A 56,202-nucleotide genomic window follows, 5' to 3' on the forward strand; every position below is an offset into this window, starting at 1 on the left:
CCTCTCGCCCCCCCTCGGAGGAAAACTCTCCGTCGCAAGAGCGCCCCCCCCCCCCCCCCTCCCCCCCCCCCCCCACCCCCCCCCCCCCCCCCCCCCCCCCCCCCCCCCTCCCTCCCCCCCCCCCCCCCCCCCCCCCCCCCCCCAGCACCACGGTGCGCCCGCCCAGGTTCAGCCCGATCGCGCCGTTCACCCGGCAGTTCGGCGGCACCAGCTTCGTCCGGGCGATGCGGCGGGCCGCGTCCTCTCGGCCTTCCCGGCGGTACGACGCGGCGCGGATCTTGCGGGCCTCGTCGCCGACGCGGAGGTAGTGCGCGCCGTCGCCGACCGCCCAGATCGCGGACTCGCCGAACGCCGAGGTCCCGAACCAGTGGTCGAAGTGGTCGTGGGTGTACGCGATCTGCCACGGCAGGTCGGTCTTCTCGCGGATCGCGGTGGCCAGCTCGAACCCGGCCTCGTCGTCGACGCCGGTGTCGATCACCAAGCAGCAGTCGTCGCCGATCACGAGGCCGACAGTCTGGTCCAGTTCCTCCAGGCGCCGCACCCATACGCGCGGGGCCACTTCGATCCACCGATCACTCATGGGCGCAATGGTATGCGGTCGCCGCCCGAACATATCGACGGTGATCAGAGTGATCGGAGGGGAGCGAGTCGCGTCGCTTTGCGGAGGGGCCGCTGGAAACCGTGTTTCCGGCAGGTTCTACGTTCGTTGGGCAAGTCCGTCGAATTATCGGTCACAGTCCTTGAAAGCTGCGGGAAGATAAGGTGCAGTATGCCTTCGCATCCCGTTTCATCTCTCCTTCCAGGACACGTTTCGGTCACGGAATGACCCGATTTGGCGAGCTTTCCACTCGTGTAAGTTTCGAGGGTGAAATGAACCCCCTCACCTGTACGAAGGAGTACCGCCCTCATGCACCTCAGTCGTCGCGGCCTGCTGCTCGGAACGGCAGGCGTCGCAGCCGGATCGCTCGCCGCGTGCGGCGCGGGCGAGGAGTCGAAGACCCTCACCGGCTACACGGGCATCGCCATGCCCACCACGACCTCCGACCGGTGGGTGCTGGAGGGCGCCGACCTGGAGAAGCGGCTCCAGGACCTCGGCTACAAGACCATCCTCGAGTACGGTGAGGACGACATCCCCGCCCAGGTCCAGCAGATCCAGTCGATGGTCGACAAGGGCGTGGAGTTCCTGATCGTCGGCGCGATCGGCAACACCTCGCTCGGCGAGGTCCTCAGCAAGGCCAAGGACAAGGGCGTCACGATCATCGCCTACGACCGGCTCATCCTCGACACCCCCGACGTCGACTACTACGCCTCGTTCGACAACTACCAGGTCGGCGTGCTCCAGGCCAAGCACATCATCGCGAAGCTCGGCCTCACCCCCGAGTCGACCGAGCAGTTCAACATCGAGCTGTTCTCGGGCTCCTTGGACGACAACAACTCCCAGTACTTCTTCCAGGGCGGCCTCGACACCCTGGAGCCGTTCATCTACGGCGGCCAGATCGTGATCCCCTCCAACCAGACCGAGCAGGAGCCCACCGCCACGCAGCAGTGGGACCGCAAGGTCGCGCGCGAGCGCATGGCGACGCTGCTCGACGAGCACTACAAGGACGCGCGCCTCCACGCCGTGCTCTCCCCGTACGACGGCATCAGCCGCGGCATCGTCGAGGCGCTCGTCGCCGCCGACATCGAGCCCGGCTCGAACGACTTCCCGGTCATCACCGGCCAGGACGCCGAGCTGCGGTCCCTCAAGGCGATCAAGGAGGGCACCGGCCAGTCCGAGACGGTCTTCAAGGACACGCGCCAGCTCGCCGAGGTCGCCGTGAACATGGTCAAGTCGATCGTCGAGGGCTCGACCCCCGAGATCAACGACCAGGGCACCTACGACAACGGCTTCAAGTTCATCGAGTCCTACCTGCTCGAACCGGTCGACGTGACCGCCGAGAACTACCAGGAGGTCGTCGTCGACTCGGAGTACACCACCGAGGAGGACATCGACAACGCCCCCGCCGACGAGGGCTGAGCCCCGTAAGGCGAAGACGCGGCGACGGCCGGGCGCGAGCCCGGCCTTTTCGCTGTGTGCACTCGGTTCCCGTTGCGCCACTTCCGGTTACATGCGTCCCGTTATGCGATCGTTATGCGACCTCTCGTCGCATACCGGCGTGTCTCATTTGGTAAGTTGCCGAAGCCGGACGAGCGCTCACACCCTCGGCCGCGCGGCTCCGAATCCCCCCAAAGCAATTGCCATCCTTAGGAGAACCATGAACCGTACCCTCAAGCGGGTGCTGGGACTGACGGGCAGCGTCGTCCTCGGCGCCGCAGGAGCGGTCACCTTCGCGTCCGCCGCTCAGGCGCACCACGTCGAGGTCAAGGGCATCACCGAGTGCGCACCCGACGGCGGCTGGACTGTCGTCTGGCAGGTCACCGACTGGACCACCTCGACCGACGCAAGCGGCGTCATCACCGCCGTCGACGTCGAGTTCAACGAGAACAGCGAGATCGTCGTCGGTGCGACGCTGCCGAAGGGCGAGGGCAACTACCTCGAAGGCAGCCAGACCTTCACCTCGGACGTCGAGACGGCCGAGATCAACCTCGAAGCGCTCTGGACCTACACGGACGGCCAGACTGTTCCCGGCATCGGCCAGGGCGTCGTCTCCGCTCCTGAAGGCGGCTGCGCCGAGGAGCCTCCGGCCGAGCCGGAGCCCGAGGTCGAGGTCTACGGCTGGACCGACTGCCTCGGCGTCTACGTCGAGGCCAACAACTACAACGAAGAGGCCCTTGCTGAGTTCACCTTCGTCTCCAGCGATGGCGAAGAGGTCTCCGCGTCTCCCGAGGTCGACGACTGGTTCTCGTACTTCTTCCCGCTTGAAGACGCTGAGGCGGGCCTGACGGTCGAAGCCTTCGTCGACGGCGAGCTGTACGACACCTACACCTGGGTCGACAACGCCCTGTGCGGTTACGTGGCCGTCGAGGTCGACTGCGCCGATGGCCTGATCTTCACCCTGACCGTCCCCGCCGACGGCGAGGAGACCACGTTCGTCTTCTACCCGGACTACAGCGACGAAGAGATCACCGAGGTCGTCGCCCCGGGTGCGACCGCTACCGTGACCATCCCGCCGGCGAACGCCGACGAGGAGTTCTGGGTCGAGTACTACATCGAGACCCCGAAGGACCTGGTCTACGGCCAGGCTCCGTGGCTGCCCTGCGACGAGGAGACCCCCTCGCCGAGCGGCACCCCGTCCGCTCAGCCGCAGCTGCCCACCACCGGTAGCTCGATGACGATCATGATCAGCTCGGCCGCCGCGCTCATCGTGGCCGCCGCCGTGATCTTCCTGATCATGCGCCGCCGCCGCGCCGCGCAGGACTGGTAGACCCCATCCCGTTGAGGGACGTGTGCGGTTGATCTGAGCCGCCGCACCCGCCAGTCAAGGAAGCACTAGGGCCGGGCCGCAGAACCTCTTTATCTGAGGGAGCGGCTCGGCCTCTATGTCTTCGCCTTCCGATATCGATTTGCAAGGGGAAATATGATTCGCGCCCTCCCTAAAACAGGGACTCTCGTCGGTGGTGCTTTCCTTGGTATTGCCGCCTCTGTCGTGCTCGCGTCGAACGCACAGGCCCTCCACGTCGAGTTCGGCGCTAGCGCTGAAGCCGCGTGTGGTGATGGAATCTGGACGGCCACCTGGGAGATCACCGATTGGGACTCTCAGGACCTCGGCTCCGGAGTGATCGAATCGCTGACTTACGAAGGCGAGCTTGACGGAGAAATCGTTGAAGGGGCGACGCTGCCCGAATACGGTTCGGACAGCGGTCTCGTAAGCACCCAGACTCTCAGCCTCGATGAGCCGACGGCGACCCTGGAGGTCACCGCAGTCTGGCCGAACGGCGACAGGAACACAACCAGCAGGACTGTCTCCATGCCGGATGGCGGTTGCAATCAGAACACCGTTGAGTCGGAATCCGACTCTTCGCTTCGCGCCGATGTGTGGAGCGACTGCGGTGGACTCATGGTCACCGTGTACGCCTACCGAACCGGCACGGTCGAGTTCGAAGTGGTGCCGAGCGTTGGCGAACCGAGAACGCTTGTCTCTACGGACGGGGTCGAGGACTGGGACTACTTCACCATCGAGGACCCCGAAGACGGGCTGACCATCACCATTTCCGTTGAGGGTGAGGTTTTCGGGGTCTACAAATGGGATACAACAGGAATGACCTGCGATTGGGGCACCGTCGCAAGTGTTTGTGAAGGTGTCGAGTTCTCGTTGGCGATTCCGGAGGACGGGGTCAGGACCGAATTCTGGTTCCGGCCTGTTCACGACGACGAGGTAGGCGAGCAGGTCGATGTGGTCCTCATGCCAGGTGAGAGCGAGACCGTCTTGATTCCGGCCGTAGACGGCGATGAGAGCTTTTACGTCTGGTATGCCATCGAAGACCACACAACGAACTATCACGAGGCGTTCGAGATTTGGGCCAAGCCCGCCGACTGCGATGCGGAGACTGCATCCCCGGGAGGATCCCCCTCGCCGAGCGGCACCCCGTCCGCTCAGCCGCAGCTGCCCACCACCGGTAGCTCGATGACGATCATGATCAGCTCGGCCGCCGCGCTCATCGTGGCCGCCGCAGTGATCTTCCTGATCATGCGCCGCCGCCGCGCCGCGCAGGACTGGTAGACCCCATCCCGTTGAGGGACGAGGGCTTCTAGCCGAGTAAGACGAAGGGCCGCATCGGCAACGATGCGGCCCTTTCGCATGCGCTGTCAGGCGATACCGGCGAGCCGCAGCAGCGCCGTAGTGCCCGCGGCGGCGATGACGACGACGAGGATGGGCGCGCGGCGCCAGGCGAGGAGCCCGCCGACGAGGACGCCCGCGGGGAGCGCCCAGCCCGCGAAACCGCCGTCGGCGAACAGGGCGCCGGTGATGACGAGGGCCGCGAGGACGACGATCGCGCCGCGCTTCATCAGCGTCTCGGTCCGCTCGGACACGTTGATGCGGCTGCGCATGAGCGGCCCGGCGAGGCGGACCAGGAAGACCCCGACGGCGAGGGCGAGCACTGCGGTCATGGTCATGCCGCGTCCTCCTTCGGCTTGCGGCGCGGCCAGGTCGCCAGGAGCCCGAGCAGGGCCAGCAGGACCGGGACCCCGGTGGGCAGGAACGGCGCGGTCGCGGCGGCGATGCCCGCGCCGACCAGCGCCGCCAGGAGCGTGTCGCGGTCCTTCAACGCGGGCATGACGAGTGCGAGCAGGAGCGCCGGGAACGCGGCGTCGAGGCCGAACACGGCCGGGTCGGGGATGAAGCCGCCCGCGAGGACGCCGATCACGGTCCCGATGTTCCACGCCGCGAACATGACCGAGGTCGTGATCCAGTACGCGGCCTTGGCGCGCCGCCGGTCGTCCCCGGCCGCCAGCGCGAACGCGGTGGACTGGTCGATGAGCATGAACGTGCCGAGGAACCGCGTCCACCACTTGTCCCAGTAGAGGTTCCCGACCGCGAGGCCGTAGGGGATGTGCCGCAGATGGACGAGGACACCCGCGGCGAGCCCGGCGAGGATGCCGCCTCCTGCGGTGACGACGGCGAGCATCGCGAACTGGGAGGTGGCGGCGAAGGTCAGGAACGACATGGCGACCGGTATCCACCAGGGCAGCCCGGCCGAGGTGGCCAGGGCGCCGAAGGAGACGCCGACTATGCAGATGCCGATCGACATGGCGAGGGCGTCGCGCCAGACGTCGCGGTCGCGTTCGGGGAGGAAGCGGGGAGGCACCGGGCGAGTATCCCTCGCGCTTTCCGGGCCGGACAAACGTTCAAGGGGCGCGACCGGTGCGTCACACACCGGCCGCGCCCCTCACAGACGCTGCGCGCCTGCAGGCCTCGTAGGCCGTACCTTTTGGTACTACTCGTTACACTTCGTAGTACAAGTCGAACTCGTGCGGGGTCGGGCGGAGGCGGATCGGGTCGATCTCGTTCTCGCGCTTGTAGGAGATCCACGTCTCGATCAGGTCCGGGGTGAACACGCCGCCCTCGGTGAGGAAGTCGTGGTCGGCCTCGAGGTTGTCGAGCACGCGGTCCAGCGAGCCCGGGACCTGCTGGATGTCGCCGTACTCCTCCGGGCCGAGCTCGTACAGGTCCTTGTCGACCGGCGCCGGCGGCTCGATCTTGTTCTTGATGCCGTCCAGGCCCGCCATGAGCATGGCCGAGAACGCCAGGTACGGGTTGCTCGACGGGTCCGGCACGCGGAACTCGACGCGCTTGGCCTTGGCGTTCGAGCCGGTCACCGGGATGCGGGTGCACGCCGAGCGGTTGCGCTGCGAGTACACCAGGTTCACGGGGGCCTCGAAGCCCGGCACCAGGCGGCGGTAGGAGTTCACCGACGGGTTCGTGAACGCGAGCAGGCTCGGGGCGTGGCGCAGCAGGCCGCCGATGTAGTGGCGGGCGGTGTCCGACAGCCCGGCGTACCCGGTCTCGTCGTAGAACAGCGGCTCGCCGTTCGCCCACAGCGACTGGTGGGTGTGCATGCCCGAGCCGTTGTCGCCGAACAGCGGCTTCGGCATGAACGTCACCGTCTTGCCGGCCTGGGTGGCGGTGTTCTTGATGATGTACTTGAACTTCTGCACGTCGTCACCGGAGTGCAGGAGCGTGTCGAAGCGGTAGTTGATCTCCGACTGGCCCGCGGTGCCGACCTCGTGGTGGGCGCGCTCGATGGTCAGGCCGCCCTCGATGAGGTTGGTGACCATGCGGTCGCGCAGGTCCGCGAAGTGGTCGACGGGGCCGACCGGGAAGTACCCGCCCTTGTGGCGCGGCTTGTAGCCGAGGTTGCCGCCCTCTTCCACGGCGCCGGTGTTCCAGGCGCCCTCGACCGAGTCGATGTGGTAGTAGGCCTCGTGGGCGTTCTGGTCGAAGCGGATCGAGTCGAAGATGTAGAACTCGGCCTCGGCCCCGAAGTAGGCGGTGTCGGCGATGCCGGACCCGGCCAGGTACTGCTCGGCCTTCTTAGCGACGTTGCGGGGGTCGCGGCTGTAGGCCTCGCGGGTGAAGGGGTCGTGCACGAAGAAGTTCAGGGCGAGGGTCTTCTGCTCGCGGAAGGGGTCGATGAACGCGGTCGCCACGTCCGGGAGCAGGAGCATGTCCGACTCGTGGATCTCTTGGAAGCCGCGGATCGAGGAGCCGTCGAAGGCGAGGCCTTCCTCGAGGAGGTCGTCGTCGAAGGACGCGGCCGGGATGTTGAAGTGCTGCATGACGCCGGGCAGGTCGCAGAAGCGGACGTCGATGAACTTCACGTCGTTGTCGCGGACGTAGCCGAGGAGCTCTTCAGGGCTGGAGAACACGAAGGTATTCCTCTCGGTAGGTGAGTGCCGGAGGGCCTGCGGGCAGTCCCCCCGGGTCAAGTCAGGCCGACCTCGCTGTCGACGCCTAAGCTTATTAGGCGAAACGCTAACCGCGATCAATTGCCCCACCGTAAATCAAATGTTTCGTGCGTGTTACTTGCGTTGTTCAAGCCTGTTCTGCATTGGCAGAAACCACTGCTCACGGCAGTGCACAAGGCACCTTTCGGGCCGACCCGTAGACTCGCGCCATGACGAGCGAACGCGGTGCGAACACCCCCGAAACCACCGGCTCCGGCCAGGACCTTGCCACCCTCGGCGCGCGGTTCGTCGCGCTGTTCATCGACTGGATCGCATGCACCGTGGTCGCGATCGGCCTGAGCTGGTTCGACCTCGTCACCCCCGACCCCTTCGGCCAGGCGCTCGTGCGCGCGGTCCTCTTCGCCGCGTACTGCACCGCCTTCCTCGCCTTCGGCACCCAGACGCTCGGCATGTGGGCCATGCGCATCGCCTGCGTCTCCGCCGACCACAGCGGCCGCATCGGCCTGTGGCGGTCCCTCGTGCGCGCACTCCTGCTCTCGATCGTGCTCCCGGCCCTGACCGCGCTGGCGCACCCGTACCAGCGGGGCCTGCACGACCTCGCTGCCGGTTCGGTGATGCTGAAGGTCCCGCCGAAGCGCTAAGTCCGCTGGAGCCACCGCACGAGCAATGGCGACGGCACCGGGAAGGCGCCTTCGCGCCGCACCCGCATCGCGACCTCCTGGTCCGAGGACACGACGATCACCGGCCTGCCTTCGGGTTCGACCCGGGCGAGTTCGACCACCACGTCGTCGGCGATCTGCCCCTTGGCGCTGAACAGGACCCGCACGCCGCGGGTGCTCGGCTTGGTCCCGAAGATCGCGTCGGCCCCGTCGAAGACCACGGTGATCTCGGCGTTCGTCTGCGCCGCGACCGCGCCGAGGCCCTGCACGAGCCGGTTGCGCTGCTGCTCGAGCGTCAGCGTCTCGCCCCAGGCCGAGATCGTGACGTTGTAGCCGTCGACGATGAGGTGCGGGTTCGGCAGCGACAACAGGTGGTCCAGGCGCTGCGGGTCGGTCTGGTCGAGCCCCCGCGAGCCCTCCGCGGTGCGCTCTTCGGGTTCGGCGCAGTACTCGTCGGCGATGTAGTCGGCGGGCCGTTCGACGACCGGTTCGAGCCCGAGCTCGCGGCGCAGCCCGGTGGCCGTGCCCGAGAGGGTCTCCATGAGCAGCCACAGCCGTGCCGAGGTGAGCCGTTCGTGCTCCCGGTCGGCTTTGCGGACGCGTTCGAGCTGCCCCTTCAGCGACTCGGCCTCGGATTCGAGGCGGCGGCGCTCGGAGCGGCGCTCGGCCTCGACGTGCTTGAGGCGGCCGCGTTCGGCCGCGAGGTCCCCGGCCGCCTTCGCGGCCCGGTCCTCGGCGTCCTTCAGGTCGCGGCGGACCCGCCGCAGCTCCTCCTGCAGACCGGCGGCCGCCGACCGCTGCTCGGCGAGCGCCGCGCGGAGCTTCCCGTTCTCCTTCTCCAACGCCGCCAACCGCTTCGCGTCGCCCTCGGCGACCGGCTCGGCTACCGGGGCCTCCGGGGGCTCGGCCGCGGCCTGCACCGCGGTGGCGATCAGGTCGCGCCAGCCCTCGGGCCGGATCAGGTACGCGAGCGCGGCGACCTCGGCCGGGTCGGCCATCGGCGAGACCTCGCCGCCGGTGGCGACGGCCGCGATCAGCTGCGAGTCGGTCGCTTTGAGCACATCGGCGAGGCCCTCGCGGAACGCGCTGTCGGAGGCGAGCGCGACGACGAGCTCGGCCTTCGCGAGCTTCGCCCGCTTGACCGGGCTGAACTTCAGGAAGCGGCGCAGCCGCGCCGGGACCTTCGCCTGCCCGAGCCCCGGCATCGCCACCGCGGCGATCTCGACGGCCCTGCGCCGCACCGGTTCGGTGAGGAACACGGCCGGGCCGTCGCCCTCCGGCGCCCCGGCCCCCGGTTCGGCGGGGTCCTCTTCGGACGCCCCGTCCCCGCTGCCGCCGTCCCCGGAGGCCGTCGGTTCAGGGGCTTCGTCGCCGCTTTCCTGGCCGCTCAACATAGGCACCAGTGTGCCACCGCCGTCACAGGCCGGGACTGCCGACCGCAGGTCTTCACCACCCGGTCATCGCGGATCGCCGCGCACGCCCAGGGACGCGTGTCAGACTGGCGTGATCATGAAGGGGGTCATGGTGAGCAGGACGTTGCTGGTGACGAACGACTTCCCGCCACGCCGGGGCGGCATTCAGACCTTTGTGCACGGCATGGCTTTGCGGCTGCCCTCCGACGACCTGGTCGTCTACACCTCGACCTCGCCCGGCTGGGCCGAGTTCGACGCCGCGCAGCCCTTCACCGTCGTGCGCGACCGCACCGCGATGCTCGTCCCGACGCCCCGGGTCGCCCGCGCCGTCACCGCCGTCGCCCGCGAGCACCGCTGCGACCGCGTCTGGTTCGGCGCCGCCGCCCCCCTCGGCCTGCTCGCCGCGGGCCTCAAGCACGACACCGGGATCGAGCGCGCCATCGCCCTCACCCACGGCCACGAGGTCGGCTGGGCGATGATGCCCGGCACCCGCGGCGCGCTGCGGCGCATCGCCGGGTCGCTCGACGTCATGACCTACCTGGGGGACTACACGCACCGGCGGATCGCGCCGGTCGCCGGGCACCTGACCCGCCTGGAGCAGTTGACGTTCGGCATCGACACCGAGACGTTCCACCCCGGCGTCGACGGCACCCCGGTGCGCGCCCGGCACGGCCTCGAAGGCCTCCCGGTGATCGTGTGCGTCTCGCGGCTCGTGCCGCGCAAAGGCCAGGACATGCTCATCGCGGCCCTGCCGCACGTGCGCGAGCAGGTCGGCGCCGACGTGCGGCTCCTCATCGTCGGCCAGGGCCCCTACGAGTCGCGGCTGCGCTCGCTCGCGCGGATGCACGGCGTCGAGCGGCAGGTCGTGTTCACCGGCGGCGTGCCCGAACACGAACTGGCCGCGCACTTCGCGGCCGGGGACGTGTTCGCGATGCCCTGCCGCACCCGCCGCCGCGGCCTCGACGTGGAAGGGCTCGGCGCGGTGTTCCTGGAGGCGGCCGCGTGCGGCCTACCGGTGATCGCCGGGGACTCGGGCGGCGCGCCCGACACGGTGCTGCACGACCAGTCCGGGTGGGTGGTCGACGGCCGCGACCTCGGCGAGATCACGTTCCGCCTCTCGCAGGTCCTCGCCGACCCCTCGCTGGCGCGAAAGCTCGGCGAGGCCAGCCGCGAATGGGCCCTGAGCGAATGGACCTGGGACCGCCAGGCCGGCAGGCTCGAAGGCATGCTCTACGGCGAGACGGTCTGAGCGGCTGGCGCCGGCCGGGGCGGCCGCTGCGCGGCGGGCGTAGGGGATGCCCCGTACCCGCCCGCTACCGCCTCCGACCAACCGAAAAGGACCACTCTCCCACGAGGGTCCGACAATCCCGCGAAACCGCAGGCCGGGGCAGCTAGAACTTCGGCTGGTCGGGGGCTTCCAGGAGGCCGAGCTTCAGGGCGGTCATGAGGGCCTGGGCGCGGTTGCCCGCGCCGAGCTTCTCGTAGAGCTTCGAAATGTGCGTCTTCGCCGTCGACTCGGAGACGTACAGCTGCTTCGCGATCCCCGCCACCGAGAGACCGTCGGCCAGGAGCTTCAGCACCTGCGACTCGCGCGGCGACAGCTGCGGGCCCGTCGGGGTCAGGCGCCGCTGCATCGCCTCGGCCAGGTCCGCGGCGCTGAACGCCGTCGGGTTCGCCGCCGCGTGCCGCGCCGCCGAGACCACGTCGTTCGCCGGGGCCGACTTCGGCACGAACGCCGAAGCGCCCGCGTCCAGCGCACCGAACAGCTGGTCGTCGCCCGCGTACATCGTCAGCACCACGATCCCCATGTTCGGGTGCGCCTTGCGGAGCTTGCGGGTCGCGTCCAGGCCCGAGCCGTCGGGCAGGCGCAGGTCCATGATCACCACCGACGGCATGAGGGAAGCGGCCTGCCGCAGCGCGTCCGCGGCCGTGTCGGCCTCGCCGACCACCTCGAACTCGGGGTCGCGGTCGAAGGCGTGCCGGAGACCCTTGCGGATCAGGTCGTGGTCGTCGACGATGAGCACGGTCGTCTGACCGGTCGTCTCCTGCGCCTCAGCGTTCATCTCGTCTCTCTCCTCATTGGCTGCCACGGCCACCGCAGCTCGCAAGTCTTCAGTTCTTGTCGTGGTCGGGCCGTCGGGCCGTCTGTTCAGTTCTCGAAGTGCGGTCGGCGGCCGCCCACGCCGCAGAGCCCGGGCGAGGGGTCTCGGCCCGGGGCGTCGGCCGTGCTCCCGCATTGAGCACCACCGCCACCGTCGTCCCGTGCGGCTGGTGGGGCCGGATCTCCAGAGATCCGCGTATCCGCTCCGCCCGCTCGCTCATGATCGCCAGCCCGTAGCGCCCCTCCGAGGCCTCGCCGGAGAGGCCCTGGCCGTCATCGGTCACCTCGATGCGCGTGTAAGGCGGGTCCACCTCGCACGTCACCCACAGATTCTCGGCCCGGGCGTGCTTGCGGGCGTTGGTGATCGCCTCTTGCGCGATCCGCAGCAGCTCCGCTTCGGTACTCGCGGGCAGCCTCGCCCCGCCCTCGTCGAGCGACAAGTGCACCCTGAGGCCGGCGGAAGCGCCCACAGTACGAGCATAGTCCGCGATCGCGGAGGCCAGCCCGCCCTGACGGTCGACGTTCGACCGCAGTTCGAACAGCGAGAACCGCAGCTCGGTCACGAGCCGCGTCACCTCGGAGCGCAGGTCCTCCAGCTCGCCCTTGGCCTCCCCGGCCTCGGGCGGCAGGATCGCCATGGCGTTGTCGATGCCGTAGCCGAGCATCGCCAGCTCCTGGGCGATGCCGTCGTGGATCTCGCGGGCGAGGCGCTGGCGCTCCTCTGTGGTCGCCATGGACCTGACGTCCTCGAACAGGAGCGCGGTCTCCAGGCGCAGGGCCGCGCCCTTGGTGCGGTCCTCGGCGGCAGTGATGGCCTCGGGGCCGAACGCGGCCGGGTCGTCGGACTCGATGGCGACGAGCCCTACCGTGCGGCCTTCGGCGACGAGCGGGATGACCAGGGACGCGACGGGTCCCTGGGTCGAGCGGGAGAGCGGCACCTGCCCGGCCTGGGGCTTCTGCCCGGCCCAGGCGTCGGCGAGCAGCGAGTTGAGCTGCGGCGAGGTCTCCCAGTCGACGCGTTCGTCAGCATGCTGGGCGAGCACGACGAGCCGCCGTCCCGAGGCCGCGGAGAGCACGGCGGCGCGGGCGACTCCCGGTATGCGCGAGGCGGTGTCGACGATCTCCGTGGCGATCCCGCCCGGGTCGAGTGTGGACCCGGGGAGCTGGCGGGCGACGACGCGCAGCTGCGTGAGCAGGGCCGCGGCCTCGGCGTACGGCAGCTGCGAGTGGTGCAGGTCGGAGGAGCGGGAGCGGCGCAGCCACCAGGCGCCGACGGCCGAGGCGAGCCCGAAGGCGAGTGCCACGGCCACGGTGGTGACGTAGGTGCCGCGGTCGTACGTGGAGACGCGCGGGGTCTGGGCGAGGAGCCCGATCGCGGCGACGGCGACGAGCACGGGCGGGACCCAGGTGCGCAGGCGCCGGTACCGGTCGTCCTCGCCGGACTGGTCGGCGGCGTCGAACGCGGCGGTAGCGAACGGCGCGATCAGGTACGGCAGCATCCAGGCGGGGAGGCCGTCGGTGGCGAGGGTGCCCAGGACGACGACGGCGACCTCGGCGAGCTGCCCGGCCGGGGCCAGGAGCCGGTGCCGGGGGAGGACGACGCCGGGGAGCGCCGCGAGGGCGAGGATGCCGCACCACGTCGCGGCGTCGGCGAGCCCTTCCGAAGCCCATCCGAACACCGCGACCAGCGCGAACAGCACGCCTCGCAGCGCGACGGCGGGCAGTCGCCACTGGCGCTCCAGCACCGCCTCATCGCCCATGCGGGCACCTCGCTTACTCGTTTCGTCGCGCCTTCGCCGAGTCGTAGAGCGCGTTGATCTCGCTTGAGTATTTTTCCATGACGACGTGACGTTTGACCTTGACTGACGGAGTGATTTCCCCGGCGTCCTCGCTCAGTTCGACCGGCATGACCCGGAACTGCTTGATCTGCTCGGCGCGGGAGACCGTCTTGTTGGCCTCGTCGACCTTCTCCTGCAGCTCGGCGAGCAGCTCGGCGTCCTCGGTGAGGTCGCTGATCGGAGTCTTCGGGTCCTTGTCGTGCCTGCTCAGCCAGTCTTTGATCATCTCGCCGTCGAGGGAGATGAGGCAGCCGATGTAGGGGCGGCCCTCGCCGACGACCATGGCGTAGGCGATGAGCGGGTGGGCGTCGAGGATCTTCTCCAGCGGCCCGGGGGCGACGTTCTTGCCGCCCGCGGTGACGATGATGTCCTTCTTGCGGCCGGTGATGGTGACGTACCCGTCGTCGTCGATCTCGGCGATGTCGCCGGTGGAGAACCAGCCGTCGGCGTCGAGGACCTCGGCGGTGGCGGCGTCGTTGTTCCAGTACCCGGGGAAGACCTGCGGGCCCTTGGCCTGGAGTTCGCCGTCGTCGGCGACGCGCAGGGCGGTGCCGGGGGTGGGGCGGCCGATGGAGCCGACCTTGATGGCGGTCTGCAGGTTGAGCGAGAGGACCGGGGAGGTCTCGGTAAGTCCGTAGCCCTCGTAGATGGTGACGCCGATGCCGCGGAAGAAGTGGCCGAGCTCGGGGCCGAGGGCCGCGCCGCCGGAGACGGCGGAGTTGCACTCGCCGCCGATGGCGGCCCGGATCTTGCCGTAGACGAGCACGTCCCACAGCTTGTGGCGGAGCTTGAGGCCCAGGCCGGGCCCGCCGGGCTTGTCGAGGGCGCGGCTGTACTCCTTGGCGCAGGCCGTGGCCTTCTCGAACAGGTGGCCCTTGCCGCCGTCGACGGCCTTCTGGTACGCCCCGGCGTAGACCTTCTCGAACACGCGGGGGATCGCGAGGAGGGTGGTCGGCTTGACCACGGGCATGACCGCGGTGAGCTTGGTGCGGTCGGCGTGGGCGATCGTGGTGCGCGATTCCATGCCGGCGAGCTGGAGGATGCGGGCGAGGACGTGTGCGAGGGAGAGGAACAGCAGCATGCGGGCGCCGTCGTAGAGGACGCCGGGTACCTCGGGGATGACGTTGCGGATGTCCGCGAGGAGGTTGCGGTGGGTGAGCATGCAGCCCTTGGGGCGGCCGGTGGTCCCGGAGGTGTAGACGATCGTGGCGAGGTCGTCGGCCTTGCGGGAGGTGCGGCGCTCCTCGATGTCGACGTCGGCGTCCGCGCCGAGGGCGTCGAGCGCGTCGAGGGCGCCCTGCTCGGCGTCGATGGTCCACACGTGCTTGACCTGCGTGCCGAGGCCTTCGACCATCGCGGTCATCTCGGTGTCCTCGACGATGACGGCGACGGCGCCGGAGTCTTCGAGGATGAACTTGGCCTGGTCGGCGGAGGAGGTCTCGTAGATGGTGACGGTGACGCCGCCCGCGGCCCAGATCGCGTAGTCGAGGAGGGTCCACTCGTAGCGGGTGGTCGACATGAGCGCGACCCGGTCGCCGGGTTGGATTCCGGCCGCTGCCAGGCCCTTCGCGGCGGAGATCACCTGGGCGCGGAACTCCACGGACGTGACGTCGCGCCAGGTGGCGCCGTCGTCGAAGGTGCGCATGAAGAGGACCGAGGCGGGGTGGTTCTCGGCAGCGTCCCACAGCGAGGTGAGGGTGTTGTCTTCGTCGGGCACAGTCACCACGGGGGGGACGGCGAACTCGCGCATGGAAAGGCTCCGTTCAAGACGCCATGTTCACGGCTTTGTAAAGTGGCTCACAGATCATGTTACCGGTGGGTCAACTTCCAATGGAAGAGGGACTGTGAGGCAGACCATGATGCTAAGGGCAGCTTAGCGGAGCAGGGGCTGGACCGGCGAACGCCGGTTGCGGACTGTCACCTAAGCGGCCCGCTCCGCTCCGGGCCGGTGATACCTTCGCCGAGTGGGACGGAACGGCCGATTTCATCTCCAGGTCATCGCGCTGTAAAGTCCTCGGTGGCCCGCAGCGTCGCGCGGCATTCCACGCCTCAAACCGTGAACCGCTGGAGGGTACAGCAGTGAGTCTGACTATCGGAGTCGACATCGGGGGCACCAAAGTCGGCGGCGGCGTCGTCGACGAGAACGGCAACGTCCTCGCCACGACCCGGCGCCCCACCCCAGCGGACGACACCACCGGCGTCATCCAGGCCGTCAAGGAAGTCGTCGAGGAGCTGCGCGACGGGCACGAGATCGAAGCCGTCGGCATCGGCGCGGCGGGCTGGATCTCCTCCGACCGCTCCACGGTGATGCTCGCCCCCAACCTCTCCTGGAAGAACGAGCCGCTGCGCGACAAGGTCGCCGCGGCCGTCGACCTCCCCGTCGTCGTCGAGAACGACGCCAACGTCGCCATCTGGGGCGAGCACCGCTTCGGCGCCGCCAAGAGCCACCGCTCCTCCGTGCTCTACACGATCGGCACCGGCGTCGGCGGCGGCATCGTCGTCAAGGACAACCTCCTGCGCGGCACCCACGGCGTCGCGGCCGAGATCGGCCACATCCGCTCCGTGATGCCCGGCGGCCGCGACTGCGGCTGCGGGCGCAACGGCTGCCTCGAGCAGTACGCCTCCGGCCGGGCCCTCACCCGCGCCGCCCAGGAGGGCGCCGCCGAGCACCCCGAGAAGGCCGCGATCCTCCTCAAGCTCGCGGGCGGCGACCCCGAGTCGATCACCGGCCGCCAGGTCACCGAGGCCGCCCGCCAGGGCGACGAGGTCGCCCTGGGCGCCTTCGACTTCATCGGCTACTACCTCGGCAACTCCGCCGCGGACATGGTCAACCTCATCGACCCCGGCGTCATCCTCATCGCGGGCGGCGTCGTCGACGCGGGCGATCTCCTCCTCGACCCGATCCGCAAGCACTACAAGGAGGCCCTCGCCTCCCGCGCGCAGATCCCGGTCGCCGAGGTCCGCGCTGCCGAGCTCGGCTCCAAGGCCGGCGTGATCGGCGCGGCCGACCTCGCCCGCCACCGCGAGATCGTCCCCTAAGGACTTCTAGACGCGAGCAGGGCCGGAGCGGCAGCTCCGGCCCTGCTGTTTTCCCGTTGTCAGCACACGTTCATCGACGCGTTGCCCGAGATCGTCCAGTTGGTGTTCTCACCGCAGGGCGACTCCCGCACCGACGTGTTGTTCACGGTCATCGTGATCCAGATGTCCTTGTTGTTGGCGAACTCCGTGCGGGCCGCGAGGCGCACCTCGCCGCCGCCGTTGACCGTCCCGCCCCTGATCGACACGTTGTAGCAGTTCTCGATCAGGACCGCGTTGTTCCCGTTGCTGGCAAGGTCGACGTTCTTGATGACCACGCCGCCGGACTGCGAGACGCAGAAGATCCCGCGCCCGCCGCCCCGGGAGATCACGTTGTCCACCCAGATGTTCGTCGAGTACCCGCCGCTCGCGGTCTTGCCGTTGGTGTTCGCCATCCGGAAGGTGGCGTACCCGGTGCCGGCGCCGACGTTGTTGCCGTCCACCGTGCCCACCCAGCCGTTGCGCGAGTTCTGGATCAACAGCCCCGACTCGCCCACGTTCCGCGCCGTCACCTTCGTGATGTTGAACCCGTCGATGTTCCAGGTCTCCACGGCGTGACTGCCGGCGCCCGACACGTAGATGTCGTTCATCGTGACGTTGTAGTTCCAGGCCGCGTCGCGGTCGAAGCGGATGCCCAGGCCGCCGCTCAGGGTCAGGTCGATGTCGCCGAGCTTGAGCCCGTTGGTGCCGGAGAACCGCAGCCCGAAGTACGGGTTGCCCGTCATCTTCAGGAACGCGATGTTGACGTCGGTGGTGTTGATCGCCTCGATCGCGCCGCGCCCGGAGCGGTTGGCGACGTTGATGGTGCCGCAGCCCTCGAAGGTCTTGCCGCTCTGGATGGTGATGGTGCTGGCGCCGATCGAGCCCGAGGCCAGGACGGCGACGCGCTGGCCGCTGGAGATGGTGTCGACCCCGGCCTGGACGGCGGCGCGGTAGTCGCCGCCGGAGTAGACGGTGGTCGATCCCTCCTTGGTGACGTAGGCGCCGCTCGAGCCGGTCACGGTGGCGTGGGGGGAGTTGGCGCCGCACGCGGCCTGCGCGACGGCGGCTTCGGGTGCGAGGACGCCGTCGAGTGCCGGGAAGCTGACGGCGCTGGCGGCACCCGCGATGAGGGCCGCGGCGGTCGCGACGAGCGTACGGAGTCTTCGCTTCGGTGCGAGGGACATGGTTGCTCCTGAGCATGGTTCCGATGAAACGATTCAATTTAGACATCGATATGAATCGATCTAACCGGATCATAGCGGGCGCGGTGCGGTTTGGAAAGCGCTACCCCGGACAAATCGCAAAAACGGGGCAGGAAGCCCGGCTTCCTGCCCCGTCATCGGTTGCGCGTCAGCGCAGGGTGCACGTCGGCGTCAGGCGGGCCGGGGCGCTGCCCGACATCGTCGCCGTGTATCCCACCGTGGCCGATGCGCCGCTCGCCAGCGACCCGTTCCAGCTCTCGTTGGTCACCGTGACCACCGCGCCCGACTGCGTCCACTGGCCGCCCCACAGGCTCCCGACCTGCTCGCCGCTCGGGAACGTCCACGTCAGCGTCCACCCGGTCTTCGCCGAGCCCGAGTCGTTCTTCACGACCACGCTGCCCTGGTACCCGCCGGGCCACGCGTTCGACGACGACCACGTCGCCGTGCACCCGCCCGTCGGCCCGCCGGTCGTCGGGTTCTCACTCGGCGTCTGACTCGGCGTCGGGCTCGGACTCGAAGTGGGCGTTGCCGAACCGGTCGGCGTCGCGCTCGCCGAACCCGTCGGGCCCGGCTCGTAGTCGCTGGACTCGCCCACGATGATGCCGCGGCCGTTCGTGGCGATGTACACGCGCCCGAACACGTTGGGGTCGCCGGTGATCGCCGCGCCGGTGAAGCCCCACTGGTGCTCGTCGTCGTTGATCCGCACCCAGGTCGCGCCCTGGTCCACCGAGCGCCAGATGCCGCGCTCGCCGCTCCGCGAGGCGCTGGCGTAGATCGCCGGGTAGCTCTGGCCCGGTGCCGCCGCGCCGAACCCGACGGTGTCGGCCTCGTCGAAGCCGGTCACCTGGGTCCAGGTGGTGCCGCCGTCCGTGGAGCGCCACATGCCGTACGTGCCGTCGTCGGCGCCGCCCGCGAGCCACACGTGCCCGGCCTTGCCGGGGACGGCCCCGAATCGCACGTTGCCCGTGGTGGGGAATCCCGTGTACGAAGCGGCCGTGAAGGAAGCGCCGCCGTTCGTGCTGGTGTAGAACTTCCCGGCCGCGAAGCCGTAGACGCGGTCGGCGTCGGCGCGGTCGGACTCGACGCGCGCCCCGGTCGGCAGCCCGGTCACCGCCGTCCACGAGGAACCGTACGTAGTGGACCGCTGCGGCGCGAGACCGTCAGGGGCCCAGACGATCGCGCCCGCGTTCGCCGTCACCGCCACCGTGCCGCCGCCGGTGGCCCCGCTCGGGAGCTGCCCGGCCCACCACGACCCGCCGCTGTTGGAGGAGATCCCCATGTTCACGGTGCCGTCGAGCTCGCCGACCCGGACCACGACGCTCGCGTTGAGCTCGGCGAAGTCGACCGAGCGCGCGGTGGTCATCCGCGGCGCGCTGTAGAACGCGTCGGGCACCGCGTCGAGGTCGGTGTGCGCGAACCCGCCGATGTCGCCGAGGGCGCTGTACAGCTCGGGCCCGGTGGGCGGCGCGGCGAGGTCCTGCACGGAGGTCTCCTCAAGGCCGTGGACCATCGGCGTCACCGTGAAGGTCTGGTTCGCGTCCCAGTTCGTGAGGTTCTCGGAGCCGTAGATGGTCGCGCCGGTGCCCCACATGACCCGGTCGGAGTCGTGCGGGTCGATCGCCATGGAGTCGATCATCCAGCCGTACTTCGGGCTCTTCTCGCCTTCGGCGGGACTGGTGACGCCCCAGTCGAGCCAGCCGACCGAGGAGTAGTCGATGGCGAAGCGGTCGACGCGGTTGGGCCAGCCGTTGAAGGTCCACGACTGGGTCCAGGTCGCGCCGGAGTCGGTCGAGCGGTAGGTGGTCTCGTCGGGCCACCAGGCGTTGACGCTGGTGACCATGAGCGTGCCGGGGTCCTGCGCGTCCAAGGTCAGGCCGCCGAAACCGAAGCCCTGGTAGGAGGCGCCGTTCGGCCCGGGGTGGATCTCGGTCCAAGTGCCCGTCGCGATCGCGTACCGCCACACCGAGCCGCCGCGCGCACCCTCGGTGGACGGGTTCCCGTTGTACGGGCCGGGGTCCCACGAGGTGATGATGTACATGTAGCCGTTCACGGCGTCGATCGCGGCCTGCTTGGGGATGTTGTCGTGGCCGTCGACGGAGCCGATCTGGGAGGCTCCGGCGAGCGGCGCCCAGGTCGCGCCATCGTTTGTGGACACGTAGACGGGGTTGTCCGGGTCGGCCACGCCCACATAGATGCTGTTCCCATGGAACTCGGTCCAGAGCACGCCCACGTTGTCGCCGAGGTAGGGGTCGCCGGGGGTGACGACGAAGTTCCCGGGGTTGGGGAAGCTGGTCACCTCGGCCCAGGTGTGGCCGTAGTCAGTGGACTTCCAGAGCCCGTTGCCGCTGGGGGTGCCCAGGTACAGCGTGGAGTTGTCGCTCGGGTCGATGGCGAGGCGCTCGCCCATACCGCGCCCGGGCATGTTGCCGCCCTGTTTGAACGGGAGTTCGGCGACGCCCCAGGTCTCGCCGTAGTCGTCGGAGTAGAGGACCGCGCCGTTGTTCGGGTCCCAGTCGTTGGTGTAGGTCCCGACGGCGGCGTAGACGCGCTCGGGGTCGACGGGGTCGGTCGCGACGGAGACGACGCCGGTGTACCCCCACTCGTCCCAGCCGACCCAGTCCAGGAGCGGCTTCCAGGTCTCGCTGGCCTGCTGCCAGCGGTAGAGCCCGCCGATGTCGGTGCGGGCGTAGATGAGGTCGGCCTGCGTCTCGTTGAAGACGATGCCGGGGACGAAGCCGCCCCCGGCGACCTGGGCGTTGCTCCAGGTATAGGTCTCGGCCTGGGCCTCGACCTCTTGGGAGTGGGCGGTGACGGTGGCGACGGCCGCGGTCGCCAATGTAACCGCTCCCACCGTGAGGAGCCCGATGGCTCTGGTTCGTTTCATGGGACTCGTGTCCTCCTGTGCCAATTTACGGCTCGCAAGCTTCGCCGAGGGTGCCGATACGCGGCGGACGTGCGGCATCGAAGCAGACGGGAGGGGAGGACGCCGACCGGGCGGGCGCCGGGGAGGCGCCGCTGCTCAAGGGGGCGAGAACCGATGCCGCCGAAGGGGATGCCGGGAGTTAGTTGGTCGCCCAAATATAAACGCTTGTCAATGTGATGTCAATCATCGCCGCAGGTAAGGCAAAGGGGCGGCCGGGGAGACCCCGACCGCCCCTTTCGGACGCCTAGTCGCGCTTGTACCCGACCACGAGCTCGCCCGCGAGCTGCTCGCAGAACAGGCCGATGTCGGTGATGACGCCGATCGCCTGCGCCGAGCCCCGGTCGGCGAGCTTCGTCACGGTCGCCGGGTTGATGTCGACGCTCACGAGCGGCACCTTCGCGGGCAGGATGTTGCCGGTCGCGATCGAGTGCAGCATCGTGGCCACCATGATCGCGAAGCCCACGCCCGGCAGCGCGGCGCGCATGGCGCGCTGGCCGTCGATGACGTCGGTGTACACGTCGGGCAGCGGGCCGTCGTCGCGCACGGAGCCGACGAGCACGAACTCCTTCTTGTTCTTGACCATCGCGTGCATGATGCCGCCCTTGAGGACGCCCTGCTCGACGGCCGCGCTGATCGACCCGCAGGTGCGGATCTTGTTGATGGCGCGGATGTGGTGCTCGTGGCCGTGGGGCACGCCGTGCCCCTTGTCGAGGTCCACGCCCAGCGAGGTGCCGTACAGGTTCGACTCGATGTCGTGCGCGGCAAGGGCGTTGCCCGCGAAGATCACGTCGGCGTAGCCCTCGTTGATGAGCGCTTCGAGGGCCTTTCCGGCTCCGGTGTGGACGATGGCGGGGCCGCCGACCCACAGGATCTTCTCGCCGCGGGCCTTGACCTCGCGCATGCGCTCGGCGATCTGGCGCACCTGGAGCGCTTGGGGCCGTTCGGAGGAGACGCCGCCGCTCATGAACTCGAAGTTCGAGGACTCGGGGCTCTTGCGCTCGGGCTCGGGCAGCGGGAGGACCTTGACGCCCTCGCCGCCGCACACGACCAGCTCGCCGGCCTTGACGTCGGAGACCGGGAGGGTCTTGGCGCTGGAGTGGTCGTCGGCGACGATGATGCCGCAGTCCATTTCGGAGGGTTCGACGTCCATCCAGCTGCCGTTGAGGCGGATCTGGGTGTCGAAGTTGGTGGTGGAGTAGAAGTCCTCGGGGAAGACGCCGTCGCGCGGGGCCGGCTTGAGGACGGCGATGCCGGGGTCGAGCGGGTTCGCGCCGTGCGTCTGGAGGCGCATGACGATGCGTTCGACCTGCTCGGGGGTCTCGGCGGAGACGGTGAGCTGGACGTAGGACTCGTCGGTGTGGTGGCGGCCCACGTCGAAGCGGTCGATCGTGTACGACCCCGAGTATTCGAGGACGTCGTCCATGACCCGGGCGAAGACGCCCTGGTCGATGAGGTGTCCGCGCAGCTCGACGGTCTTCTGGTGTTCCACGTTTGGTGCTCCTGTTGCTTCCCGGCCCGGTTGGCTCCGCCCTTTCGGGGACGCCGAGACGAGCCTAGCTCTCGGCGCGGGGGAGCGGCGGCAGGCTCCGCGGGGATCAGGCGGCGGCGGGCGGCGGCGCGGCCGCGGCCTTGGCGGCCTCGATCTCCTCGCGTGTAGGCCAGTTACGGGTGACCAGGTACTGGATCAGGAAGCCGACGAGTCCCCAGGCGCCCACGACGTACGGCAGGGACGCCCCGAACTCGACGATGAGGCCGATCCCGGCGATGGCGATGCCCTGGCACAGCTGCAGCCCGGAGTTGGCGGCGGCGACGACGCGGCCCCGCCAGCCGTCGGGGATGCACTGGGCGAGGGTCGCGTTCATCGGGGCCATGATCATGTTGGCGACGCCCGCGCCGACCGCGATGAGGAGCACCCCGGCGAGCGGCGGGTCGAGGAACGCGGCCGTCAGGACTACGGGTCCGATGAACGCGAGCGGCCGGATGAGCTTGTCGCGCACCGAGGGCCGCACGAACCGGGTGAACAGGAGGGTCGCGGCGACCGCTCCGGCGGCGTCGACGGCCATGATGAGGCCCTGCGTCGTCGAGCTCCCGTCGAGGTGCGCCGACCACAGGACCGCGACGCCCTCGGGGACGGCGGTGAGCGCGAACAGGCCCCAGATGCCGAAGGACACGGTGCGCAGGACCTTGTTGTCGCGCAGCATCCGCAGGCCGTCGGCGGTCTCGGTGAGGACGTGGCGGCGCTCTTCGCGCTTGTTGACCGAGGGCCGGTGCCGCACGAGCAGGGAGATCGCGATCGCGCTGACCACGAACAGCGCGGCGTTGACCGCCAGCGCGGTGTACGGGTCGATCGCGGCGAGGAGGCCGCCCGCGAGGTAGCCGAGGATCTGGGCGGTGGCGGCGGCGCTGAAGGTGAGCGCGATGGCGACGGAGAGGGCGTCGCCGGTGAGGATCTGCGCGAGGGTCGCGACGCGGGCCGCGTTGTAGGCGGGCGTCACCGAGGCGACGGCGAAGACGATCGCGATCATGGCCGGGACGGGGAGGCCGGGGATGAGGAGCAGCGCGATGAGGGCGGCGCGCAGGACGTCGCACACGATCATGACGTTGCGGTAGGAATATCTGTCCACAATGGCCCCGAGGACCTGGGCGATGCCCAGGTAGGGCGCGAAGCTGATCGCGAACGAGGCGGCGGCGAGCGCGGAGGATTCAGTCTGCTGCCAGACGAGGAAGGTGACGGCGACGCGGTTGAGCATCGCGCCGGCGTTGGAGAGGCAGAAGGCGAGGAGGAACCCGGCGGCTTCGCGGTCGCCGAAGACCTGGGAGAAGGACGGCCTGCGGTCGGATTCGGACGCGTCGTCGGCGGGTCCGGCCGGGGCCGTCGGGGGGTTCTGGTTCGACACAGGGCCTTCCTCGTTCTCGGCTCCGCGAGCGTCGGCCTCGGGCGCCGGTCTGCACCGTTGCAGCCGTCCGCCACGGGTCGGTCTGCGGCGCCGCCGGCGTCGGACAACGGTAGGGGCCGTTTCGGCGCAGGGAATCGCCGAGGATGTTCCGATACCTGAAGGGCGGTAAGTGACAATCCTCCGCGATTGCCGCAAGTGTCACTAGTCTGCCCCTGGCGCATGTGGTTGTCAAGCGTCCCACTGTGTTCAAAGTGTAAAAACCCGGACGGAGCCGGAGGGTCCGTTATGACCGCCCAAAACTACGCCTGCAGCCTCAAGAGGGCGGCGGCGGCCTCGGTTCGATAACGGTGGAGTCAAGGCGGTCGCACAACAGCGCCAACTTACGGCGCGCAAGCTTCGCCGAGGCTGATACGGCCGCGCGCCCGTGTCCGACCTACTTGACCGGGCGGTATCCTCCAACCAGTTTTGTAGGAACCTTCTAAGGAGACGCGCGATGACCGCCAGCGCCGAATGGATCGCCCGCGACGCCGCCGCCGTCTGGCACCCCTTCACGCAGCACGCCACCTGGACCGGCGACCGCCCCGTCGTCGTCGACCGCGCCGAAGGGCCCTGGCTCTGGGACGTCGACGGCCGCCGCTACCTCGACGGCGTCTCCTCACTGTGGACCACCACCCTCGGCCACGGCCACCCCGGCATCAACGCCGCCATCACCGCGCAGCTCGCCAAGCTCGACCACTCCACGTTCCTCGGGACCACCCACACTCCCGGCATCGAGCTCTCCGAGGCCCTGGTCGCCTTGGCCCCCAAGTCGGACGGGCCGCCGCTGACCAGGGTCTTCTACGCCGGGGACGGCTCCTCCGCGGTCGAGGCCGCGCTCAAGATCGCCTACCAGTACTCGACCCAGACCGGCCGTGCCCGGCCGAAGTTCGTGCGCCTCGACCACGCCTACCACGGCGACACGCTCGGCGCGGTCGCCGTCGGCGGGCACGACCTCTTCCACGAGGCCTACAAGCCGCTCCTGCTCGACACGATCGGCGTCAGCTCGCCCGGCGACCGCGCCCTCGGCGAGGACCGGAACGCTATCGCCATCGCGAACCTGCGCGCGGTCATGGAGGCCTCGGGCGGCCAGGTCTGCGCGATCATCCTGGAACCGATGATCCAAGGCGCGGCCGGCATGCTCGACTACGACGCCGAGTTCCTCCGCGCCGCAAGGACACTCGCCGACACCCACGGCGCGCTCCTCATCTTCGACGAGGTCGCCACGGGCTTCGGCCGCACCGGGAAGATGTGGGCCGCCGAGCACGCGGGCGTCGTCCCCGACCTGCTCACCTGCGGCAAGGGCATCACCGGCGGGTACCTGCCGCTCTCGGCGGTGCTCGCCGCCGAGCACGTCTACGAGGCCTTCCTGACCCGGCCCGGCGACACGTCGCCGCGCACGTTCTTCCACGGCCACACCTACACCGCGAACCCGCTGTGCTGCGCCGCCGCGCTCGCGAACCTGCGCGTCATGGGGGAGCAGGACGTGATCGGCCAGGCCGCGCGGCTCGGCGACCGGCTCGCGAAACTCCTCGAACCGGTGGGAGCCAAGGACAGCGTGGTCGAGATCCGCCAGCTGGGGACGATGATCGGCGTCGAAGTCGCCCCCGCCCGCGAGCGGACGGGCTTCGCGGTCTGCCAGGCCGCGCGCGAACGCGGCGTGTGGCTGCGGCCCCTCGGCGACACCGTGGTGCTCATGCCGCCGCTGACCCTCGGCGAGGACGAGACCGACCTGCTCGTGAGCGCACTCGCGGAGGCGATCGACGAGGTGACCGCGTGACCGGCGCGGCCCCCTTGTGGGACCGGCTGGCGCGCAAGGCGGAACTCCGCTCGAAAGCCGGACTGACCCGCACCGTCCGGACCCGGACAGCCGCGATCGACCTCGCCGGGAACGACTACCTCGGACTCTCCCGCCACCCCGCCGTCCTGACCGCCGCCGCCGCCGCACTCGCCGAACACGGGCTCGGCGCGAGCGGCTCGCGCCTCGTGCGCGGCACCACCGGCATCCACGAGTCCTTCGAAGCCAACTTCGCCCGGCACACCGGGACCGAGACCGCCGTCCTGTACTCCTCGGGGTACATGGCCAACCTCGGCGCCGTGGCCGCGCTGGCAGGGCCGGTCCTGCTCGACGCACACGCCCACGCCTCCCTCCACGACGCCGCCCGCCTCGCGGGCGGCCGCGCGGACACCTTCGCGCACAACGACCTCGACGACCTCGAACGCCAGCTGCGGGAGCTGCGGCCCTCGCTGGTCGCGGTCGAATCGGTCTACTCGGTCCTCGGCGACGCCGCGCCGCTGCGCGAACTCCACGCCCTCACGAGCGCTTACGGCGCGCTGCTGCTGGTCGACGAGGCCCACGGGATCGGCACGGTCGGCCCGCACGGCACGGGCGGCGTCGCCGCCGCCGGGCTCGCGGGCGACCCCGGGATCGTCATCACCGCGACGCTGTCAAAGGCGCTCGGTGCGGCGGGCGGCGTGGTCGCCGGGCCCGCCGCACTGCGCCGCCACCTTCACGACACGGGCCGCACCTTCATCTTCGACACCGCGCCGCCGCCTGCGGTGATCGCAGGAGCGGGTGCGGCGCTGGCGATCGCACGTGAATCCGACAGTGCCCGAACCGAACTCGCCCGCCGGGCTGCCAATGCGGCGGAGCTCCTCGGCGTCCCGGCCCCGGCCGCCGGGGTCCTGTCGCCGGTCGCCGGTGACGCCAAGGCGGCAACCGGCTGGGCCGAGCGGTGCGCCGCAGAAGGAGTCGCGGTCGGCTGCTTCCGCCCGCCTTCCACACCGGACCACCGATCACGCCTGCGGGTCACGATCAACACGGGAGTCGACGCCGCCGATTTCGACCGCGCCCTCGCCGTCATCGAAGCGACCCGCCCGGCGGATAGGTTGGAACAGTGATCGCCTTCGAAGGACCGGTGCTCGTCACCGGCACCGATACCGGGGTCGGGAAGACCGTCGCCACCGCCGCGCTCGCCGCGTATCTCATGCGGGAGGGCCGCAGCGTCGAGGTCGTCAAGATCGCCCAGACCGGCGACGATGACGACGCCGCCGAGGTCACCCGCCTCTCCGGCGCACCGGCCCGCGCGCTCGCCTCCTACCCCGACCCGTTGGCGCCCTTCGCCGCCGCGCGCCGCAGCGGCCTGCCGCTCCTCGACCTCCACGAAGTCACCGACCAGGTCCGCGAAGCGAAGTCCGAGGTGGTCCTCCTCGAGGGCGCGGGCGGCCTGCTCGTCCAGCTCGGCGCGGGCGGCTGGACCGCGCGCGACCTCGCCGTGGAGCTCGGCTGCCCGGCCGTCGTCGTCGCCCGCGCGGGCCTGGGCACCCTCAACCACACGGCGCTCACCCTCGAAGCCCTGGAACGGCGCGGCATCGACACGTCCGTCCTCATCGGATCATGGCCGCTCGAACCGGGCCTCGCCGAGTACGAGAACCTGCACGACCTCCCCGGCCGCCGCCTCGGCTGGATACCCGCGGGCGCCGCCGGACTCGCCCCGGAAGTGTTCCGCCTCAGCGCTTCCGAATGGTTCGACCTCAGCGGCGACCTCCGCCGCTTCAGTCAGGGCGGCTAGCGCTTCGGCCGCGAATCGTCACAGGCCCGGCGTTCGCCCCCACCGGTGTTGACACGGCGCAGTACATTGTCAGCGAACCGGCCCAATAGGTGCCGAATCAGCGCGATGCGGGCGCCCCTACCCCCGGCGCCCGCATCGCGCTATCCGCGCCCGAGGGCCGCGACCGGGAACGCGGACTCGAACCGCGCCACCGCGAGCGGCAGGAACCGGTCCATGCCGAACCCGATCGCCGCTGCGCCCACCGGCCGGAACTCGCACCGCATCCGCAGGCCGTCGTCCTCGTCGTGGCTGAGCACCGTGTGGTCCCACGCGTCCCGCGCCTCGCCGGTCCGCAGCCAGCTGTAGCTCGTCACCTGGTGCCCGTGCTCGTACATCGGGCCGCGGAACAGCAGGTTCCCCAGGACCTCCCCGAACACCGGCTCCGCGACCCCGGTCTCCTCCCGCACCTCGCGCACCGCCGCCTCGCCGATCGTCTCGTCCGCCAGCGCCCCGCCCCCGGGGATCTGCACGCCCGCCTCCGGGCTGTCGCGGTGCAGGATCACCAGCACCTCGGCCTCGGAACGTTCGGGCAGCCGCCGCAGGACATACGAGGCGGCACGTTGACGGAAGTCCAGGAATTCACGCATCCCGCCAGCCTGGCAAGCGCCTGCACCGCACCGCAACGCAATTACGGCCCGCTCAGTCCCGGAACTGCACCACCAGCGGGCTCGGCATCCGGAACGACAGATTCGGGTCGCTCACCGGCGCCGCCACGACCCGGCAGCGGGGGAGCAGCGGCGCCAGCTCGGCCACCACGACCTCGGCCTCCATGCGCGACAGCTGACTCCCCAGGCACCGGTGCGCACCGGCCCCGAACGCCAGGTGCCGCCGCGAGCCCCGCTGGCCCGGCACCATGCGCATCGGGCACTCGGCGACGCCCTCGTCCAGGCCCGCGGCCCCCAGCCACACCAGCACGGACTCGCCCGCCCGGACCGCGAACCCGTCGAGTTCCGTGTCCTGCTTCGCGACCCGCCGCCACGACGTGATCGGCGGCAGCAGCCGCAGCCCTTCCTCGACGATCAATGCGGGCGCCGCGTCCAGCAGCTCCGGCTCTTCGACGAGCCGGTGCAGCAGCAGCGTCAGGAACTGCGACGTCGTCTCCTGGCCCGCCACGAGCAGGAAGAACAGTGCGGCCGTCGCCGCGTCCTCCCCGTACTCCTCGAGCAATGCCCTTGTCGCCCCAGTGGATTCGGCGGTCCAGCCCCGCAGCCTCGCATGGAACGGCCCGACCAGCGCCGCCAGCTCGCGCTGGCGCTCGGCCGGAGGCTCGCCCCAGAACAGCTCCAGCGCCGCCCGGCTGAACAGTTTCACCTCTGCGGTCGCCTCGACCTCCAGGCCGAGCAGCCGCGCCAGCGCCGCCAACGGGATCTCCGACGAGACCGCCGCGTCCATGTCGACCGCCTCGCCCGCCCGCAGCCGCCACGCGACCCCGGCGGCGGTCCGCCGGGCCAGGCCGGTGAGCCACGGGCGCAGCGCCTCGACGTTCGCGGGCGCGAAGACCTCGCCGAACGCGGCGCGGATGGTCTCGTGCGAGTCCGTGTCGTTGTTGGCGAGCGTCGCGGGCAGCCGGAACCGGTGCCGCGTCAGCTCCCGCAGGGCGTCGGTGGGGATCGGGGTGACCGCGTCGAGCGCGTTCGCCGCCGAGAACCGCTCCCGGTCGGCCAGGACCTGCCGGGCGAGACGGTGCGAAGACACCACGACCTGCCCGTCGCGGCGCAGGACCGGGGCGTCGGGGCGGGGATGTTTCCACAGCTCGAAGAGCACGCGCGCAGCCTACCTCCCCCGAAAGTACGAGTCCCGTTCACGGTAATCTGCTCTCAGTCTTTCGGCGTCCCGCACCGCGACCCGCCCCCCGGCGGCCGCCCGCGCGGCCGCCGTCCGGCACCTGACTGAATGCCCACCGAAGGAGACCGTCCCTTGCAGGAGTACTCCTCCCAAGCCGCCTACGACCGCGGCGAGGCCGTCTGCGTCATCGGCGCCGGAGCGTCCGGCCTCATCGCCGTCAAGAACCTCCGCGAGAACGGCTTCGAAGTGGACTGCTACGAGCGCGACACCGTGCTCGGCGGCCTGTGGAACCCCCAGAACCAGCACAGCCCCCTCTACCCCAACACCCACCTCGTCACCTCCCGGTCCCAGACCGAGATCCCCGACTTCCCGATGCCCGACGACTGGCCCGACTACCCGTCCGCCGCGCAGATGCTCGAGTACCTGACCTCGTACGCGAAGCACTTCGGCCTCTCCGAGCACATCTGGTACGGCTCCGAGATCTCCCACCTCGAACCGGTCGAGGGCGCCCGCTTCGAGGTCGTCGTCAAGCCCGCCGCCGGAAGCGCCGCGCGCCGCCTGCGCTACGGCGCGGTCATCATCGCGACCGGCCACCACTGGGCCCCGAACCTGCCCTCCTACCCGGGCCTGGACGACTTCCGCGGCACCGTCCTGCACTCCTCGCAGCTCAAGGACCCGTCCCGCCTGCGCGGCAAGCACGTCCTCGTCGTCGGCGGCGGCAACTCCGGGACCGACATCGCCTGCGAGGCCGCCGTGAACGCCGCCAGCTGCGTCCACTCCGTGCGCGGTGGCGCCTGGCACCTGCCCAAATACCTTGGCGGCGAACCCTCCGACTACGCGCTCGCCCGCCTCGCCTCCCGCCCGAAGCTCCTGCGCCGCTTCCTCACCGAACGGGTCCTCAAGGGCCCCAAGCGGCTCGCCGAGCGCATGGGCATCGAGACGCCCGGCCGCGGCCCCGGCGGCGAGGAGCCCGTGCGCAACGGCCGCTACCTCGAGCACGTCGGCGACGGCTCCATCAAGCGCCGCGGCGAGGTCGCCCGCTTCGACGGGTTCGACGTCGCGTTCGCCGACGGCACCGAGATCCGCCCCGACCTCGTCGTCCTCGCCACCGGCTACCAGCCGAAGATCGCCTGCGTCGCACCGGAACTCCTCGGCGGCACCCGCGAGGAGCCCGCCCCGAGGCTGCACGCCCGCATGTTCTCCCCGAAGTCCCAGACCCTCGCGGTCGCCGGGCTCGTCGAACCCGGCGTCGGCCTCCTCCCGATCGTCCACTGGCAGACCCACGCGATCGCGCGCTGGCTCCAGGTCCGCAAGAGCGACCCCGAGCGCGCTGTGAACTTCAACCACCAGGTCTACGCCGAGTCCACGCACGACCCCGCGACCGGCGACTCCTCGCGCCGCCGCCTCGTCGTGGACGCCGAGGAGTACCTGGCCAGCCTGGGCCGCATCATCGACACCCTCGAACAGGAGCCCGCCAAATGAGCCTCACCGCCTGGGTCCGGCGCGCCCGCACCCCCGAGCCGGTCCCGGTCCGGCGCGAGATCGCCGTCTTCGAGCCCGCCGACCTCTTCGACATCGAGATCAAGGACAACCCGGAGACGAACCCGGTGCTGTGCTGCACCGGCGACCCGGCCGGGGCGGCGGCGTTCAACGCGCTGTGGCTCAAGCGGATCGCGGCGTCGGGCCGGTACGCGGCGGCCGTGAGCGTGCGCGGCCAGGGCGGCACGCCCGCCGCAGACGGCGGCCCGGAGGCCCGCGCCCACGACGTCGTGCAGGCCGCGGTCACCGTCCCCCGCCAGACCGTCCTCATCGGACACGGCGAGGGCGCGGCCTGGGCCGCGCTCGCCGCCGGACGCTACCCGGCGGCCGGCCTGGTCCTCGTCTCCCCGCAGCGGGTCCCCAAGCAGCTGCCGAAACCGGTGGGCGAACCGCCGGTCCTGCTCGTCGTGAGCGAATCGGAGACGCAGTCGAAGGAGGCCCAGGCGGTCGCCGACGAGTACGGCATCACCCCGCTGACCTTCGCGGGCGCACCCGGCGACGTCTTCAAAGGCGCCGCAGCCGAAGCACTCCTCGACACGGTCCTGTCCTGGCTCGACTCCCAGAAGCGGTGAGACCCGGCGGGGCGCACGCCGAAAGCCTTACTGCGGGCTGGGTTTGGTTCCCCGGTTCTCCACGGTAGCGAGGCGAAGCTGAAGCCAAGCTGAAGCCGGACCGCTCAGACGACGGCGCCTTAAACCACGGCGCCGTCGTCGGTGTCGTCCGGCTCCTTGTCCGGGCGCAGGCGGCTGATGAGCAGCCACACACCGATCAGGAACCCCACGAACCCGACCAGCCGCCCCGGGTTCGTCCCCAGCGGCGCGATGCCCGGATTCACCAGCAGCGCGATACCGCCGATGACGAGCAGCAGCCCGCCGATCGCAGGCAGGCTCGGCCACGGCACCGGAGGCGGCTCCGGCGGCTCGTAGTCGTCCTCGTCGTCCTCCGGCAGCTCCGCGTCCCACAAGTCCAGCAGCGTCGGCTCGTCCTTGTCCGAGGACACCGGCGGCGTCATCGGCACGACCTCCGTAGGATGCTCCTCCGCGTCGAGCCCCTTCACCAGCCCCGAACCGCCGTCCCCCAAGCCCTTGATGAGCTCGTTGAACCGCCGGTCGACGTCCTCGGGCCGCAGCTCCGGCTTCCCGCCGTCCTGCTCGCCGCTGTCGGCCTCGCCGTTGCCGTCCTGCCCGCTGCGGTCAGTCATGGACACCCCGCGCCTTGACCAGCTGCCGGTTCATGAACTCGGCACTCCCGGAGAAGATCGTCTCGGCGTCGTAGTCGAGCGTCGCCACATGGAAGCTCCGCGGCAGCACCGTCGACTCGACATCCTTGGAACGCACACCCGCGCGGATCACCGCGCTGTTGCGCGGACTCACCACGTGGTCCTCAGCGCTCGTGAAGATCCGCAGCGGCACCGTCACCCGCGCCAGCTCCGGCCGCGTCACCGCCCACAACCGCCGCAGCGACGCATACGCCGCCACCGGCGTCCGCGACGTCGTCTTCTCCCGTACATCAGGCTTGTTCAGATCCGAGCCGATCGACGACACGCTCGGCATCACATACCGCAGCAGCGGCGCCAGGAAACCCTGCGGCTTGTCGTCGAAGATCGCCGGATTCACCAGCACCAGGCCCGACAGGTCACCGCCGCGCTGCTCCGCCAGCCGCAGACACAGCGACCCGCCCATCGACAGGCCGCCAGCGAACACCGGCCGACCCAGCGCCAGCGCCTCGTCCAGCGCCTCCTCCAGCCGCCCGTACCACTGCTGCCACGTCGCCTTCGCCAGCACCTGCCACGTCTCGCCGTGGCCCGGCAGCAGCGGCGCGACCACGTTGAAACCCGCTTCACGCAGGTGATCGCCCCACGGGCGCATGCTCGCCGGATCGGAAGTGAAACCGTGGCACAGCACCATCGTGGCCTTGGCGTCGGCACCGAGGTCGAACGTGAACTCCTCGGAATCGTTCGTCACGTCGCCTCCCGGGTCGATGAATGACGTAGCGCGGGATCGCCTGGGCTCCTTCACGGCCCGCCGGTCGAACCGGCGGCCGGGCGGTCCCGTTTCGCGCCGCTTGCCCATTCTCGCACGCCCCCGCCGCCCGATGCCACCGCGCGGGACGCCCCCGCCGCACCGATCCGCGCCCCGCGCGCGTTCACCGTCCGACGGATTGACCGGTACCGATACGCTTGAGCGCGTGATCTACTGGGTGCTGAAGGCGACGCTGGGCTCGCTGCTGTGGGTCGTCTACCGACCCCAGGTCGAAGGGCTCGAACACGTGCCCGAGGACGGCCCGGCCATCCTGGCCTCCAACCACCTCGCCGTCACCGACTCCTTCTTCATGCCCCTCGTGATCAAACGCCGGGTCACGTTCATCGCGAAAGAGGAGTACTTCACCGGCACCGGCTTCAAAGGCTGGTTCGTCCGCACCTTCATGAACGCCGTCGGCGCCATCCCCGTCGACCGCGCCGGAGGCGACGCCGCCACGGCTTCCCTCGACACCGGCAAACGCGTCCTCTCCGAAGGCCGCCTCTTCGGCATCTACCCCGAAGGGACCCGCTCGCCCGACGGCCGCCTCTACCGCGGCAAGACCGGCGTCGCCCGCCTCGCCCTCCAGACCGGCTCCCCGGTCGTCCCCGTCGCCATGCTCAACACCGGCGAACTCCAGCCCATCGGGAAGCGCATCCCCCGCATCGGCCGCGTCAAGATCCGGTTCGGGCCCTCGCTCGACTTCAACCGCTACCGCGACCTCGTCGGCGACCGCTTCATCGAACGCGCCGTTACCGACGAGGTCATGGACGCCCTCAGGGCACTCTCAGGCCAGGACTACGTCGACGAGTACGCCGCGAAGTTCAAGGACAAAGGCAACAAGCCCTAGCTACTCGGGTCCCCCGAAGCCCGCCCGCCGCCTCAGCGCAGGCAGATCCACCACGACGATCTTGCGGCCCTCCGTACGGAGCCAGCCCCGGTTCGCGAAGATCCCGATCGCCTGGTTCACGCTCTGGCGCGAACCGCCGGCCATCTCCGCCAGCTGCGTCTGGTTCAACTCGATCGTCGTCATAGGCGACGAATGCTGCTCCGCGAGCCGCACCAGCGTCTTCGCCACCCGCCCCGGCAGGTCCAGGAACACGTGGTCCGAGGACTGCTCCGTCAAACGCCGCACGATCATGCCCATCGACCGCAGCACCGCGTCCAGCATCTTCGGGTTCCCGTGCACCAGCTCCAGGAACGACGACCGCGCCAGAGCGAGCGCCGACGTGTCCTCCAGGGCCTCCGCGCTGGCCGACCGGGGCGATCCGTCCAGGAGGGAGACCTCGCCGAGCACTTCGGGCGCGCGGGCGACGTGGAGCATCGCGCGCTCGCCCGTGGCGGCCGTGCGGAAGACGCTCACCGCCCCCGACCGGATCATGATGAGTGACTCGCCCGGCTCGCCTTCGAAGAACAGGAGGTGCCCACGCCGGTAGTGGCGCTGTACCGCCACCCCCGCGATCTGCCGCCGTGCCTGCGGGTCGAGGCCGGCGAACATGGCGACGCCTGCAAGCGGGTCTTCAGATGGGCTGACACCCATAGTTCTCCCCCTTCGGTGGGTCCCGGGTCCGCGGGTTCCCTCCGATGATCGCTGTCTTTTCCGTCGTTGTACAGAGCCCGGTGTCGGAAACTTCACGCTCCGTTGGGTCGTGTGTCCAGACGGCGCACTTGTCGCTCGGCCGAGTGTTCGATCAAGTCTACGTGCTTTCACATCGATTGTCCGGTATAGCTTCGCCCGCGTGCGGAGCGCGAGGTCAGATTCCGGTTGCCCGATCGTATGGCGTAGCGTCGACTCCAGTCCGGCGACATACGGGCGGAGGCCAAGAACGGCCGAAAAGACCGCTCGTGATCATACGAAAGGCCGATGCGTGGCGTACCGATACTTCTACGACTGCGAGTTCATCGAGGACGGTCGCACGATCGACCTGGTCTCGATCGCCGTCGTCGACGAACAGGGACGCGAGTACTACGCCGTGTCGACCGAGTTCGACCCGTCCCGCGCGATCGACTGGGTCCGCCGCAACGTCCTCGACAAGCTCCCGCCCCCGGCGAGCTCGCTGTGGAAGAGCCGCGCCACGATCCGCGACGAGCTCTACGAGTTCCTGGTCTCGCCCGTGCGGAAGAAGACCGGCTCGCACCCGGGCGAGCGGGTCGAGCTGTGGGCCTGGATCGGCGCGTACGACCACGTCGTGTTCGCCCAGCTGTGGGGGACCATGCCGGAGCTGCCGCGGGCGCTGCCGCGCATGACGAAGGACCTGCGCCAGCGCTGGGAGGACCTCGGCCGCCCCGAGCTGCCGACCACGCCCGACGCCGACATGCACGACGCGCTCACCGACGCCAGGCTCAACCTCGACCGCTGGAAGGCCCTCGAGGCGTTCCGCGGCGAGCGCGCCGCGTACGGCCCGGTCGATTCCCACCGCTAGCCGCCTCGCCGAACCCCTGGTCGGCGCCCCCGGCCCCCGATATAGGGTGGGACTGTTTCGGCAATGGGGCCGCCCAGTTAACAGTCCTGACTCCAGGGAGTAAGACACATGCGCATTGGCGTGCTCACCGGCGGCGGTGACTGCCCCGGTCTCAACGCGGTCATCCGTGCCGCGGTCCGCAAGGGCAGCAAGGAATACGGCCACGAGTTCGTGGGCTTCCGCTACGGCTGGCGTGGCCCCATCGAGGGCATCACCCAGCCCCTGGACTGGGACTCGGTCGAGAACATCCTCGACCAGGGCGGCACGATCCTCCACTCCTCGCGCACCAACCCCTACAAGATCGAGGGCGGCGTCGAGGCCATCAAGAAGAACATGGCGGCGCTGGGCGTGGACGCGCTCATCGCGATCGGCGGCGAGGACACCCTCGGCGTCGCGACGAAGCTGACCGCCGACGGCGTCAACTGCGTCGGCGTCCCGAAGACGATCGACAACGACCTCTCGGGCACCGACTACACGTTCGGCTTCGACACCGCGGTGAACATCGCGACCGAGGCCATCGACCGCCTGTGGACGACCGCCGACTCGCACGACCGCTGCATCGTCGTCGAGATCATGGGCCGCCACGCGGGCTGGATGACGCTGCACGCGGGCATCGCCGGCGGCGCGAACGTCACCCTCATCCCCGAGGTCGCGTTCGACATCGAGAAGGTCGCGAACTTCGTCAAGGAGCGCAAGGAGGCCGGCAAGGCCACCATCGTCGCCGTCTCCGAGGGCGCGCACGCCCAGGAGGGCATGGTCCTCAAGGACGGCGAGGTCGACGCGTTCGGCCACGTCAAGCTCGGCGGCGTCGGCGACTGGGTCGCGGCGCAGATCAAGGAGAAGGCGGAGATCGAGACCCGCGCGATCATCCTCGGTCACCTGCAGCGCGGCGGCACCCCGACCGCGTTCGACCGCGTGCTCGCGACCCGCCTCGGCCTCGAGGCCGCCGCGGCCGTGAACGAGGGCGACTTCGGCAAGATGATGGCGCTCCAGGGCACCAACGTCGTGCGCATCCCGATCAACGAAGGCACCGACGTGCTCAAGACCGTCCCGGTCGAGCGGTACGCCGACGCCGAGGTCTTCTTCGGCGTCTAGCCGGACCGGCCATAAAGCACTGTCAGAGCGCAACCACGGGCACGCCCGGTCGTTAGACCAGGTGTGCCCGTGGCTTCTCTAGAGGAAATCGGCGAGATCCCGCATCTCGCCGATTTCACGTATCACAAGACCCTGCCGGACATCGACTTCGAGTCGACTCCTGTGCCGGGCCTGGACGCCGAGTTCTATCGGCGTCCGATCGGCGACCGGACGCTCAGCGTCGGCGTGTACCGCTTCGGCGGGGCCGAGACGCACCGGGCCTGGGGCTGGGTCGGCGAGGCGCACTGCTCCTGGCACGCCTACCGGAACCCCGCGACAGGCGGGTTCGACGGCCCCTTCCAGGGCTGCCCCGTGTTCCGGCTCCTGCGCGAGCACGGCCGCCTCCGCGGCTTCGAGCTCGGCTCAGGCGCTCTCGCCCGCAGCTTCCTCCTGCAGCAGCGCGGCGCGAGCCCGCTCCTGGCGGGTCACCCTGCGGGTGTAGACGATCGCGGCCGCCGTGACGGCGAGGCCGAGGAACAGGCCGCTGCCCGCGAACAGTGCCGAGGCGGTCTTTGAGAAGCCCAGGACCGCGACCGGCAGCTGCACGAAGGCGATCAGGCCGACCAGCAGCCACTTGCTGCGTCCCTTGCCCCAGAGCAGCGCGGTCCAGATCGGAGCGACCACGATGGCGAGGACCGCGATGTCGAGTGCCCAGTGCACCACCGGGTTCTGGACCCTGTCGTGCTGGAACGCCATCGCGGGGGCCGAGACCGAGACGATCATGGCGGCGACGGTCGCCACGAATGCGAGACGACGTGTCATGCGCAACCTCCTCTGCGTGGGAAGCCTTAACGCTACGTCCGGTAGTCGCGCATGTCTGTCGGGTATCCGCCACTTGGGGTTATTTTCCGAGGCCACGGGGGCGTGGTCGATGGCGTGGGCGAGGACGGTCCGGAACGGGGCGCGCCGGGGCGCGACATGGGGGAGGACGGCCTTGCCGCGCCGCCATACAGTGCTCGTGAATCGACAGTGGGAGGAACCTGTGGTGGGTCAGGTCGGCCAGAGCGGCAACGGCTTCGGTGCCGTGCTCGAGACCGGGACCGGGCTCGACCCGGTCGCCGAACGCGAGGCCCGCGCGGCGCTCGCGGGCTGGCAGCAGTTCGCCCGCAAGTACCGGCTCGCGTTCCGCGCCGAACTCCAGGCCGAGGACCTGGGCGGCGAGACCGCCGAGGTCCTGGATGCCCTTGGGCGCCTGGGGTTCCCGGTCGCGCGCGTGCGCGGGTGGACGCACGGGGTGTGGGGCGAGCGGCCGGGCTACGGGTTCAGCGCGCTCGACGCGACCGCCGCGGGCTCGATCTACCAGTTGCGGTGCCAGGCCGTGCGGCTGCGGCGGACCGGGCCGGACGTGGTGCAGCACCGCCTCCTCGACGGCGACGCCGCGATGGCCGCGAACTGGCATCCGCGCCGCGCGCGGTACACGACCGTGGTGCTGCCCGACCTGCCGCGCCCGCAGCCGCGCCAGCGCGGCCGCATCGGGCGGTTCACCGCCGACGCGCTCGACCGGTTCTTCAGGCCGGTGCCCCGGCAGCTCCACACGGACGATCCGGTCTACGCGGGGGCGGTGGCGGCGGCCGCCGAGCTCGCGGGCCTCGACCTGTTCCGCTGGTCGTGGGCCGCGAAGGACGGCTGGCTCGTGACCTGGAAGAGCGACGGGACCGGCGCCGACACGCACCAGCAGCGCGCCCGCTTCATGGACTTCCTCCCGGCCCTGGCGGCATGCCTCGACCGCATATGAAACGGGCCGACCGCCCTGCGGGCGATCGGCCTCGGTTCGATTCGTCTTGCGCTTAGCCGTGGGTCTTCGTCAGTTCTGCCGCGACCACGGTGTGGCGCAGCAGGAGTGCGGTCGTCACGGGGCCGACGCCGCCCGGGACCGGCGTGAGCCGCCCGGCGATCGGGGCGACCGCGTCGTAGTCGGCGTCGCCGACCAGGCCGCCGTCCTCGGTCGGGTTGGTGCCCACGTCGATCACGGTAGCGCCGGGCTTCACGAAGTCCGCGTTGATCATCCCGGCCCGGCCCACGGCCGCGACCAGGATGTCCGCCTCGCGGCAGACCGCCGCCAGGTCCTTGGTGCGGGAGTGGCACACGGTCACCGTGGCCGACTCGTTGAGCAGCAGCAGCGCCGCAGGCTTGCCGACCACAGTGGAGCGTCCCACGACGACCGCTTTCGCGCCTTCGAGGACCAGGTCCTCGCGCTTGAGCAGCTCCAGCACCGCCGCGGCCGTCGCCGGCGCGAACGTCCGCAGCCCGGCGGCCAAGCGGCCCAGGCTCTCCGAGTTCGCGCCGTCCACGTCCTTGAACGGGCTGATGTACCCGCCGACCTGCGAAAGCGTGACGCCCTCGGGCAGCGGGGTCTGGCAGATCACGCCGTGGACCGAGGCGTCCGCGGACAGCTCCTGGAGCTTCGCGACGATCTCGTCCTTACCCGGGTCCTTCAGGTGCTCGACCCTGCAGTCGATGCCCTCCTTCTCCGCGGCCTTGCGGATGGAGCGCACGTACCAGGCCGTGCCCTCGTCGTCCGTTGGCACCACGACCGCCAGGGTCGGCACGATGCCCTCCCCGCGCAGCCGCGCCGCGTCCGCGGCCACTTCCGCGCGGATGGCCGAGGCGACCGCGCGCCCGTCGATATCGCTCATGCCCGAATCCTCTTCGCCACGATCTGCATGATCGCCTCTGCCTGCACCTTCGCCTGGAGCGCCTCGTTGAGCGTGCTCGCGAGCCGCTCCCGCTCCGCCGGGTCCTTGATCGCGACCACGTTGATGTCGACGTTCAGCGCCGCCGACTCCAGGGCCGACTTCGCCGCCGAAGCCGCCACGGCCACATCGGAGAGCACGTTCGGGTTCGACCCGTCCAGCACCCGGCCCGACAGCTTGATCACCTCGGCCGACACCCGCGCGACCGCGAGCGGCACCGCCGCGGCCGCGACCAGGCCCGCCTGGATCGCCGCGGTCCGCGCCGCCTTCTCCTCGTCGGAAGCCTTCGGCAGCTTGTAGGCCGCGATCACACCCGAGAACGCCTCCGCGTCGTCCTCCGCGAGCTGCAGCGCCTCCAAACGCAGCCGCTCCGCGTCGGCCAGGGCCTCCCGCATCACCGCGTCATGCTCGGCGAACTTCGGATTGCCGATGGTCAGGTTGCACACCATGGAAACCAGGGCAGCAGCCGTGGCCGCGCTCATTCCCGCCGCCGCGCCGCCGCCGGGCGCCGGAAGCTCCGAGGCGAGGTCGGTCAGCCAGTCTTCAATAGTCGTCTTGCGCACCCGGCCAGCCTAGACGCGGCACTAAAGGTGGGATGTCTGCGCTCGTCCCGGTGTGTCGCGCCGCCCGCCCCGCGCCTGCGCCTCCCGCTCCGCGCCTGTGACGGTTCACCCCTTGAGACACGCAAATCATCGTGGTGGCCCCGCGCCGCCGCCACGTACCATTACCGCGTGAACCGCCAATGGCATGACCTGCGAAACCCTGGCCTCGTCCCCGTCGTCGCCGACGCGGAGGAAGCCGAGCGCTATCAGCTCGACGCCTGGCGGAACCTGCCCCGCGAGCAGGTTCCCCCGTGGGACGACTACGCCGAGGTCGAAGAGGTGACCGGCGTGCTCGCCGCCGTCCCGCCGATCGTCGCCCCCTACGAGGTCGACCACCTGCGCGAACGCCTCGCCGAAGTCTGCGAAGGCCGCGCTTTCCTCATGCAGGGCGGCGACTGCGCCGAGACGTTCATCGACAACACCGAGCACCACGTGCTCGCCAACATGCGCACCCTCCTGCAGATGGCCGTCGTCCTCACCTACGGCGCCTCGCTCCCGGTCGTCAAGGTCGGCCGCGTCGCAGGCCAGTACTCCAAGCCGCGCTCGGCCGCGACCGACTCGCTCGGCCTGCCCGTCTACCGCGGCGACATGTTCAACTCGCTCGAGGCGACCGAAGAGGCCCGCGTCTGCGACCCGCAGCGGATGATCCGCGCCTACGCGAACTCCGCCGCCACCATGAACATGCTCCGCGCCTACCTGCGCGGCGGCCTCGCCGACCTCATGGCCGTCCACGACTGGAACAAGGACTTCGTCCGCACCTCCCCGGCAGGCGAGCGCTACGAGGCCATCGGCCGCGAGATCGACCGCGCCGTGCGCTTCATGGCCGCCTGCGGCGTCGAGGACGAGAACCTCCACACCGCCGAGGTCTTCGCGTCCCACGAGATGCTCGCCATCGAGTACGACCGGGCCCTCACCCGCATCTACAACGGCAAGGCGTACGCCCTCTCCGGCCACATGCTGTGGAACGGCGAGCGCACCCGCCAGCTGAACGGCGCCCACATCGACTTCCTCTCGCGCGTCGCCAACCCGGTCGGCTGCAAGATCGGCCCGACCGCCACGCCCGAGGGCGTCGTCGAGATGTGCCAGAAGCTCAACCCGGAGAACATCCCCGGGAAGCTCGTCGTCGTCACCCGCATGGGCCACAAGAACGTCCGCACCGCCCTCCCCCCGATCATCGAGAAGGTCCAGGCCGCCGGGTGCAAGGTCGTATGGCAGTGCGACCCCATGCACGGCAACACCTACGAGTCCGCCTCCGGGTACAAGACCCGCGCGTTCGACCAGGTCGTCGACGAGGTCCTCGGCTTCTTTGAGGTCCACCGCCAGACCGGCACCCACCCCGGCGGCATCCACATCGAGCTCACCGGCGAGGACGTCACCGAATGCGTCGGCGGCGCCCAGGAGATCCGCGACGACCAGCTCTCCGACCGCTACGAGACCGCCTGCGACCCGCGCCTGAACACGCAGCAGTCGCTCGAACTCGCCTTCCTCGTCGCGGAGATGTTGCGCCACTAAAGAAAAGCCATAGAGTGAGCGGATGAGCGCTCACGATCTCTTCCTCCTCGGCGGAGTGTTCCCCGGCATCGCGCCGGCGGCGGCACTCCGCCGAGTCGTCTCCTATGCGCAGCAAGCGGAAACGGCCGGACTCGACGGCGTGTGGACCGCCGAGCACCACTTCATCGAGTACGGCGCCAGCCCCTCCGCGACCCTCATGGCCGCCCACCTCCTCGCCGCCACCGAACGAATCCAGATCGGCACCGCCGTCGCCGTCCTCTCCAACCGCCACCCCGTGGCCCTCGGGGAGGAGACCGCCACCCTGGACGCCCTCGCCCCCGGCCGCTTCCGCCTCGGCGTCGGCCGCGGCGGCCCCTGGATCGACCTCGACGTGTTCGGCTCCGGCCTCGACCGCTACGAACGCGGCTTCGAGGAAGGCCTGACGCTCCTGACGCGCTGGCTCTCCGGCGACGCCGAAGTCGCCCACACCGGCGAGTTCTTCGACGTCCTGCCCGTGCGCGTCATGCCCCCCGGCACCGGACGGCCCGTCTGGGTCGCCGCCACCGGCGAAGGCACCGCCCGCCTCGCCGGCCGCCTCGGCCTACCGCTCCTGCTCGGCATGCACGCCCCCGACGAGGACCACGTCGCGCTCCTCGCCGCCTGGCGGCGGGAGACTGAGACCGCCGGGTTCGATCCCGAAGCGGCCGAACACGTCTCGACGCACCTCGCCCAGGTCGCCGACCGGCCCGCGACGGTCGATGCGCTCCGGTCCTCACTGACCGAGCTGCTCACCAGGGGCGTCGGCCAGTACGTCAGCCTCAAACCCGGGCGCGGCACGCGGGACCACGCCGCCTACGTCGACTGGATGATCGAACGCCACGCCGTCGGCCCCGCCGACCACGTCGCCGAACGCCTGGCGAAGTCCGCCGAGGCCACGGGCGTGCGCAGGCAGCTCCTCATGGTCGAGGGCATCGGCGACCCGGAGGCAGTGGGGGACAACATCGCCGCCCTCGGCGAAGTCCTCAGTAAGGCCGGTACGGCGCTGGCAGAGGACTCTGCGGCGGCAGCCCCCTGAGCGGGTCGCGGCCCTTCTGGCGGAACCACTGGTTCGCCGAACCCGTGAACAGGCAGATGAGGGTCACGAGAGGCATCGCGAGGCTGAGCAGCGTCCAGATCAGCCGCGACCCGTCAGCGGGCGCGCCCGCCTGACTGCTCGCCTCGAAACCCGTGTAGATCCCGACGAAGCCGGTCACGAACGCCAGCAGCATGACCACGATCGTCGTGATTTGCGCCCACCGGCGGCCCGCGCCGATCTTCACCGCGAGGATGCCGAACAGGATCACGAGTGCGATGGTCGCGGCGATGACGACCGTGACCACGGCCGCGAGGTCCTCGAAGCCCTTCGAGACGTCCTCGTCGAACTCGAAGTCGCTGAAGTTCAACGCCTCCGACCAGAACAGCGCAGTAAGACCGCCACCCGCCCCGCAGCAGATCAGAAAGGAGAACTGCAGCCACAGCATCACCTGAGCGGCAGTGACAGTGCCAGGTTTGCGATGCAGCAGTTCGGGGGGCAGGGGAGTAGCGGGCGGCGTATACATGGGCGGTCCTCCGGAGGCGGGTCCGCCCAGTTTAAGCGGACTCATCCATCCGATCCGCCTCGCTGCTGTTGAACCAGCGGCGGCCTTCCGGGCCGTAGACGCACCGCAGAACGATTGCCTGGACGATGAGCGAAGGCGCGGCGGCGATCGCGGCGACCAGTGCGAATTCCAGAGAGAACACTGCCAGTGTCGCAACGGTCACGGCTGTGAAGCTGGCCAACACTGCTGTACCGATGATGATCGTGGTCCTCGCCCGCCGATCCGCCCGGCCGGCCCAGCGGTTGGTGAAGTAGGCGTAAGTGAAGATCGCAGCGAAGCCGACGGCCCACGCCCAGTAAATCGCGATACTGGAATCCTCATGCCAGCCGAATTGATCGATAGGCCATCCGATCGCGATAGCGAGCGGAATCCCGAATGAGCAGTTCCCGCAGAGCATCACCAGCGCGACTTGCCAGCCGGTGAGAATTCGCACCTGGGCAATGACCTTCGGCCAGTCAGGACTGGGCACAGGCCGAACCAGGATCGGCATTTCGGGATCGGCCGTGATCCTCTTCGGCCGGCGGCCGGGGGCTGTTGGATCTTGTGAAGGCATTCTCATTCCCTCTCCTCAGGCGGGGCCGCGACGAGGAAGGTTTCCAGTTCGTCTCGGGGATTCGTGAGCCAGGCTTTCGCCGAGGGGGTCTGCAAGCCGATGACGGTCATCGCCTGCGATGCAAGGGACGGCACGGCGGTGCCGATGGTGTAGCCGATCCACGGAACATCGAAGCCCTCGGCGACCGCGATGTACACACAGAAGGCGATCACCAAGAGCGCGGAGCCGGCCGACAAGGCGGTTGCGGTAGTCGCGGCCCATCGCCGTCGTTCTTCGATGCGGCGGGTGATCCAGACGTTGAAGAGGATCACGTAGGCGAGCGACGGAACGACCACGAGCCAAACGAGGAGCGTGTGCAGGGCTTCGGGCAGCAGGGTGACGATGGCCGCGACCGCATACAACCCGAAGGCAGGGATCCAGGCCGTCGCGGGCGCGATGCCGCAGCAGACGAAGACGAACGGCTGCAGCCAGATGCCGACCTGGGCGGCAGTGACAGCACTCGGTTTCGGCATCCTGGGATCGGTCGCGGGGTCTGGGGCAGGGGGCGTGGGGTTCATTGGGGTCCGTTCGCGAGATTTAATTGAACGTGTTCAAGGTTGAACATGTTCAATTTAGCTCGGCCCGATCCTCGGCTGGAAGAGCGGAGCGCTGTGAGCTGCGCCCGTCTCCTGGCGGGCAAACGGAAACGGCCCCGCGCATGCGCGGGGCCGTTCGGGTGGTGCGGTGGTCAGGGGCGGAGGGCGAAGCGGATGGCTTCGAAGACTGTTTCGTCTTGGTAGTGGAAGTTGTGGGCCTGTAGGGCTCCTGGTTTGATCCTTGCTCCTCGCAGCATTTCTATGGCTGCTTCGCCCGCTACGAGTTTGACCGCCCATCCCGGGATGATCCAGGGGGTCGGACGGTGGAGGGCCGCTCCGAGGGCCCTGGTGAACTCGCGGTTGGTGGCGGGGGTGGGGCCGACCATGTTTACCGGGCCGCGCACGGACTCGTCCTCGATTGCGGTTACGGCCGCGCCCACCCAGTCGCGCAAGGAGATCCACGGCAGGTACTGGCGGCCGTTACCGAAGCGGCCGCCGAGGAAGCACTTCCACACCGGTACGAACCGGTCGAGCAGCACGCTGTCCGGGCCAAGCACGTGGCCGGTGCGGAGCTTGACTACGCGGGCGCCTGCTTCTTCCGCCGGGGCGGTCGCCGACTCCCAGTTCAGGGCGAGGCGTCCGAGGAAGTCCGTCGCCGCAGGAGTTGATTCATCGACCTCGACATCTGCGCGGTCGCCGTACCAGCCCGACGCCGAGGCGTTGACCATTACCGGGACCTTTGCCGCCGCGACCGCTTCGGCGAGCACCTTGGTAGGGATGACGCGGCTCGTCTCGATGCGCTTCTTGTAGGCGGCGTTCCAGCGCTGGCCGCCGACGTTGACGCCGCAGAGGTTGACCACGGCGTCGACGCCGTCGAGGATCTGCGGGTCGAGGGGGCCTTTGTAGGGGTCCCAGAGGATCTCGTTCTCCTCGTCGGGGCGGTGGCGCACGAGCCGCACGAGGTCGTGGCCCTCGCCCACGCTTTCGAGGGCGTCCATCAGGGGCTTGCCGAGGTAGCCGCTCGACCCGGCGATGACGATCCGCATGCTTACAGCCTATGGCCTCGGCTCGCGGTACCAGTCTTGAACCTGGGCGCGGAGGTTCGGGGCCTGCAGTTCGGCGTTCTGCTGGATCGCGGCGAGGGACTGCGCGGCGAGGGCCCGGCGCCATTCGAGTTCGGCGCCGCGCATGGCGGTGTCGATCGCGCAGGGCGCGCGGAAGGCCGAGGGGGGCTCGTCGCCCCAGACGCCGTGCTGGCGGATCTCGGCGCACTGGAACGCCTCGGCGGGGCCCTCGATTGCGGTCAGGACGTCCATGAGGGTGATGTCCTTGAGGCCCTTGGCAAGGCGGAAGCCGCCCTTCTTGCCCGCGGTGGAGGTGAGGATGCCGGCTTTGACGAGCGGTTGGAGCTGCTTGTTGAGGTAGGCGGGCGGCAGGCCGTACCCGGCGGCGAGCCGGGCGGTGGAGACGGGCCCGTCGGTGCCCATCCAGTCCAGGAGCAGGCAGCAGTGCGCGGCCCATTCGACGCCTTCGCTGATCTTCATAACCTCGATCTTAGCTGTCCTGGTTTGAAGGAGGATTCGATGTCCAGGCCCCTGTTGCGATTCCTTATCTGGACGTGTAATATCTAGATATGAGTTCCGGCGAGGGCCGGAACGCCCACTGGAGGAGATCCCATGAGCACCGCACCCGTCGTCGCCCGCGCCGCCACCGCCGAGCGCCTCGCGCACGCCCAGCAGTCCGTCATGACCCTGCTCGCCGACTCCTCGCAGACCGGCGGGGCGCTCTCGGTCCACCGCTCGACCTTCCCCAACGGCGGCGACGGCGCGCCCTCGCACTTCCACACCGGCACCAGCGAATCGCTGTTCGTCATCTCCGGGAAGCTGCAGGTGCTCACCGGCGATGAGGTCATCGTCCTGGAAGCAGGGGACTTCGTGACGATCCCGCCGGGCCTCCCGCACGCTTTCGGCGCCGTCGCCGGGCACGACGCTGACGTGCTCGCCGTCTTCACCCCGGCCGCCGACCGCTTCGACTACTACCGCCTGCTCGAACGCGTCAACCTGGGCGAGGCCGACCCGAAGGAGATCCCGGCTTCGGGGCAGCAGTACGACAACCACTACGTGGCGAGCGAGGCCTGGCAGCTGGCCCGCGCCTAGACGCCGAACGGCCGCAATCCGGAAGGATTGCGGCCGTTGCGGTATCGGGTCCTAGAGGCCCAGCCTGCCGAGGTTCAGGCGGCCGAAGCGGTTGCGCCACGGCACGTCCGCCTCGATGCCGGCCATGACCGAGCGCTGCAGGGTGTTGTCCTGCGGCAGGTCCCCGACCGGGGTGTCCTCGGGGCGTCCGAAGACGAAGCGCCACAGGTCGGACCGGTTGCCCGCCGGGTCGCCCGGGCCCTGCAAGTCGAAGAGCTCGCCGAAGCCGGGGATGTTGGACCGCTCCGGCAGCCAGTCGCGCAGTTGCGGGTCGAGCAGCCACGACTCGCACATGAACACCATGTCCTCGGGCCCGTCGTAGCGGTCGGGGAACACGGCCGGGAAGTACTCGAGGGCCCATTCGACCGAGTCGCGGACCGCGTCGAGCGTGAGCGGCCCGCCTTCGCCGCGGATGTGCATGCCCACGAACGGTTTCGGGTCGGGCCCTTCGACGCAGAACTGGAGCCGCCCGAGCTGGTAGAGCGCGCCGCGCACGTGCCCGGTGAACCAGTAGGCCGCGTCGAGGCCCGCGCGGCCGTAGATGCGGCGGTTGAAGCGCAGCTTCTCGCCGATGTCGGCGAGCACTTTGCGTGAGAGCTCCTCGTCGATGCCCCGTTCGCGGTGGAACGCGAGCATGTCGGGGACGGCCGCGAGCAGCGGGTACAGGCCCAGCAGCGGGTGCGCCTCCGGGGGCTTCGGCCAGGTCAGCCATTTGCGCCCGCCCATGTCGGCGGCGATCGACTGGTAGAGGCGGTCGGCGGTCGATCGCGCGTCGGGGTCGAGCGCGCCGAGGGCCTTCGCGGCCTCGTCGGCGTCCTCGGTCTCGGCGCCGCACCAGTCGAGGAGGAGTTCGCGGACGTCGGCGGCGTCGGGTTCGGGGTACGCCTTCACGGCGCCGGGCAGCGGCAGGTCCTGAGTCACCGGCCTATGTCACCACGCCCGGCCCCCCGGCGGCAACATCGGGTCGGTCACCTTAGTCTGGGCCCTGTGCGACGGTTGCTGACGCCTCCCTGGATCGTCCTCCACTGCTTCGCGGTGGTGTTGACGGTCGCTTTCGGGCTGCTCGCCTGGTGGCAGCTCACCCGCGCCCAGGGCGGCAACGCCATCAGCTGGGGTTACGCCTTCGAGTGGCCGCTGTTCGCGGTCTTCACCGTCGCGCTGTGGATTCGGCAGATGCGCCTGGAACTGCGCAAGGATCGCCCCCAGGAGCCGCGCCGGGGCAAGCCCGAGCCGCCGCCGATGACCTCGCCGTTCGAGCCGGGGATCATTGCGGCTCGCCGCAATGACCATGAGCTCAGCCTCAAGGCCCGGAACACCGAAACCGAACCCGCACAGGGGAGCCACGCATGAACGCCGCTCTGAAACGCTTCCGGATCGTCGCCTGGATCGTCGGCACGTTCCTGATCCTGCTCATGTTCGTCGCGATGCCGCTCAAGTACATCTGGAACTACGACGCGATGGTCCAGGCCATCAGCCCGATCCACGGCTTCTGCTACATGGTCTACCTGGTGCTCGCCTTCCACCTCGCCCAGCAGGCGGGCTGGAAGTTCTGGCCGCAGACCGTGGGCCTCATGCTCGGCGGCACCGTTCCGGTCGCGTCGTTCTTCGTGGAGCGCTGGGCGCACCGCAAGATCCTCGCCGAGCACCCGCAGGCCGCCGACCCGAAGGTCCGCACCGAAGAGACCGTCTGATCCGAGACGTGAAAAAGCCCGGCGAACTCGGTTCGCCGGGCTTTCTCGCTATGTCAGGCCTGGAGGTACGACCCGGACTTGAGCGTGTCCCAGTCGAGGCTCCAGGTGGTGAAGCCGTCGCCTTGCGGCACGTCGAGGCCGGTGTTCCGCACGATCACCGGGTCGCCCCAGCGCACGAAGTTGTAGATCCACTCGCCCATCTCGTCGGAGACGTTGATGCAGCCGTGGGAGCCGTTGGAGACGCCGAGCCGGTCGGTGGCCCACGGCGCGCCGTGGATGAACTGGCCCGAGAAGGTCAGGCGCATCGCCCACTTGACATCGGTGTCGTAGTCGTACAGGTCGGAGACGAAGTTCGACTCCTCCTCGCGGCTCATGATGATCATGGTGCCGGAGTACGAGCGCGTGTCGTTTCCTTCGGTCTCCCTGGCGCCCAGGGAGATCGGGATGGTCTGCACGACCGAGCCGTCGCGGTAGGCCTTCATCTGCTTCGTCGAGTCGTCCGCTTCGAGGTAGCGGGACTCCGAGTCGATGCTGAAGTTCGTCCCGGCGTCGAACTCGCCGTAGCTGCCGTCGCCGATGTCGAGGCCGCCGATGCCCAGGCGCACGTTGACGGTGGTGTTCGGCTGCCAGTACTCCTTCGGCCGGTACTCCAGGGCCCGCCCGGTGATCCAGTACCAGGAGCCCTCCTGCGCCGGTTCGGAGGTGACGAAGAGGCGCCGCTCGACCGAGGCCCGCAGGTCCTCGGGGACCTCGTGGTCGGTGAAGCGGAACGCGAGGATCGCGCCCATGCCGACCGTGGAGCCCTCGCCGGGCAGGTAGTTCTCGATGCCGACCCGGTTCCCCGGGGAGGCGATCGTGGTGAACGTCGAGGTCGCGGTGGCGGTGAGGCCCGCGGCGTCGTCGGCGGTGACCGTGGCCGTGTAGGCGGTCTCCCACGCGAGCGGGTCGGTGGGGACCCAGGTGGTCCCGTCGGGGTGCATGGCGCCCGCGACTTCGGTGCCCGCCGCGTCGGTGAGCTTGAACTCCTTGAACTCGCCGGACTCGACGGTCCAGGCGATCTCAGTGGCGGCGGTCGCGTCGGCGGCGCCGTCCGCAGGGGTGATCTGCACCTTGGCGGCACTCTGGGGCGCTTCGGAGGTCGCGTCGTCGCCGCCTCCGTCTTCGCCGATGGTGCCCGATTCCTTCGTGCAGGCCGCGGCGGCGATACCCACCACGGCGAGGCCGCCCGCGGCGAGGGCGCCGCGGCGGGAGAGGGAGGACGGTCCGAAGCTCATGGGACCACGGTACACAGGGACGTCGACACGGCGTCTACTTCGCACCTGTGACCTATACGGCCGCAGGTCAAAGCAACCGAATCCGCGCCTAGCGGATGCTCAGGTGCACGTGGTTGGTGTGGTCGGAGTTCGGCTCGCCGCCGGCGCCCGAGTAGGACTTCCAGCCGTCGCCCGGCATCCAGATCTGGCGGTACCAGATCACGTACTGCACGCCGAGCGCGTCGGCGTTCTCCACGAACCAGGCCGCGAGGTTCTGGCCGTAGTCGTAGTCGTCGCCCCCGGCGTCCCCGCCGAAGCCGTCGGGCTGGGCGGCGAAGTCGCAGGCCCGGCCCTTGCCGTGCTCGCCGAACGAGGACACCCGGTAGCACTTCACATACCGGGTGAAACCGACGATCTGGGCCTGTTCGAGGGCGTGGAGGGTGCGCGGGCTGAGGCAGCCCTCGGTGGTCGGGTCGTCCTCCGAGCAGCCCTCGTACGGCAGCGACCCGTCCGATTCGCGCGGCGCGGGCTCGGCAGCGGGCGCGTCGGACGCGGTGGGGCCGACCGCGTCGTCGCCGCCGGAGGCCGCGAGCTCGCGGGCGGCCTCGTCGCGGGCGTCCTCCATCTCGCCGGCGGTCTGCTCCTGCTCCTCGATGTTGTCGGCGAGGGTCTGGCGGGTCGCCTCGATCTCCTGGAGCCGGGTGATCAGCTCGTTGAGCCGGTCGGCGCGGGACTCGCCGAGGAACTGCATCAGCTCCATGGCGGCGATGGCGTTCTGCGGGTCGCCCGAGGACATGAGCGCGGCCGTGGACTGGAGGTCGGAGGTCGTGGACGCGATGTACGCGTACTCCTCGAGCTCGAGTTTGAGCGCGGCCGACTCGGCCTCGGAGTCCTCGAGCTCCTGCTCGAGGTCGGCCTGCTGCTGCTCGAGGGCGTTCAGCTCGTCCTGCGCGTCGAGGTAGGCGGCGATGGCCTCGCTGAGCGCGCCTGAGGCGCCTTCCTCGCTGTCCTGCGCTGAGGACTGCGAGGCGGGCGCGACCAGGAACACCACGCCCGCGAGTGCTACGACGGGGAGCGAGAGGACGCGCTTGGCGCCGCTGAGGAACGATCGCGGGCCGCGGACGCGCGCGGGGGAGGAAGTACCGGCGTTCAAGGCGTGAGGGTCCTTCGGTTGCTCGGAGCCGAGTGGACGGGATGGTCGGCGTACAGCCTAGAACGGGAGGATTCCTCGGGCGCATCGGGTCATTCCGGATGACCGCAGGTAGTCGCGGGGCTACGGGGTTCGCCCCGCGCTATGGCGTGGGTAACTCACGGGCCGTTCATCTTCGTTCCGCCTGCTAGGATTGTTCAAATCTGAACCAGGTGTCCGAGACCGAGGAAGGAGGGCCCATATGGGCGCGGGAGACTTCGAGAGCCGCTGGCTCGCCCCCGACGTGAACGCCGTGTGGACCCGATTCCTCCACGTCACGCACCGGCTCGAGCACCACATCGACCGGCGGCTCCAGGAGCAGCACGGCATCACCCACACCCAGTACGAGATCCTGGTGCGCCTGGCCGACAGCGACGAGCGCGCGATGCGCATGAGCGACCTCGCCGACCGCATCGTCACCGCCAAGAGCGCGGTCACCTACCAGGTCAACAAGCTCTCCGAGATGGGCCTGGTCGAGCGCCGCAAGTGCGGCCGCGACAACCGGGGCATCTGGGTGCACCTCACCGAGGCCGGCGCCGAGCGCCTGGAGCAGGCCGCGCCCTGCATCCTCTCGCTGGTGCGCGAGCTCTTCCTCGACGCCCTCAACTGCGACCAGTCCGCCGAGCTCGACAAGCTCCTCGGCACCTGGTCCGACAATCTCGACGAGCACGACCGCAACCCGATCCAGTACCCCGGCCACGAGGGCCTGGAAGCCGCGTAACCGCTTTCGGTGCGCCCCGCCGGTGTAAGGCTCGCAGACGGTGCGTACCGGTGTAGGGTCAGGCCGTGCCGAGCTTTCCGCGTCCTGAGACGACCGTCCCCTACCGCATCGACGGCCTGGCCGACCTCCTCCCCGCCGCCGGGGAACTCGGCTTCGCCGTCACCGGGGTGAGTCTCGCCGCCGACGCCGTCGAGCCCGGCGACCTCTTCGCGGCCCTGCCCGGCGCCAACCGCCACGGCGCCGAATTCTGCGCCCAGGCCGCCGAACGCGGCGCGGTCGCCGTCCTCACCGACGAACGCGGCGCGACCCTCGTAGGAGGCCTGCTCCCCGTCCTCGTCACCGCCGACCCGCGCACGCTCACCGGCGAGGTCGCCGCCCGCGTCTGGGGCCGCCCCTCCGAGCACCTCAACCTCCTCGGCATCACCGGCACCAACGGCAAGACCTCCACTGCTTATCTAGTGGAGGCCGGGCTTGCGCACGCCGGACGCACCACCGGCATCATCGGCACGGTCGAGACCCGCATCGCGGGCGAGCGCATCGAATCCGCCCGCACCACCCCCGAAGCCCCTGAGCTGCAAGCACTCCTGGCCGTCGCCCGCGAGAAGGGCGTCACCGACGTGGTCATGGAGGTCTCCAGCCACGCCCTCGTCCTCGGCCGCGTCGAAGGCTGCCGCTTCCGCGCCGCCGGGTTCACCATGTTCGGCACCGACCACCTCGACTTCCACGCCGACCTCGACGACTACTTCGACGCCAAGGCCCGCCTCTTCGACGGCCGCGCCCAGGTCGAGATCCTCAACGCCGACGACAAGCGCGTCGCCGTCCTCGCCGACCGCGGCAACCTCCAGTTCTCGCTCACCGATTCGGGCGCCGACTACTACGCCTCCGACATCGCCACCGACGGCTTCACCCAGCGGTTCCACCTCAAGACCCCAAGCGGCGCAGGCGAAGGCCTCGTGCAGATGCCCGGCCGCCACAACGTCGCCAACGCCGCGCTCGCCGTCGCCCTCCTCGAAGCCGCAGGCCTCGACACTCCGACCGCTCTCGCGGGCGTCGCCTCCTGCACCGGCGTGCCCGGCCGCATGGAACTCGTCTCAGGCGACAACCCGGTACGCGGCGTCGTCGACTACGCCCACAAGCCCGAGGCCATCACCGCCGTCCTCGAAGCGCTCCGCGACTCCACCCCCGGCAAGGTGATCGCGATCCTCGGCGCCGGAGGCGACCGCGACCGCTCCAAGCGCCCCCTCATGGGCGCCGCCGCCGCACGCGCCGCCGACCTGGTCATCGTCACCGACGACAACCCCCGCAAAGAAGACCCCGCGCGCATCCGCGACGAGGTGGCGGCCGCTGTCCAGGGCGTGCCCTGCCGTAATATCCCAGGGCGGGAAACCGCCGTCAAAGAGGCCGCCGCGCTGGCCGCGCCCGGCGACACCATCGCCCTCCTCGGCAAGGGCCACGAGACCGCCACCGAGACCGCCGAGGGATTCGTCGCCAGTGACGACCGGGTACTCCTGGCGAACGCGCTACGCGATGCCGCCAATGGTGAAACCGTCGCACGACGTTGAAGCGTGATAGTCCCGTAAAGCGAACGCACCCACAACAGGAGGAGACCGCCGCGTGATCCCCATGAGCCTGGCCCAGGTCGCCGCCGTCATGGACGGCAAGCTCAGCGAGACGGCCGATCCCGAAGCGGTCGTCACCGGCGGCGTCGAGTACGACTCCCGCAAGGCCGGGCCCGGCGGACTGTTCCTGGCGATCCCCGGCGACAAGGTCGACGGCCACGACTTCGCCGCCAAGGCCGCGGCGCAGGGCGCGGTCGCCACGGTCGCCACCCGGCCGATCGACTCGCCCGCGATCTACGTGGACAACACGATCGACGCGCTCACCAAGCTCGCCAAGCACGTCGCGGCGGCCTCGAAGGCCGTCATCATCGGCGTCACCGGCTCCAACGGCAAGACCTCCACCAAGGACCTCATCGGCCAGCTCTGCGCCGACCTCGGCCCCACCGTCGCCACCGAAGGCAACTTCAACAACGAACTGGGCCACCCCTACACCGTGTGCCGCGTCGAACCCGACACCGAGTACCTGGTCCTCGAACTGGCCGCGCGCGGCCTCGGGCACATCACGCAGCTGTGCGAGATCGCCCCGCCCACCATCGGCGTCGTGCTCAACGTCGGCATCTCCCACCTCGACGGCTTCGGCTCCATCGAGACCACCGCGAAGGCCAAGAGCGAACTGCCGCAGTTCCTCGGCGCCGACGACACCCTGTTCGTCAACGCCGACGACCCGCGCGTCGCCGAAATGGAAGGCCTCTCCAGCGCGACCGCGTGGCGCTACGGCGTCCGCGAGCCCGCCGAGATCACCGCCGCCGACATCGACCCGCGCGACGGCCGCCACGCCTTCACCCTGGTCACCCCCGACGGCGAGGCCCGCGCCGAGCTGGAACTGTGGGGCGACCACCACGTCTACAACGCGCTCGCGGCCGCCGGGGTCCTGTGGAAGCTCGGCCAGACCACGGAGAAGATCGCCGAGGGCCTGTCCCGCGCCGGCCGACTCTCCGAGCGCCGCATGGACGTCTTCACCCGACCCGACGGCACCACCGTCATCGACGACTCCTACAACGCCAACCCCGCCTCGATGGGCGCGGCCGTCCGCACCCTCGGGCAGCTCCCCACCGAGGGCCGCCGCATCGCGGTCCTCGGACTCATGGCCGACCTCGAAGAGCAGAGCGAGGACTGCCACCGCCGCCTCGGCGAGCAGGCCCGCGAAGCCGGCCTCGACGAGGTCATCGCCGTCGGCGACGGCACGGAACCCATCGTGGACGGTGCCGAAGGCGTCACCGCCACCCATGTACCCGATCAAGCCGCAGCCATCGCGCTGCTGCGCAGCCGGTTGCGCCCCGGCGACGCCGTCCTGGTGAAGGGCTCCCGATACCGGACCTGGGACGTCGCCGACCACCTGCGCGCCAAGGAGGACAAAGACCAGTGAGAGCCGTAATCGTCGCCGCGTTCGTGGCGTTCGCGCTCACCATGGCGCTGACACCGCTCGCGGCGAAGCTCTTCCGCCGCCTCAAGGCCGGGCAGCCCATCCGCACCGACGGCCCCCAGACCCACCTCGCCAAGGCCGGCACCCCCACCATGGGCGGCGTCGTCTTCATCTTCACCACGGTGCTCGCCTACGTGGCCGGCCACCTCGTCCTCATGGCCCTGCCCGAAGCGGTCGACGGCGTCACCTTCAACCGCCCCACCGGCTTCACCGCCACCGGCATCGTCCTCATCGGACTCTTCGTCTCCTGCGGCTTCGTCGGCTTCATCGACGACTGGCTCAAGATCCGCCGCAAGCACTCCGGCGGTATCTCCGGCCGCGCCAAGGTCCTCGGCCTCACCATCGCCGCCATCATCTTCGGCACCCTGGCCGTCTACTACACCGGCTCGATCGACACCAAGGAGATCTCCGAGACCGTCGCCACCCCCTACCTCTCCTTCACCCAGGACCTCGGCGAGATCCCCCTGACGAAGATCGGCATGGTCATCCTGATCGTCCTCCTCGTCAACGCCACCGCCAACGGCGTCAACCTCACCGACGGCCTCGACGGCCTCGCGACCGGCGCCTCGATGATGGCGTTCATGGCGTTCATGATCATCGGCTTCTGGGAGTACCGCCACTGGTGCGGCGGCGCCCAGCCCGCCGACAACCTCTGCTACGACGTGCGCGACCCGCTGGAGATCGCCCTCATCGCCGGTGCCGCCGCCGGGGCCATGTTCGGCTTCCTGTGGTGGAACACCTCGCCCGCCCAGATCTTCATGGGCGACTCCGGGTCCCTCAGCCTCGGCGCGCTCATCGCCGGACTCGCCTTCGCCTCCAAGACGATCCTGCTCCTGCCGATCCTCGGCGCGCTGTTCGTCATCACCACCGCCAGCGTCATGATCCAGGTGACCAGCTTCAAGCTCACGGGCCGAAGAGTGTTCCGCATGTCGCCGATCCAGCACCACTTCGAGCTCGCCGGATGGTCCGAAGTGACCATCGTCGTCCGCTTCTGGATCATCTCGGGCATCGGCGTCGCCATCGCCCTCGGCTTCTTCTTCGCCGACTTCCTGCGGATCGCGGGGTAGGGATGTCCATAGCCGACAACGTCCTCGTAGCCGGGGCCCGCGTCGCCGGGGCCGCCTGCGCCGACGTCCTCCTCGACCGCGGCGCGAACGTCACCGTCTACGACCGCGCCGACTCCGAACGGCTGCAGGCGCTCGCCGCACGCGGCGCGACCTGCGTCGTCGCCGACGCGTTCGACCCCGCGCTCCTCGACGGCGTCGAGCAGGTGGTGCTCTCGCCGGGCTTCCCGCCCCACCACCCGATCGCCGAGGCCGCGGCCGCACGCGGGATCGAGACCTTCTCCGAACCCGAACTCGCCTGGCGCCTCAGGGAACCCGGGGCCGCCCGCTGGCTCGCCGTCACCGGCACCAACGGCAAGACCACCACCACGACCATGCTCGCCGCGATGCTCGAGACGGCCGGTCTGCGCACCGCCGCGCTCGGCAACATCGGCGTCCCGCTCGTGCACGCCGCCAACGGCCCCTTCGACGTCATCGCCGTCGAGCTCTCCAGCTACCAGCTCCACTGGTCTTCCACGCTCGCGCCGACCGCCGGGGCCGTGCTCAACCTCGCCCCCGACCACCTCGACTGGCACGGCGGCTTCGACGCCTACGCCGACGCGAAGGCCGCCGTCTGGCGCGGCGGGCAGGCCGTCGTCAACCTCGACGACCCGTCCGTGGTCGCCCTCGCCAAGCACGCCGCAGCCGAGGTCACCGGGTTCACGCTCAACCACCCCGAACGCGGCCAGTTCGGTGTGGCCCTAGGGTTCCTGGTCGACTACACCGGCCCCGAGCCGGTCCAGATCTGCTCGGTCGACGACGTGCACCCCGCCGGGTGGCACAACGTCGCCAACGCGCTCGCGGCCGCCGCGCTCGCCCGCCAGGTCGGCGTCACCCACGCCGACATCGGCGAGGCGCTGCGCAAATACGTGCCCGAGCCGCACCGCAACGTCACCCTCGTCGAGCACGAGGGCGTCACCTGGGTCGACGACTCCAAGGCCACCAACCCGCACGCCGCCGCCGCCGCGCTCGCCTCCTACGACTCCATCGTGTGGGTTGCGGGCGGCCAGCTCAAAGGCGTCGACGTCGACGGCCTCGTCGCCCAGTACGCCCCGAAGATGCGCGGCGCCGTCCTCATCGGACAGGACCGTGAGCTCGTTGCCGACGCGCTGGCGCGACACGCCCCGGGCCTCCCCGTGGTGGTCCTCGACGGCCAGGACGATGCGGTGATGACCGAAGTCGCCGCCCGCGCCGCCGCGATGGCCGAACCGGGGGACACGGTGCTCCTGTCCCCGGCCGGGGCCTCCTACGACATGTTCACCTCCTATGCGCACCGCGGCGACGCGTTCGCCGCCGCAGCCCGGGCCCTGATCGAGGGTGAGGCCGGGTGAGGAGCGGGTTCACCGAGTTGCTGCGCGGCCTGCTCGACCGGCCGCTCGCCTCGTACTACCTGCTGCTCTCCTCCTCAGCGCTGCTGCTCACCATCGGGCTCGTG

General features: G+C 70.0%; 55 protein-coding genes (1 of these 55 only partly in view). 26 read left to right on the plus strand and 29 right to left on the minus strand.

The window, feature by feature from the left end; all coding sequences use genetic code 11:
• Positions 1-580 (minus strand): MBL fold metallo-hydrolase (locus ACZ60M_RS16150; protein ID WP_465418773.1); only part of this gene is annotated, 580 nt, incomplete at its 3' end.
• A 327-nt stretch (positions 581-907) separates the two neighbouring features.
• Between ACZ60M_RS16150 and ACZ60M_RS16155 the strand changes: the two genes are divergently transcribed.
• The 3 genes from ACZ60M_RS16155 (at position 908) to ACZ60M_RS16165 (ending at position 4,661) form a co-directional block, all read left to right on the plus strand.
• A complete protein-coding gene (locus ACZ60M_RS16155; RefSeq protein WP_465418775.1) occupies positions 908-2,017 on the plus strand; it encodes a substrate-binding domain-containing protein in 1,110 nt (369 codons plus the stop codon).
• Between the two features lie 238 nt (positions 2,018-2,255).
• Positions 2,256-3,365, plus strand: coding sequence for an LPXTG cell wall anchor domain-containing protein (locus ACZ60M_RS16160; RefSeq protein WP_465418777.1), 1,110 nt, complete (start codon positions 2,256-2,258; stop codon positions 3,363-3,365).
• Between the two features lie 153 nt (positions 3,366-3,518).
• Entirely contained in the window at positions 3,519-4,661 is a 1,143-nt protein-coding gene (locus ACZ60M_RS16165; RefSeq protein WP_465418779.1) for an LPXTG cell wall anchor domain-containing protein, read from the plus strand.
• An 86-nt stretch (positions 4,662-4,747) separates the two neighbouring features.
• Here ACZ60M_RS16165 and ACZ60M_RS16170 read toward each other — a convergent pair whose 3' ends face one another.
• The 3 genes from ACZ60M_RS16170 to glnA form a co-directional block, all read right to left on the minus strand.
• A complete protein-coding gene (locus ACZ60M_RS16170; RefSeq protein WP_465418781.1) occupies positions 4,748-5,056 on the minus strand; it encodes an AzlD domain-containing protein in 309 nt (102 codons plus the stop codon).
• Entirely contained in the window at positions 5,053-5,748 is a 696-nt protein-coding gene (locus ACZ60M_RS16175; RefSeq protein ID WP_465418783.1) for an AzlC family ABC transporter permease, read from the minus strand. Before ACZ60M_RS16175 ends, ACZ60M_RS16170 begins: the two co-directional genes overlap by 4 nt.
• Positions 5,749-5,884: 136 nt before the next feature.
• Positions 5,885-7,309 carry a type I glutamate--ammonia ligase gene (glnA, locus tag ACZ60M_RS16180; RefSeq protein ID WP_465418785.1) on the minus strand — a complete coding sequence of 475 codons (1,425 nt, stop codon included), beginning with the start codon at positions 7,307-7,309 and terminating at the stop codon, positions 5,885-5,887.
• 248 nt (positions 7,310-7,557) lie between these two features.
• Here glnA and ACZ60M_RS16185 point away from each other — a divergent pair, with 248 nt between their 5' ends.
• Positions 7,558-7,989, plus strand: coding sequence for an RDD family protein (locus ACZ60M_RS16185; RefSeq protein ID WP_465418787.1), 432 nt, complete (start codon positions 7,558-7,560; stop codon positions 7,987-7,989).
• On the opposite strand, the gene ACZ60M_RS16190 is transcribed toward ACZ60M_RS16185, so the two are convergent.
• Entirely contained in the window at positions 7,986-9,401 is a 1,416-nt protein-coding gene (locus ACZ60M_RS16190) for an NYN domain-containing protein (RefSeq protein ID WP_465418789.1), read from the minus strand. The genes ACZ60M_RS16185 and ACZ60M_RS16190 overlap by 4 nt on opposite strands.
• Before the next feature lie 127 nt (positions 9,402-9,528).
• Between ACZ60M_RS16190 and ACZ60M_RS16195 the strand changes: the two genes are divergently transcribed.
• Positions 9,529-10,668, plus strand: coding sequence for a glycosyltransferase family 4 protein (locus ACZ60M_RS16195; protein ID WP_465418791.1), 1,140 nt, complete (start codon positions 9,529-9,531; stop codon positions 10,666-10,668).
• 142 nt (positions 10,669-10,810) lie between these two features.
• Here ACZ60M_RS16195 and ACZ60M_RS16200 read toward each other — a convergent pair whose 3' ends face one another.
• Genes ACZ60M_RS16200 through ACZ60M_RS16210 form a run of 3 tightly spaced genes read right to left on the minus strand, consistent with a single transcriptional unit; the run spans position 10,811 to position 15,108 of the window.
• Positions 10,811-11,482 carry a response regulator transcription factor gene (locus ACZ60M_RS16200; RefSeq protein ID WP_208493911.1) on the minus strand — a complete coding sequence of 224 codons (672 nt, stop codon included), beginning with the start codon at positions 11,480-11,482 and terminating at the stop codon, positions 10,811-10,813.
• A gap of 49 nt (positions 11,483-11,531) precedes the next feature.
• Positions 11,532-13,280: a sensor histidine kinase gene (locus ACZ60M_RS16205; protein ID WP_465418793.1), complete on the minus strand. Its 1,749-nt coding sequence runs from the start codon at positions 13,278-13,280 to the stop codon at positions 11,532-11,534.
• Between the two features lie 13 nt (positions 13,281-13,293).
• Positions 13,294-15,108: an AMP-dependent synthetase/ligase gene (locus tag ACZ60M_RS16210; protein ID WP_465418795.1), complete on the minus strand. Its 1,815-nt coding sequence runs from the start codon at positions 15,106-15,108 to the stop codon at positions 13,294-13,296.
• Between the two features lie 329 nt (positions 15,109-15,437).
• On the opposite strand from ACZ60M_RS16210, the gene ACZ60M_RS16215 reads away from it, so the two are divergent.
• On the plus strand, positions 15,438-16,397 hold the full coding sequence (locus ACZ60M_RS16215; protein ID WP_465418796.1) for an ROK family glucokinase: 960 nt from the start codon (positions 15,438-15,440) through the stop codon (positions 16,395-16,397).
• Between the two features lie 59 nt (positions 16,398-16,456).
• Here ACZ60M_RS16215 and ACZ60M_RS16220 read toward each other — a convergent pair whose 3' ends face one another.
• The 4 genes from ACZ60M_RS16220 to ACZ60M_RS16235 all read right to left on the minus strand — a co-directional run bounded on the left by ACZ60M_RS16220 (position 16,457) and on the right by ACZ60M_RS16235 (position 23,437).
• Positions 16,457-17,599, minus strand: a complete 1,143-nt coding sequence (locus ACZ60M_RS16220) for a hypothetical protein (RefSeq protein WP_465418798.1) — start codon at positions 17,597-17,599, stop codon at positions 16,457-16,459.
• A gap of 166 nt (positions 17,600-17,765) precedes the next feature.
• Complete coding sequence (locus ACZ60M_RS16225; RefSeq protein ID WP_465418800.1) at positions 17,766-20,501, minus strand: cellulose binding domain-containing protein; 2,736 nt, start codon at positions 20,499-20,501, stop codon at positions 17,766-17,768.
• 283 nt (positions 20,502-20,784) lie between these two features.
• Positions 20,785-22,029 carry an ornithine cyclodeaminase, nickel-pincer nucleotide-dependent gene (locus ACZ60M_RS16230; RefSeq protein ID WP_465418802.1) on the minus strand — a complete coding sequence of 415 codons (1,245 nt, stop codon included), beginning with the start codon at positions 22,027-22,029 and terminating at the stop codon, positions 20,785-20,787.
• A 106-nt stretch (positions 22,030-22,135) separates the two neighbouring features.
• On the minus strand, positions 22,136-23,437 hold the full coding sequence (locus tag ACZ60M_RS16235; RefSeq protein ID WP_465418804.1) for an MFS transporter: 1,302 nt from the start codon (positions 23,435-23,437) through the stop codon (positions 22,136-22,138).
• Positions 23,438-23,930: 493 nt separating this feature from the next.
• Here ACZ60M_RS16235 and bioA point away from each other — a divergent pair, with 493 nt between their 5' ends.
• The 3 genes from bioA to bioD are packed head-to-tail and all read left to right on the plus strand — an operon-like array spanning position 23,931 to position 27,045.
• Positions 23,931-25,253, plus strand: a complete 1,323-nt coding sequence (gene bioA / locus ACZ60M_RS16240) for an adenosylmethionine--8-amino-7-oxononanoate transaminase (RefSeq protein ID WP_465418806.1) — start codon at positions 23,931-23,933, stop codon at positions 25,251-25,253.
• A complete protein-coding gene (locus ACZ60M_RS16245; protein ID WP_465418807.1) occupies positions 25,250-26,374 on the plus strand; it encodes an aminotransferase class I/II-fold pyridoxal phosphate-dependent enzyme in 1,125 nt (374 codons plus the stop codon). Before bioA ends, ACZ60M_RS16245 begins: the two co-directional genes overlap by 4 nt.
• Before the next feature lie 17 nt (positions 26,375-26,391).
• On the plus strand, positions 26,392-27,045 hold the full coding sequence (bioD, locus tag ACZ60M_RS16250) for a dethiobiotin synthase (RefSeq protein ID WP_465418914.1): 654 nt from the start codon (positions 26,392-26,394) through the stop codon (positions 27,043-27,045).
• Between the two features lie 140 nt (positions 27,046-27,185).
• Here bioD and ACZ60M_RS16255 read toward each other — a convergent pair whose 3' ends face one another.
• Together ACZ60M_RS16255 and ACZ60M_RS16260 are read right to left on the minus strand one after the other, a co-directional pair.
• Positions 27,186-27,671: an NUDIX domain-containing protein gene (locus ACZ60M_RS16255; protein WP_465418809.1), complete on the minus strand. Its 486-nt coding sequence runs from the start codon at positions 27,669-27,671 to the stop codon at positions 27,186-27,188.
• Positions 27,672-27,723: 52 nt separating this feature from the next.
• A complete protein-coding gene (locus ACZ60M_RS16260; RefSeq protein WP_465418811.1) occupies positions 27,724-28,848 on the minus strand; it encodes a cytochrome P450 in 1,125 nt (374 codons plus the stop codon).
• A 153-nt stretch (positions 28,849-29,001) separates the two neighbouring features.
• Here ACZ60M_RS16260 and ACZ60M_RS16265 point away from each other — a divergent pair, with 153 nt between their 5' ends.
• Positions 29,002-30,351 carry a flavin-containing monooxygenase gene (locus ACZ60M_RS16265; RefSeq protein ID WP_465418813.1) on the plus strand — a complete coding sequence of 450 codons (1,350 nt, stop codon included), beginning with the start codon at positions 29,002-29,004 and terminating at the stop codon, positions 30,349-30,351.
• On the plus strand, positions 30,348-30,980 hold the full coding sequence (locus tag ACZ60M_RS16270; protein ID WP_465418815.1) for an alpha/beta fold hydrolase: 633 nt from the start codon (positions 30,348-30,350) through the stop codon (positions 30,978-30,980). The genes ACZ60M_RS16265 and ACZ60M_RS16270 overlap by 4 nt, the downstream gene beginning before the upstream one ends.
• Before the next feature lie 119 nt (positions 30,981-31,099).
• On the opposite strand, the gene ACZ60M_RS16275 is transcribed toward ACZ60M_RS16270, so the two are convergent.
• Positions 31,100-31,609, minus strand: a complete 510-nt coding sequence (locus tag ACZ60M_RS16275) for a hypothetical protein (RefSeq protein ID WP_465418817.1) — start codon at positions 31,607-31,609, stop codon at positions 31,100-31,102.
• A complete protein-coding gene (locus tag ACZ60M_RS16280; protein WP_465418818.1) occupies positions 31,602-32,372 on the minus strand; it encodes an alpha/beta hydrolase in 771 nt (256 codons plus the stop codon). Before ACZ60M_RS16280 ends, ACZ60M_RS16275 begins: the two co-directional genes overlap by 8 nt.
• Before the next feature lie 223 nt (positions 32,373-32,595).
• Here ACZ60M_RS16280 and ACZ60M_RS16285 point away from each other — a divergent pair, with 223 nt between their 5' ends.
• Positions 32,596-33,276, plus strand: a complete 681-nt coding sequence (locus ACZ60M_RS16285; RefSeq protein ID WP_465418820.1) for a lysophospholipid acyltransferase family protein — start codon at positions 32,596-32,598, stop codon at positions 33,274-33,276.
• On the opposite strand, the gene ACZ60M_RS16290 is transcribed toward ACZ60M_RS16285, so the two are convergent.
• A complete protein-coding gene (locus ACZ60M_RS16290; RefSeq protein WP_198667126.1) occupies positions 33,277-33,966 on the minus strand; it encodes a Crp/Fnr family transcriptional regulator in 690 nt (229 codons plus the stop codon).
• A gap of 328 nt (positions 33,967-34,294) precedes the next feature.
• Here ACZ60M_RS16290 and ACZ60M_RS16295 point away from each other — a divergent pair, with 328 nt between their 5' ends.
• Positions 34,295-34,849 (plus strand): polyadenylate-specific 3'-exoribonuclease AS, encoded by a 555-nt coding sequence (locus ACZ60M_RS16295; protein WP_465418822.1) that lies wholly within the window; start codon positions 34,295-34,297, stop codon positions 34,847-34,849.
• A gap of 108 nt (positions 34,850-34,957) precedes the next feature.
• On the plus strand, positions 34,958-35,983 hold the full coding sequence (locus ACZ60M_RS16300) for a 6-phosphofructokinase (RefSeq protein WP_465418824.1): 1,026 nt from the start codon (positions 34,958-34,960) through the stop codon (positions 35,981-35,983).
• 78 nt (positions 35,984-36,061) lie between these two features.
• On the opposite strand, the gene ACZ60M_RS16305 is transcribed toward ACZ60M_RS16300, so the two are convergent.
• Both ACZ60M_RS16305 and ACZ60M_RS16310 read right to left on the minus strand, forming a co-directional pair.
• Positions 36,062-36,268: a hypothetical protein gene (locus ACZ60M_RS16305; RefSeq protein ID WP_465418826.1), complete on the minus strand. Its 207-nt coding sequence runs from the start codon at positions 36,266-36,268 to the stop codon at positions 36,062-36,064.
• Positions 36,269-36,385: 117 nt separating this feature from the next.
• Positions 36,386-36,784, minus strand: a complete 399-nt coding sequence (locus ACZ60M_RS16310; RefSeq protein WP_465418828.1) for a hypothetical protein — start codon at positions 36,782-36,784, stop codon at positions 36,386-36,388.
• A gap of 220 nt (positions 36,785-37,004) precedes the next feature.
• Here ACZ60M_RS16310 and ACZ60M_RS16315 point away from each other — a divergent pair, with 220 nt between their 5' ends.
• Entirely contained in the window at positions 37,005-37,757 is a 753-nt protein-coding gene (locus tag ACZ60M_RS16315; RefSeq protein ID WP_465418830.1) for a hypothetical protein, read from the plus strand.
• A gap of 52 nt (positions 37,758-37,809) precedes the next feature.
• On the opposite strand, the gene ACZ60M_RS16320 is transcribed toward ACZ60M_RS16315, so the two are convergent.
• Together ACZ60M_RS16320 and ACZ60M_RS16325 are read right to left on the minus strand one after the other, a co-directional pair.
• The gene (locus ACZ60M_RS16320; RefSeq protein ID WP_465418832.1) at positions 37,810-38,658 is read right to left on the minus strand and encodes a bifunctional 5,10-methylenetetrahydrofolate dehydrogenase/5,10-methenyltetrahydrofolate cyclohydrolase; all 849 of its coding nucleotides are present in this window, start codon (positions 38,656-38,658) and stop codon (positions 37,810-37,812) included.
• Positions 38,655-39,278: a cyclodeaminase/cyclohydrolase family protein gene (locus tag ACZ60M_RS16325; RefSeq protein WP_465418834.1), complete on the minus strand. Its 624-nt coding sequence runs from the start codon at positions 39,276-39,278 to the stop codon at positions 38,655-38,657. Before ACZ60M_RS16325 ends, ACZ60M_RS16320 begins: the two co-directional genes overlap by 4 nt.
• Positions 39,279-39,446: 168 nt before the next feature.
• Here ACZ60M_RS16325 and ACZ60M_RS16330 point away from each other — a divergent pair, with 168 nt between their 5' ends.
• Positions 39,447-40,829, plus strand: a complete 1,383-nt coding sequence (locus ACZ60M_RS16330; RefSeq protein ID WP_465418836.1) for a class II 3-deoxy-7-phosphoheptulonate synthase — start codon at positions 39,447-39,449, stop codon at positions 40,827-40,829.
• 22 nt (positions 40,830-40,851) lie between these two features.
• Positions 40,852-41,883, plus strand: coding sequence for an LLM class flavin-dependent oxidoreductase (locus tag ACZ60M_RS16335; RefSeq protein WP_465418838.1), 1,032 nt, complete (start codon positions 40,852-40,854; stop codon positions 41,881-41,883).
• Here ACZ60M_RS16335 and ACZ60M_RS16340 read toward each other — a convergent pair.
• The 5 genes from ACZ60M_RS16340 to ACZ60M_RS16360 all read right to left on the minus strand — a co-directional run bounded on the left by ACZ60M_RS16340 (position 41,831) and on the right by ACZ60M_RS16360 (position 45,117).
• Positions 41,831-42,328: a hypothetical protein gene (locus tag ACZ60M_RS16340; protein ID WP_465418840.1), complete on the minus strand. Its 498-nt coding sequence runs from the start codon at positions 42,326-42,328 to the stop codon at positions 41,831-41,833. The genes ACZ60M_RS16335 and ACZ60M_RS16340 overlap by 53 nt on opposite strands.
• 109 nt (positions 42,329-42,437) lie before the next feature.
• The gene (locus ACZ60M_RS16345) at positions 42,438-43,004 is read right to left on the minus strand and encodes a hypothetical protein (protein ID WP_465418842.1); all 567 of its coding nucleotides are present in this window, start codon (positions 43,002-43,004) and stop codon (positions 42,438-42,440) included.
• Positions 43,001-43,510: a hypothetical protein gene (locus ACZ60M_RS16350; RefSeq protein ID WP_465418844.1), complete on the minus strand. Its 510-nt coding sequence runs from the start codon at positions 43,508-43,510 to the stop codon at positions 43,001-43,003. The genes ACZ60M_RS16345 and ACZ60M_RS16350 overlap by 4 nt, the downstream gene beginning before the upstream one ends.
• 215 nt (positions 43,511-43,725) lie before the next feature.
• Positions 43,726-44,619: a TIGR01777 family oxidoreductase gene (locus ACZ60M_RS16355; RefSeq protein WP_465418846.1), complete on the minus strand. Its 894-nt coding sequence runs from the start codon at positions 44,617-44,619 to the stop codon at positions 43,726-43,728.
• Positions 44,620-44,628: 9 nt separating this feature from the next.
• Entirely contained in the window at positions 44,629-45,117 is a 489-nt protein-coding gene (locus ACZ60M_RS16360) for an RrF2 family transcriptional regulator (RefSeq protein ID WP_465418848.1), read from the minus strand.
• A gap of 132 nt (positions 45,118-45,249) precedes the next feature.
• Between ACZ60M_RS16360 and ACZ60M_RS16365 the strand changes: the two genes are divergently transcribed.
• A complete protein-coding gene (locus ACZ60M_RS16365) occupies positions 45,250-45,729 on the plus strand; it encodes a cupin domain-containing protein (protein WP_465418850.1) in 480 nt (159 codons plus the stop codon).
• A 51-nt stretch (positions 45,730-45,780) separates the two neighbouring features.
• On the opposite strand, the gene ACZ60M_RS16370 is transcribed toward ACZ60M_RS16365, so the two are convergent.
• Entirely contained in the window at positions 45,781-46,689 is a 909-nt protein-coding gene (locus ACZ60M_RS16370; RefSeq protein ID WP_465418852.1) for an acyltransferase domain-containing protein, read from the minus strand.
• A gap of 66 nt (positions 46,690-46,755) precedes the next feature.
• Between ACZ60M_RS16370 and ACZ60M_RS16375 the strand changes: the two genes are divergently transcribed.
• Both ACZ60M_RS16375 and ACZ60M_RS16380 read left to right on the plus strand, forming a co-directional pair.
• Positions 46,756-47,118 (plus strand): hypothetical protein, encoded by a 363-nt coding sequence (locus tag ACZ60M_RS16375; RefSeq protein WP_465418854.1) that lies wholly within the window; start codon positions 46,756-46,758, stop codon positions 47,116-47,118.
• The gene (locus ACZ60M_RS16380; RefSeq protein ID WP_465418855.1) at positions 47,115-47,459 is read left to right on the plus strand and encodes a DUF3817 domain-containing protein; all 345 of its coding nucleotides are present in this window, start codon (positions 47,115-47,117) and stop codon (positions 47,457-47,459) included. Before ACZ60M_RS16375 ends, ACZ60M_RS16380 begins: the two co-directional genes overlap by 4 nt.
• Positions 47,460-47,512: 53 nt before the next feature.
• On the opposite strand, the gene ACZ60M_RS16385 is transcribed toward ACZ60M_RS16380, so the two are convergent.
• Together ACZ60M_RS16385 and ACZ60M_RS16390 are read right to left on the minus strand one after the other, a co-directional pair.
• Complete coding sequence (locus ACZ60M_RS16385; RefSeq protein ID WP_465418857.1) at positions 47,513-48,733, minus strand: L,D-transpeptidase; 1,221 nt, start codon at positions 48,731-48,733, stop codon at positions 47,513-47,515.
• Positions 48,734-48,821: 88 nt separating this feature from the next.
• On the minus strand, positions 48,822-49,865 hold the full coding sequence (locus tag ACZ60M_RS16390) for a VldE C-terminal domain-containing protein (protein WP_465418859.1): 1,044 nt from the start codon (positions 49,863-49,865) through the stop codon (positions 48,822-48,824).
• A 238-nt stretch (positions 49,866-50,103) separates the two neighbouring features.
• Between ACZ60M_RS16390 and ACZ60M_RS16395 the strand changes: the two genes are divergently transcribed.
• The 6 genes from ACZ60M_RS16395 to ftsW all read left to right on the plus strand — a co-directional run.
• Positions 50,104-50,622, plus strand: a complete 519-nt coding sequence (locus ACZ60M_RS16395; RefSeq protein ID WP_465418861.1) for a MarR family winged helix-turn-helix transcriptional regulator — start codon at positions 50,104-50,106, stop codon at positions 50,620-50,622.
• A 65-nt stretch (positions 50,623-50,687) separates the two neighbouring features.
• Positions 50,688-52,184, plus strand: a complete 1,497-nt coding sequence (locus ACZ60M_RS16400) for a UDP-N-acetylmuramoyl-L-alanyl-D-glutamate--2,6-diaminopimelate ligase (protein WP_465418863.1) — start codon at positions 50,688-50,690, stop codon at positions 52,182-52,184.
• Between the two features lie 52 nt (positions 52,185-52,236).
• Positions 52,237-53,607, plus strand: coding sequence for a UDP-N-acetylmuramoyl-tripeptide--D-alanyl-D-alanine ligase (locus ACZ60M_RS16405; RefSeq protein ID WP_465418865.1), 1,371 nt, complete (start codon positions 52,237-52,239; stop codon positions 53,605-53,607).
• Positions 53,604-54,731, plus strand: a complete 1,128-nt coding sequence (mraY, locus tag ACZ60M_RS16410; protein ID WP_465418867.1) for a phospho-N-acetylmuramoyl-pentapeptide-transferase — start codon at positions 53,604-53,606, stop codon at positions 54,729-54,731. Before ACZ60M_RS16405 ends, mraY begins: the two co-directional genes overlap by 4 nt.
• A 2-nt stretch (positions 54,732-54,733) precedes the next feature.
• Positions 54,734-56,098: a UDP-N-acetylmuramoyl-L-alanine--D-glutamate ligase gene (gene murD, locus ACZ60M_RS16415; protein ID WP_465418869.1), complete on the plus strand. Its 1,365-nt coding sequence runs from the start codon at positions 54,734-54,736 to the stop codon at positions 56,096-56,098.
• Positions 56,095-56,202, plus strand: the 5' portion of a protein-coding gene (gene ftsW, locus ACZ60M_RS16420; protein WP_465418871.1) for a putative lipid II flippase FtsW. It continues 1,188 nt past the right edge of the window; 108 of the gene's 1,296 nt are visible here — the first part of the coding sequence; the start codon lies at positions 56,095-56,097; its stop codon lies off the right edge, out of view. Before murD ends, ftsW begins: the two co-directional genes overlap by 4 nt.

This window comes from Glycomyces sp. NPDC050141 (genome assembly GCF_055586545.1).

Coding starts and splice junctions, on each gene's coding strand:
- ACZ60M_RS16155 (WP_465418775.1), top strand. CDS start 908: ATGCACCTCAGTCGTCGCGGCCTGCTGCTCGGAACGGCAGGCGTCGCA.
- ACZ60M_RS16160 (WP_465418777.1), top strand. CDS start 2,256: ATGAACCGTACCCTCAAGCGGGTGCTGGGACTGACGGGCAGCGTCGTC.
- ACZ60M_RS16165 (WP_465418779.1), top strand. CDS start 3,519: ATGATTCGCGCCCTCCCTAAAACAGGGACTCTCGTCGGTGGTGCTTTC.
- ACZ60M_RS16170 (WP_465418781.1), bottom strand. CDS start 5,056: ATGACCATGACCGCAGTGCTCGCCCTCGCCGTCGGGGTCTTCCTGGTC.
- ACZ60M_RS16185 (WP_465418787.1), top strand. CDS start 7,558: ATGACGAGCGAACGCGGTGCGAACACCCCCGAAACCACCGGCTCCGGC.
- ACZ60M_RS16190 (WP_465418789.1), bottom strand. CDS start 9,401: ATGTTGAGCGGCCAGGAAAGCGGCGACGAAGCCCCTGAACCGACGGCC.
- ACZ60M_RS16195 (WP_465418791.1), top strand. CDS start 9,529: ATGGTGAGCAGGACGTTGCTGGTGACGAACGACTTCCCGCCACGCCGG.
- ACZ60M_RS16200 (WP_208493911.1), bottom strand. CDS start 11,482: ATGAACGCTGAGGCGCAGGAGACGACCGGTCAGACGACCGTGCTCATC.
- ACZ60M_RS16205 (WP_465418793.1), bottom strand. CDS start 13,280: ATGGGCGATGAGGCGGTGCTGGAGCGCCAGTGGCGACTGCCCGCCGTC.
- ACZ60M_RS16210 (WP_465418795.1), bottom strand. CDS start 15,108: ATGCGCGAGTTCGCCGTCCCCCCCGTGGTGACTGTGCCCGACGAAGAC.
- ACZ60M_RS16220 (WP_465418798.1), bottom strand. CDS start 17,599: ATGTCCCTCGCACCGAAGCGAAGACTCCGTACGCTCGTCGCGACCGCC.
- ACZ60M_RS16225 (WP_465418800.1), bottom strand. CDS start 20,501: ATGAAACGAACCAGAGCCATCGGGCTCCTCACGGTGGGAGCGGTTACA.
- bioA (WP_465418806.1), top strand. CDS start 23,931: ATGACCGCCAGCGCCGAATGGATCGCCCGCGACGCCGCCGCCGTCTGG.
- ACZ60M_RS16255 (WP_465418809.1), bottom strand. CDS start 27,671: ATGCGTGAATTCCTGGACTTCCGTCAACGTGCCGCCTCGTATGTCCTG.
- ACZ60M_RS16270 (WP_465418815.1), top strand. CDS start 30,348: ATGAGCCTCACCGCCTGGGTCCGGCGCGCCCGCACCCCCGAGCCGGTC.
- ACZ60M_RS16275 (WP_465418817.1), bottom strand. CDS start 31,609: ATGACTGACCGCAGCGGGCAGGACGGCAACGGCGAGGCCGACAGCGGC.
- ACZ60M_RS16290 (WP_198667126.1), bottom strand. CDS start 33,966: ATGGGTGTCAGCCCATCTGAAGACCCGCTTGCAGGCGTCGCCATGTTC.
- ACZ60M_RS16300 (WP_465418824.1), top strand. CDS start 34,958: ATGCGCATTGGCGTGCTCACCGGCGGCGGTGACTGCCCCGGTCTCAAC.
- ACZ60M_RS16310 (WP_465418828.1), bottom strand. CDS start 36,784: ATGACACGTCGTCTCGCATTCGTGGCGACCGTCGCCGCCATGATCGTC.
- ACZ60M_RS16320 (WP_465418832.1), bottom strand. CDS start 38,658: ATGAGCGATATCGACGGGCGCGCGGTCGCCTCGGCCATCCGCGCGGAA.
- ACZ60M_RS16335 (WP_465418838.1), top strand. CDS start 40,852: ATGAGCGCTCACGATCTCTTCCTCCTCGGCGGAGTGTTCCCCGGCATC.
- ACZ60M_RS16340 (WP_465418840.1), bottom strand. CDS start 42,328: ATGCTGTGGCTGCAGTTCTCCTTTCTGATCTGCTGCGGGGCGGGTGGC.
- ACZ60M_RS16345 (WP_465418842.1), bottom strand. CDS start 43,004: ATGAGAATGCCTTCACAAGATCCAACAGCCCCCGGCCGCCGGCCGAAG.
- ACZ60M_RS16350 (WP_465418844.1), bottom strand. CDS start 43,510: ATGCCGAAACCGAGTGCTGTCACTGCCGCCCAGGTCGGCATCTGGCTG.
- ACZ60M_RS16355 (WP_465418846.1), bottom strand. CDS start 44,619: ATGCGGATCGTCATCGCCGGGTCGAGCGGCTACCTCGGCAAGCCCCTG.
- ACZ60M_RS16360 (WP_465418848.1), bottom strand. CDS start 45,117: ATGAAGATCAGCGAAGGCGTCGAATGGGCCGCGCACTGCTGCCTGCTC.
- ACZ60M_RS16365 (WP_465418850.1), top strand. CDS start 45,250: ATGAGCACCGCACCCGTCGTCGCCCGCGCCGCCACCGCCGAGCGCCTC.
- ACZ60M_RS16380 (WP_465418855.1), top strand. CDS start 47,115: ATGAACGCCGCTCTGAAACGCTTCCGGATCGTCGCCTGGATCGTCGGC.
- ACZ60M_RS16385 (WP_465418857.1), bottom strand. CDS start 48,733: ATGAGCTTCGGACCGTCCTCCCTCTCCCGCCGCGGCGCCCTCGCCGCG.
- ACZ60M_RS16395 (WP_465418861.1), top strand. CDS start 50,104: ATGGGCGCGGGAGACTTCGAGAGCCGCTGGCTCGCCCCCGACGTGAAC.
- murD (WP_465418869.1), top strand. CDS start 54,734: ATGTCCATAGCCGACAACGTCCTCGTAGCCGGGGCCCGCGTCGCCGGG.